Origin of the sequence: Saccharothrix carnea (assembly GCF_003014735.1) — a bacterium.
Classification (GTDB): Bacteria; Actinomycetota; Actinomycetes; order Mycobacteriales; family Pseudonocardiaceae; genus Actinosynnema; species Actinosynnema carneum.
The window spans coordinates 574,784-632,454 of the sequence record NZ_PYAX01000004.1; the positions used below are offsets into that span (position 1 = coordinate 574,784).

The window sequence follows — 57,671 nt, forward strand, 5'->3', positions numbered from 1 at the left end:
CGGCGTGCCGCGGACGCCGATCGGGGTGAGCGCCCGGTCGAGGCCGTCGCGCACGAGTCGGTCCAGGCCCGGCGCCAGCAGGTCGGACTGGTCCGGCAGGACGCAGAAGTTCAGCTCCAGGTCGACCCGCGCGCCGCCCGGTTCGGGCAGCTCGGGCCCGGTCCGCGCGGCCCGGACGAACGTGCCGCGACCGACTTCCCCCACCGCGAGGCCGCGCCGGATCAGCTCGCCGTAGACGCGGGCGGCCGTGGAGCCGGCGATGCCGTGCCGGCGGGCGAACGCGCGTTGCGGCGGGAGGCGGTCGCCGGGCTTGAGCCGTCGTGCCGCGATGTCGGCGGCGATCCGGTCCGCGATCAGGCGGTAGTCCACGCGTGCACCTCATATTGCACCGAGAGCATTGTTTTCATTGCACCGAGGATGGTGGCGTTCCTAGGCTGCTGCCGTCAACGGACCGAGGGGGACGGCATGCGCGTGAACGGCATCGACATCGCTTACGACGACCAGGGGGACGGCCTTGCGGTGCTGTTCGTGCACGGCCACCCGTTCGACCGCTCGCTGTGGCGGCCTCAGGCCGAACACCTCCGTGCGCGTTACCGGGTCATCGTCCCTGACCTGCGTGGATACGGTGAGACGACGGTGGTTCCCGGCACGACGCCGTTGGGCGTGTTCGCGGACGACCTGGTCGGGCTGCTCGACGGGCTCGGGCTCGACCGGGTGGTGCTGTGCGGGCTGTCGCTGGGCGGCCAGATCGTGATGGAATTGCACCGCGCGCACCCGTCACGGGTCCGTGCACTGGTCCTGGCGGACACCTTCCCCGAGGGGGAGACGCCGGAGGGCCGCGAGATGCGGTACGGGATGGCCGAGCGCCTGGTGCGGGAGGGCATGGGCCCCTACGCCGACGAGGTGCTGGACAAGATGATCTCGCCGCGCAACGTCGTCGCGTTGCCGGACGTGGCCGACCACGTGCTGCGGATGATGCGCGGCACGTCGCCGGAGGGTGCCGCGGCGGCGTTGCGCGGGCGGGCGGAACGGCCCGACTACGTGGACTCCCTGGCCCGCACCACCGTGCCCGCGCTGGTGGTCGTCGGTGAGGAGGACGAGTACACGCCGGTGGCGGTGGCCGAGAAGATGCACTCGATCATCCCCGGCTCGACGCTCGCGGTGATCCCCGGCGCGGGGCACCTGCCCAACCTCGAACGGCCCGAGGAGTTCAACGACGCGCTTGAGCGGTTCCTCGCGACGGTGTGACCGGCGTGCGGACCCCGCACAGGAGCCGGTCGCGGGGCAGGGCGGTCGGGGCGGGGCGGAGGCGGTCGGCGACCTGGGCCGCGGTGGGGCGTCGGCGGGCGGACAGGGACGTCATCAGGGTCAGCAGGCGGGCCAGGCCGGCGGGCAGGTCCCGCGGGATCTCGGGCGGGCGGTGCAGGCGGGCGATGGCGGCGTCCACCCGGTTGCCCTGGTACTCGCGGTAGCCGGTGAGGCACTCCAGCAGGACCAGGCCGAGCGCGTAGACGTCCGCGGGCGGGCCGACGTCCTCGCCGCGCACCTGCTCCGGTGCCAGGTAGGCGGCGGTGCCGACGACCTCGTTGGTGTTGGTGAGCCGGGTCGAGCCGAGCGAGCGGGCCAGGCCGAAGTCGGCCAGGTAGGCGGTGTCGGAGTCGTCGAGCAGGACGTTGGACGGCTTCAGGTCCCGGTGCACGATCGCCTGGTCGTGCACGTGGGCGAGGGTGTCGGCGACCTGGTGGCCGAGCGCGCGGACCTGCGCGGGCGTCAACGTGCCGTCGACCAGGCGGTCACGCAGCGTCGTGCCTTCGACCAACTGCATGACCACGAACGACACCTCACCGCACGTGCCGACGTCGTAGACGGACAGCAGCCCGGGGTGCGACAACCCGGCCAACGTCCGCACCTCGTTGTCGAACCGGCGCTCGTCCACCTCCCCGCCGCGGAACACCTTGACCGCGACGAACCGCCGGAGCAGCACGTCCCACCCCCGGTGCACCTCCGCCGCACCGCCCGCGCCGAGCTTGCCCGTCAACTGGTAGCGACCGGCGAGAACGCGCTGCTCGGTGGCCAACGACATGGCCCCACCCTTCGGGTCGCCTATCCAGACGCCTCCGAATTCCCGGACCACGACCTCGCCAAACGCCGAGCCGGCTCCCGTCGGAACACCGGTGGCGGACCGGACGCCCGGCAGACCGGCGGCGCAGCGGACGTGTGGCGGAGCGGCGGGTCAGTGGCCGAGTTGGGCGCAGCGGTCGGTGCCCGGGCAGTTGCGGATCAGCTGGACCTCCGGCAGCTGGGTGATCGTGGCCGGAGGGCTGGTGGCGTGGCCCGGCCAGCGGATGGAGATGGCCATGGACGAGGCGTTGTTCGCGTACGACTTCTCGAGCAGGGAACGGTCGCCGTTGACGATGTTCACCACGTCGTACACGCCGGACGGCACCTTGCTGATGTCGAGCCACTGGAAGTCGACGGTGAACGGGTAGTCGTCGCCGTACCCGGCCGAGATGCCCTGCACCACGCTCAACGCCTCCGGCTCGTGGTGGCCGCACCGGTTCTTCCGCAGGAACGCCGACAGCCGACCCTGCGGGCTGCCGGCGTCGGCCGGGCGGCTCGCCACGTCGTCGGGCGTCACGTAGCGGTCGCCCAGGCAGAAGCCGTTCTTCCGGTCGGCCACCACCGTGTCACCCGAAGGTGTGCGGAGTTGGAAGTGCTCGAAGCCCAGCAGGTGCCAGTGCTCGTGGGTAACCGCCGGCTCGTAGTACAGGGTCGCCGGGACGGGCCGCTGCGACTGCTCGTACGACATCGGGATCGAATCGTCCACAGCGGATTGGAACGCCTGCCGCGCGGACATCCGCGGCTGCCCGGTGTGGCCGCGGCTGCCGTGGATCAGCAGCGGGCCGTCGCCGATGTTGTCCGCCGAGGTGGTGAACCTCAGCCGGACCGCCCCGATCGAGCCCTTCCGCACGCACTCGCCGTTCGGCGCGGCCGGGTCGGCGACCGGGCACACGTCCCAGTCCACGCACCGCGACAGGTCGCCGGAGTAACCGCCCGAGCACCCCACCGGCGCCTGCCGGAGGTCGGGCAGCAGCACCGACCCCGTGGCCCGGGCGGGCAGCGGACCCAGCGCGACCGCCACGAGCACCGCCGTGGCGAACAGGACCACGTGTCTTCGCACCACCGGAACCGTCCAATCCAGAATGATCCACTCACCAATCTACTGAGCCACCCCGGCAACCCGACCCCGAGCACCGCCAAGTTCACTCGATCGACTGAGCCACAAGGGAAATCCCCCGCCGGGACTCTAACCTTCACCGCGATCGCGCCCCGGGCGCGCGTCGTCCGCGACTGGAGGTGGGTCCGATAGACCAGGGAGTTCCCGGCACCGTCACGATGGTGTGCGGCACCAGGCCCGAGCTGATCAAGCTCGCCCCGCTGATCCGCGTGCTGGGTGCCGACGCCACCGTCGTCTACACCGGACAGCACTACGACACCGCGATGTACCACCGGATCCGTCAGGACATCGGCCGACCGGGGCGGTTCCACGAGCTGGCCGTGGGCGGTGGCAGGCGCGGCGGTCAGCTCGGCGCGGCCATCGCGGCGGTGGACGAGGTGCTGGCGCAGCACCCGACGAACGCGGTCATCGTGCAGGGCGACACCACGTCCGCGCTCGCGGGCGCGTTGGCCGCCAACGCCAACGACGTGCCGCTGGTGCACGTCGAAGCGGGCCTGCGCAGCTTCGACCGGGCGATGCCCGAGGAGCACAACCGGGTGGCCATCGACCACCTCGCCGACCTGTGCTGCGCGCCGACACCGCTCAACCGCACCAACCTGCTGGCCGAGGGCGTGCCCGACGAGCGCATCGCGATCACCGGCAACACCGTGGTGGAGGCCCTCGTCACGGCGCTGCCCGGGCGGGACGAGGAAGCCGTCGTGCTGGCCGCGCACGAGCTCCGGCGCGACGGCTACGTGCTGGCCACCGTCCACCGCCCCGAGAACGTGGACGACCCGGTCAACCTGGAGACGATCCTGCGCGAGCTGAACCGCCTGCCGCTGCCCGTGGTGCTGCCCCTGCACCCGCGCACGGCCAAGCGGGTCGAGGCGTTCGGCCTGACCACCCTGCTGCGCCGGCTGAAGGTCGTGGAACCGCAGGCGTACCCGGCGTTCCTGGCGCTGGCCCGGTGCGCCGCCGTGGTCGTGTCGGACTCCGGTGGCATCCAGGAGGAGGTCAGCGTCCTGAAGCGGCCGGTGGTCGTGGTGCGCCGCAGCACCGAACGCCCCGAGATCGAGGGCACGTTCGGCACGCTCGTGCCGCCGGGTCCGCGGCTGTGCGCGGAAGTGCTGCGGTGGCTGGACGACGTGCCGGGCCACCGGGAACGCCTGGAGCACATCCCCTCGCCGTACGGCACCGGCTCGCCGTCGGCCCGGATCGCCGCCGCGCTCGGGCAGCTGGTCCGCGGCGAGCCGGGGTACGCCCGGCAGCTCAGCCCGGAACGGGTTGTGGTGCCCCCGCCAGCGTCGCGACGACCCGCCGCGCGAGTCCCACACTCGAATTCCAGCTCGTGACGTCCGGGTAGACGTGCGCGGTGGTCGCCAGCAGCAGCGGTGTGCCGGCGACCACCACGGGCGGGCGGCGCGCGAGGTACCCGAGCGGGTACACCGGTTCCACGAACGGCGCCTTGAACACCCGCACGTCCTCAACGTCGTCGCGGCGCAACGAGGGGTGCAGGTCCAGCAGCTGCGAGGTCCACCGCGCCGCGACGGCGGCCTCGTCCTCCCGGAACAGCGCGGACTCCCGGTCGGTGTACCGCATCGCGTAGACGAGGTGCCGCCCGTCGTACGGCTCGACCCCGGCCAGCGGCGTCATCTGGATCAGCCCGTCGAACTCCGTGCCCGACCGCACGACCGGCGTCCAGTAGTGCCCCGACAACGGCCGGCGCAGGAAGAACAGCGCGTTCACCACGCCCTGGTACGGCAGCCGCACCTCGGGCAGCCGCGCGGCCAGGTCGTCGTCGGCGAGCTGCCGCAGCAACGGCAGCGGCAGCGTCGACACCACCCGGTCCGCCGTCACGGCCTCGTCGCCGTCCAGGGCGATCCGCACCCGGCCGTCGACCACGCCGAGCCGCCGCACCGGCGCGTCCAGCCGCACCACCCCGCCACCGGCCTCGATGGACGCCCTCAGCGCGTCGATCACGGCCCGGTAGCCGCCGTCCGGATACCCGCGCACCGACACGGCGCCCTCGCGGCCCAGGCGCTGCCACAGGTACAGCGCGGGCACGTCGCCGAACCGCGCGCCGAACTTCGCCCCGAACAGCGGGGCGAGCAGCAGTTCCCACACCCGGTCGCCGTACAGGCCGCGCAGCCAGTCCTCGGTGCGCGTGCCGTCGAGGTCCTTCCCGCGCCCCAACCGCCGCAGCAGCACCGAGACCGCGCCGAACCTCAGCCGGTCGAGAACACCCAACGGGGTGAACTTGAGCAGGTCCAGCGCCGTGTTGAACGGGAACGCGCGGCCGTCCACGACCATGCCCATCCGGGTGGGCCGCCACGCGATCGAGTCGCGCAGGCCGAGTTCGCCGAGCAGGTCGAGCAGGTGGTCGTCGGTCGGCATCACGCAGTGGTAGAAGCGCTCCACCCACCGGTCGCGCCAGGCGAAGAACGTGCCCAGCCCGCCGAGCTGGTCGCTGCCCTCCAGCAGCGTCACCCGGGTGCCCGCCCGCACCAGCCGGTGCGCGGTGGCCAGGCCGCAGATCCCGCCGCCGACGACCACCACGTGCCCGTGGTCGGTGCCCATCACAGCGCCCGGTACGGCGCGGGCGAGAGCCGGTCGCGGACCAGCAGCTTCACGTACTGCCAGACGGTGCGGGCGATCCGGATCTTGCTCGGGCCGCGCTTGCGGTCGTAGCGCAGCGCCAGCGGCACCTCGGTGACCACCGGACGGCAGTGCCGCAGCTTGAGCAGCAGCTCGACCATGCACGCGAACCCGCGTTCCTCGATCAGCCGCTCGCCCCAGTGCCGCTCGGCGCGGACCAGCAGGCTGACCCGGTAGGCGCGGAAGCCGCTGGTGAAGTCGCGCACGCCCTCGACCCGCAGCACGCGGCGGAACAGCGCGGCGGCGCCCCGGGACAGCAGCCGGCGCAGCACGGGCGCGGTCGCGTCGTCGCCACCGTCGACGAACCGGGAGCAGATCACCACGTCCGCGCCCGCCTCGATCTCCCGCTCCAGCCGCTCGATCAGCGCGGGGTCGTGGGTGTCGTCGGCGTCCATCACGATGACGACGTCCTCCTGGTCGGCCTTGGCCAGCACGGCGCGCAGTCCTGATTGGACGGCCTGGCCGAGGCCGAGGTTGACCGGGTGGCTGACCAGCCGCACGTCGAGGCCGGGCCAGCCCTCGGCGACGACGTCGGCGGTGCCGTCCGACGAGCCGTCGTCGACGACCCAGGCGGTGAGCTTGCCGGTGCGCGCGACTTCGGCGAGCCGGGTGAGCAGCGGCGGCAGCGAGGCCGCCTCGTTGTAGGCGGGCAGCACGACGTGGGCACGGGCTTGGGTGCGCGCGCCGCCGGAGAGGGCCGGTCCGCCCTGTTCCGACGTGGTGCGCACGTCGCCTTCATCGACGCTCAATGGGCCCCATTTCACTGGATGGCGGATGACGGTCCAGAATTATTCGCCTCTGGACCGCGACGGGATTCGACCACCCCGGTGCTATCTCGTCGCACGTCAGGATGAATTATCGGAGGACAGGGACCACGGGGCTACCAGAAAGGGGCAGAGTGATCACCGAAAGAGTGAATTAGCGCCGATGAATCACGCTTGATGCACACCGAGTGAGCAGAGCTTCCCGTTCGGATGGTCTCGAACGGGTGACCAAAATAATCGGGTTCATGGTGGGAAGGACGTCGTCCGGATGTGGTGTGGCGTGGACGGGACGCGCTCGGTCCCTGGCAGGGGTGGTCCGAGGTGAACGGGGTCGGCTCGGCGACCACCCCGACCCTGGTGTCGCGGTGGCGGCACCCGAGGCCGCGCGAGGCGTCGGGGTCGGACCTGCTGCGGCGGGTGAACGCGGTGGCGGTGCTGCTGGTCGCGGTGGACGTGACGGCGGTGGCCGCGGTGGCGGTCCGGTACTCGCCGGGCGTGCGCTGGACCGCTGTGGTCGCGGCGGCGCTGCTGGGCGTGCGGGCCGCGTGCCGGCTGTACCGGCGGCGGCTGTGGCTGTCCTGGTTCCACGACCTGCCGCGCTCGGCGGCGGCGACGGCGGTGGCGTTCGCCCTGGTCACGCTGGCGGGGATGGTCGGCGGCGCACCACCGGAGACGGCCTTCGCCACCCAGTGGGCGGTGCTGGCGTTCGCCGCGCTGAGCGAACCGGCCCGGCTGTTCGTGTTCGCCTTCGGCCGCTGGTGCCGGCGGAGGTTCCACCGGTGCGACCGCACGATCGTGGTCGGCGCCGGGAAGGTCGGCGTCGACCTGGTCGGCGCGATGCTGGCGCACCCGGAGTTCGGCCTGCGCCCGGTCGGGTTCGTCGACCCGGAGCCCGCGCTGGACCGCGCCACCCTGCCGGTCGAGCTCATGGACGAGGACCTCGCCGGGGCCATCACCCGGCTGGGGGTCGGCACGGTCGTGCTGGCGTTCTCCCACGCCCGCGAGTCGTCGGTGGTCGACTCGGCGATCACCGCGCACCGGCTCGGCTGCACCACCCTGGTCGTGCCGCGGATGTTCGAGCTGTACCAGGACGGCCCGGACATCGAACGGCTGCGCAGCTACCCGCTGATGCGGCTGGGCACCGCGCCGACCAGCAGGCCGAGCTGGTGGGTCAAGCGCGGCATGGACGTGCTGCTGGCCGCCGTGGCGCTGGTCGTGTTCGCGCCGGTGATCGCGCTGTGCGCGCTGGCGGTGCTGCTGGAGAGCGGTCGGCCGGTGATCTTCCGGCAGGTGCGGGTCGGGATGGACGATCAGCCGTTCGTGCTCTACAAGCTGCGCAGCGTGAGAATGAACGGTGAAGACGATTCCCAAGTCACCTGGTCGGTGGTCGGGGATCACCGGGTCGGGCCAGTCGGCCGATTCCTGCGCAGGACTTCATTGGACGAACTGCCGCAGTTGTGGAACATCATCCGGGGCGACATGTCCATCGTCGGCCCGCGCCCGGAACGGCCCGGTTTCGTTCGCGAGTTCTCGGCCATCCACGAGCTATACTGGGCCCGCCACCGCGTTCCGACGGGGCTGACCGGCCTCGCGCAAGTGCACGGCCTGCGGGGCGACACCTCGATTGTCGACCGGTCCCGATACGACAACTACTACATAGCCAACTGGTCGTTGTGGCTGGACGTGAAAATCCTGTTGCAGACGGTGGGTGAACTGTTGTGCCGAAGGAACCGCTGAACCGACGTCGGTCCCGCCGCCTGCTCGGCCTGCTGTGCGCCGCCGCGCTCCTGGCGCCGAGCGCGGCGTGCACGGCGGGTGCCGCGGCCGGCAGACCGGTACCGCCGGTCGCCCCGCTCGGCCCGCTGCCCAAGCCGCTCGCGCCGTGCGGCTGGTGGTACGGCATCGGCGAGCCGCCCACGAACCGGGAGATCTCGTTCGCCGCCCAGCACTACAGCCTGGTGGTGCTCAACGCGACCGAGACGCACGCGCTGCGCAAGCTCAAGCAGCTCAACCCCAAGATCAAGGTGCTGGTCTACAAGGACTTCTCCAGCGCGCGCAACTACCCCGGCGCGGTCGAGGGCGACGCGGACGCGCCGCTGCTGCCCACCGGCATCGGCTACTTCAGGGCGCACCGCGAGCACCCGCACTGGTTCGCGGTGGACACCCAGGACCACCGGATCGAGTGGAACTCCTACCCGAAGCACTGGCAGATGACCGTGTGGGACCCGGTGTACCAGAAGGCGTGGAGCGACGCGGTGACCGCCGAGGTCGTGCGCGAGGGCTGGGACGGCGTGCTGGCCGACAACGACTTCAGCTCCCTGAAGTACTACTCGTCGGCCGTGCTCAAGGGCACGGAGAACGCGGCCGAGTCCGACCGGCTGATCCGCGACGGCATGGACACCTTCCTCACCACGGCCGGTGACGCCCTGCACAAGGTGGGGAAGATGCTGATCCCGAACGTGTCCGAATCCCACCTGACCGCGGGTCGGTGGTCGGCGCACTCGCGGTACGACGGCGCGATGGAGGAGAACTTCGGGCTGCGCGACACCGGAACGGGTGAACTGCTGACGTTCAAGGGCAACGAGTGGAAGGAGCTGCGGTCGCAGGCCGCGCTCGGCGAGACCTGGCTCCTGCTGATCACCCACACCAAGGGCGCGCGGGAGGAACGCGTCGGCTACGCCACGGCCGCGTTGCTGGCCAGCCCGCACACGTGCTGGTCCGGTGCGACCACCAGGGACTACCGCAACCCGGACTGGTCGCGGTACCAGAACGCAAAGCTGGGCGAGGCCACGGAGACGGCCAACCGGCTGCCGTCCGGCGCGTGGGACCGGCGGTTCACCGGCGGGTACGTGGCGGTGAACCCGACCGGCAAGCCCGCGCGGGTCACCCCGCCGCCCGGGTTGGTCAACATCGACGGCGGCGGCGCCGTACCGGCCACGATCGAGGTGGCCGCCGGTGACGCCGTGATCCTGGTCAACCCCCACGGCTTGCCCACCGCGCCGACCACCGCCACCGAATCGACGACCACCACGGGCCCGACGACCACACCCACCACCACCGAGCCCACCACCGAGCCCACCACCGAGCCCACGACAACGACGACGGCCGAGCCGACCACCACGACCACGACCACGACCACGACCGAGTCGACGACGACGACCACCGAGCCGCCGACCACCACCGAGCCCACGACCCCCGCGCCGTAACCGACACCCGGCCGGCGATTCCGGTCGTGGCCTAGGTCGGCGTCGGGGTCCAGCCCAGGAGTTCGCGGTAGAGGGTGAGGTGGCGGCGGGCGCACACGTTTGGCGCGAACCGCTCCCGTGCCCGTTCCGCCAGCGACAGCCCGATCCTGGCCGGGTCGGGTTCGGCGAACAGCCCGCGCAGCCGGGCGGCGAGCTGGTCGACGTCACCCGGCGCGGCCAGCGCGCCGCCCGCACCCGTGCCACCCCAGCCCGCGTCACCGAGCATGTCGGCCACCCCGCCGGTGTCCGTCGCGACCACGGGCTTGCCCGCCGCCATCGCCTCGGCCACCACCAGCGGCTGCTGTTCCATCGTGGACGGCAGCACGAGGGCGTCGTGGTGCCGCAACAGGTCCGGCACGTCGGCCCGGAAACCCAGGAACGCGACCCGCCCGCCCAGCGCCCGCGCCAACGCCTCGGCCCTCACCCGCTCCGGCCCGTCACCCACCACGGTCAACGTGGCGTCCGCGGGCATCACGCCCGGCAGCGCCAACGCCGCCAGCAACGTCGCCAACCCCTTGCGCTCCACCAGCAACCCGACGAACACCAGCCGCCGCACCGGCCCGGTCGGCGGCTGCACGTGCACCGGTTCCACGCAGTTGTCGATGTGCGCCAACCGGCCCGCGGGCACCTTCAGCCGCGACGCCAGGAACCGGCCCATCGCCTGCGCGGGCACCACCGTGCGGTGCACGGTCCGCGCCACCACGGCGTCCGCCGCCAGCACGGTCCGCGTGTAGGGCGACGGCGCCGCCGCCCGCGGCACGCCCCGGAACCAGTCCTCCCGCACGTCGTCCGGCACCCCGTGGTAGGTCTGGACCACCTTGTGCCGCCACCGCAACCCGGCGCTGACCAGCCCGGCCCGCCGGTCCTGCGCGTGCACCACGTCCGGCCGCCACGCCCGCACCGCCGCCCGCGCCCGCCGCCCGGCCCGCACGTCGGCCTTGTCGCCCACCTCCACCTGCTCGTGGTGCCCGGCCAACGCCTCCGCGCCCCGCCGCGGCACCGGCCCGAACACCCGCACGTCCGCCTCGCCGGACGCGATCAGCGCCCGCGCCAGCCGCACCGTGACGTCCACCGGTCCCCCGCTGTCCTGGGTCAGCACGTACGCGACCCGAGGCCGCCGGTTCACCGGGCACCGACCAGGAGCTTGTCGATGAGGGTGGCGACCTGGTCGGCCACCTGCCGCCGGTCGAACAGCAGCTCGACCCGCCGCCGGCCGTGCGCGCCCTCCAGGTCGGCCGCGGACGGGTCGGCGAGCCGCACCGCGACCGCCTCGGCCAGCCCCGCGACGTCACCGGCGGGCAGCACCGCCCCCGCCTCGCCGACGCTCTGCCGCACGCCGCTGACGTCGAACGCCACCACGGACCGCCCGCACGCCATCGCCTCCAACGGCACCAGCGCCATCCCCTCCTCCCGGGACGGCAGCACGACCACGTCCGCGGCGGCGTAGAAGTCGGCGACCGAGTCGTCGTGCCCCCACCAGCGCACCGACTCGTCGTCGCAGGACGCCCGCCACCGCTCGGCCATCGGGCCGTCACCGACGATCACCAGCCGCGCGTCGGGCACCTGCGCCCGCACCGCGGGCCACGCCGCGAGCAGCTGGTCCTGCCCCTTGTACGGCACCAGCCGGCCGACGCACACCGCCGTGGGCACGTCCGGCAGCCCGAGCCGCCACCGCGCGGCGACCCGGTCGTCGGGCCGGAACCGCTCGACGTCCACGCCGTTGCACACGACCTCCGCCGGACCGCCCACCCCGGCGGCACGCCCGGCGGCCAGCTCGTCGTCGCTCACGCACACGAGCTGGTGCGTCCACCGCGCCGCCAACCGCTCCCAAGCCTTGGCGGCACGTCCCACCGGCCCGGTGGCGCTCTGGAACGACCACATGTGCGGTTGGAACAGCGTGGGCCGCCGTCCGCGCACCACCAGCCGCCCGACCAGCCCGGCCTTGGAGCTGTGCAGGTGCACGATGTCCGGCGCGAGCCCGCGCAGCACGCGCCGCAGCCGCACCACTTCGGCCACCGTCCCCGGCCCGGGGTGCCGGCGAGCGTGCCAGGTGCGCACCTCGACGCCGAGCTCACCCGCCCGGTCGGCGAGCGGCCCCGGCGGGCACACCACGGTCACCGACCACCCGAGGTCCCGTTGCGCACGGGCCAGGTCCACCACCACCGCCGCCACGCCCGCCGTCACGGGCTGGCTCACGTGCACCACCCTCACCGGCGCACCACCTCCCGGTTCGCCGCCAGCACGACCACGCCGCACACCACCGCCACCACGACCCCTTCACCGAGCGCGGCCACCACCGAACCGGGCGGCCCGAACACGTCACCGACTCCGAACGCCACCGCCGCGCCGCACCCCGCCGCCGCGACCACGCCCACGGCACCGCGGGCGAGCGCGGCCAACGGCGGCCCTATCCCCCGGCGCGCCAACGCCCACCAGGTGCACGGCACCACCAGCCACGCCGCCGTGAGCTGGACCAGCGCGACCGCCACCACGCCGTGCCGGGTGAACAGCAGCAGCCCGCCGACCAGCAGCACCAGGTGGGTGACCTCCAGCGCGAGGTAGCGGCGGGCGTGCCCGGCGGCCTTGAGGACCTGGTACCAGACGTGCAGCAGGCTGATCCCCAGGCCGTACAGGCACAGCAGGGCCAGCGGCACGGCCGCCTCCGCCCACCGCGCGCCGAACACCACGACCCGGTCGGCCAGTACCGCCGTCACCGCGTACAGGGCGCCGGTCACCGCCAGCACCGCCGAGGTGAACCGCCCGACCACTTCGGACAGTCCCTCACCGGCCCGGACCAGCTTGGCGCACAAGGGCAGCACCACCCCGCCGAGCACCACCGCGACCAGGATGTACGGCACCCACGCGATCCGGTACGCCAGCGAGTACACGCCGACCGCCTCCGGGCCGTGCACCCGGGCGATCGCCAGGTAGTCCACGTTGATCAGCAGCACGGCCACCAGCGCGCCCGGTCCGACCACCGCGATCCACCGCGACGCCTCGGCCGCCGCCTCCGCGTCCCACACCGGCCGCACCCGCACGCCGACCACCACGCCGAGCACCGGTTGCGCGACCGCCGTGCACAGCAGGCCGATCACCAGCGAGTACGGTCCGGCGCCGGTCACCGCGAGCGCGATCGTCACCGCCGCGCCGAGCAGCGCGCCACCGGCGTCGGGCAGCATCCGCCGGCGGAAGTCCAGTTCGCGGTGCAGCAACCCCATCTGCACGCCGGCGACCGCCGAGAACGGCAGGCTCACCGCCGCCAGCCGCACCAGCGGCGCGGCCGAGGGCGCGTCCAACGCGTGCGCGATGCCGTCCGCCGCGAGCACCAGCACCGACGCCAGCACCACCCCGGCGCCCGCGCTGAGCACGAGCAGCGTGCCCGCCATCCGGCGCGGGTCGCGGTCGGTCCGGCTGACCACGTCGTACACGCCCATCGACTGGACGACCTGGCCGATGTTCACCAGCGCCACGGCCAGCGCGACCAGCCCCAGCCCCTCCTCGGTGAGGAAGGCGGCCAGCACCAGCGTGACGGCCATCTGGCTGCCCTTGCTGACCAGGTTGACCCCGAACAACCACAGCGAGCCCCGCACGGCCCGCTGCCCGATCGGTGTCACGTCCGGACCGTGCCGACTGCCGAGCAGCGGCGGGTGGCCGCGAACACGGCCGCCAGCACCCACGCCACCACGACGGCGACGCCGTCGACGGTCACGTCGACCCGCGCGCCCGACACCGCCCGGACGGCCTGGCTGATGAAGTGCAGGTGCGCGAAGGGGATCAGGAGCAGCAGCGCGGCCAACCCCAGCCGCCAGTCCCGTTCGCATCGGCGTTGCCACCACACGACACCGACCGCGACGAGCGACGGCACGGCGATCAGCACGTCACCCGGCTGGTGGACCATCGCGGCCACCACCGCCAGGCACGTCAGCAGGTCCGCCGCGGCGGGCTGGCCCATCCGGTCCAGCCGGCGCACCAGCACCGCGCTCGCCACCAGCACACCGACCAGCGCCAGCGGTTCCGCGCCGCCCGGCAGCCAGCCCGTGACGCGGTAGAGCACGGCCGCGAGGTCGACTCGCTGCGCCGTCATCGAGTCCACCGCGCCGTACGCCGTCTCACCGGCGTGCGCCAGGTTCGCCGCGATCACGTCCAGGAACGGACGCACACCGCCGCCGCGCAGCACCAGCGGCACCACCACGACCAGGCTGGCCGCCGCCGCGATCGCCGTGCCGGTCAACGCCACGCGCTGCGACCCGCGCACGAACAGCAGCACCGCGAGCGGCAGGCCGAACTGCGGCTTGAGCCACGCCAGCGCCAACGCGACCGCCGCCCACTTCGGCGCGTCCCGCCTGGCCAGCAACGCGCCCGCGGCGCCGACCGCGATCAGCGGGTTCACCTGGCCGACGTACAGCTGCGCCTTGCCCACCTGGCTGAGCACCAGCAGGGTCGCGATCACCGCCGTGCCCAGCGCCAACGGCACGTGCGGGCGCAGCCGTCCGGCCGCGAGCAGTGCCAGGGTGATCAGCAGCACCAGGGACGCCAAGGTGAACGCCACCGCGCCGACCCGGTACTCCGGCAGCGCGAACGGCGCGTGCAGCAGCAGGTGGTAGGGCTGGTAGAGGTTGAACGCCTGCCGCACCGGCCAGTGCTCGAACATGGCCGCCGGGTGGTACGGGTTGCCGCCCGCCAGGAACTCGCGGACCGGGAAGTACAGCGCGTCCCGGAAGTCCTGCAGGCGTTCCTCGGGCAGGGTGGCCCACGTCGGCAGCGGCACCTGCCACGACGGCCGCAGCGCGCGCCACGCCGCCACGGCGCCGACCACCGCCACCAGCGCGGTCAGCAGCCGCACCTTGTCCTTCACCGCGACGGTCTTCAGCACGTCACCACCGCCACCAGGGTCGACGCGGACGGCAGCGCGCCGACGACGGTCGCCAGCTCGTCCTGCGGCCCGCCGCCCGCGACGACGGCGATCACCGCGTCGCCATCGGCGGGTTCACCGGTCTTGTCCGGCAGTTCGGCGGCCAGGTCCTCGGCGCGGTCGGCCAGCCCCGGCACGACGGCCACCACGCGCGCGGGCCGTGCCGACGCCTCGCACAGCAGCGCCAACCGCTGCGCCAGGTCGGGTTCGTCGTCCGGCAGCACGGCCACCGGGTGCCGGACGCCGCCGGCGATGAGCGCGGCGCGCACCCGGTCACGGGGCCGGGTCCGGCGCAGGTGGCCGACCGCGTGCGCGGCCAGGCCCGCCAGCACCCCGGCGATCAGCGCCAGCCCGTACGCCAGCGGCCGGTCCGGCGCGACCTGCGTGGTCTCGGGCCGGTCGAGCAGCCGCAGCCGGGCGACGGGCGCGAGCAGGTCGGCCTCCACCACGGTCTGCGCGATCCGCGTCGCGGCCTGCGCGGCCCGGTCCGCGGTCTCGGCGCGCACCGACAGCCTGGCCAGGCCGGAGGCGGGCACCAGTTCCACGGACACGCGGCCGGCCAGGTCGTCGGTCGTGGTGCCCAGCTCGTCGGCCGTCGCGCGCAGCACGGTCGGGGTCCGGGCGACCTCGACCAGCGCGGGCAGCGACAAGGCGACGACCTCGCCGAAGCTCGCCTCGGGCGGCTGGTCGGGCTCGCCCGCTGTAGGCACCGCGAGCACGCCGACGCGGCTCTCGTACTCCTTGCCCGCCACCTCGACGGCGACCACCACGGCGGTCCCGACGAGCAGCGCGATCCCGAGGCTGAGCGCCAAAGGTCGCTTCAGGACGGTTGGGACGCGCAGGTCCCGCAACACGCTCAGGTCCATCATGACGCTCCGATCGCGGTGCGCAGCAGTTCGTCGTAGGACCGCATCAGCAGACGCGGGTCGTGCTCGCGCCGCACGGACGCGAGGCCCTCCTCGGCCAGGTCGGCGCGTGCCCGCGGGTCGAACAGCAGCGACCGCAACGCCTCGGCCGTCGCGCCCGGGTCGCGGCGCGGCACCACCACGCCGCCACCACCGGCCAGCGCCTGCCGCACACCGTCCACGTCGGTCGCCACCACGGGACGCCCGGCGGCCAGCGACTCCAGCACCGCGATCGGCATGCCCTCCCAGTCGCTGGTGAGCACGGTGACGTCGGCGGCGGCCAGCAGGTCGGGCACGTCGCAGCGGTTGCCCAGGAACCGGACCCGGTCGGCGATGCCCAGTTCGGCGGCACGCAGCCGCAGCGCGTCGCGGAGGCTGCCGTCGCCGGCCAGCCACAGCACCGCGTCGCCGTCGAGCTTCGCCCACGCCTCCAGCAGCACGTCGTGCCGCTTCTGCGGTTCCAGCCGGGCCGGGCACAACGCCACCGGCACGTCCCGGGCGACGCCGTGCACCGCGCGCACCGCGGCCCGGTCCACCCGTTCGGGTTGCGGGAACACCGCGTTCGGGATCACCACCGGGTCGGGCACGCCGGCGGCCCGCAGCCGGTCGGCCGTGGCGTCGGCGACCGCGACGACCGTGCGCGAGGTGCGTTTGAGGATGCGGGCCGCGTCGGTGTAGTCGGTTTCCGCGACGCCGTGGAACACGGTCAGCAGCGGCAGCCGGCGCGGCAGCACGGCCAGCCGCGCGACCAGGCTGGCCGACACGTTGTGCGCCAGCACGACCTGCGGCCGGAAGCTGCGGATCGCGGCCTTGGTGGCGGTGGTCGCGCGCAGCACGCCGGTCGCCTTGCGCCGGGCGACCGGCACGGTGAACGTCGGCACGCCGCACGCGCGCAACGCCTCGGCCCGGTGCCCGCCGCCGCTGGCCACCGCGGACTGCCAGCCGAACTGCGAGCCCGACCTGGCCATCCCGGCGACGAGCGCTTCGGCGCCACCGGTTCCCATCTCACTGATCACGTGGAGCACACGCAACGTCGCTCGCTCTCCTCAGACGCAGGTCGGCCGCGGCCACGACCGCGACCAGCGACCACAACGGCAGGTAGTACTGCTGGGACAGGAAGGTGGAGGCGACCACGACCGCGATCAGGGACGCCTGCACGGCGAGGATCGGCACCGGGTCGGGAGTCGTTCGGCGCACGCGTTCGCTGACGACCGCGGTGAGCGCGAGCAGCGCGGCGAACAGCGCGAAGCCGGGCACGCCGAGTTCGGCGGCGACCTCCAGGTACATGTTGTGCGCCACCGGGGTCTGCTCGTCGATCTCGGCGTTGTTCGAGGCGGCGGGGTAGCCCGCGCGGAACCCGCCGGGCCCGACGCCGAGGGCGGGGTGGTCGGCGACCATGCGCGCGGCGGCCTGCCAGCGCAGCTCGCGGGTGTCCACGTTGGTCCCGGCGACGTGGGACTTCTCCCGCAGCGCCCGGTCGAGTTCCGGTCCGGCGAGCAGGACGGCGGCCACGCCGAGCACGGCCAGCGCCGCCACCCCGCCCGCCAACGCCTTGAGCGGCAGCGCGCGGCGGGCCAGCAGCCAGGCGACGGCGGCGGTGAGGGCGAGCGCGCCGCCCCGGGAGAACGTCGCCGCCGCGCCCGCGACGAGGACCACGGCCGCCGCGGCGGGCAGCACGCGGCGCCGGGTCGCGAGCAGCAGCGGCAGTGCGGCGACCAGGAAGTAGGCCAGGTCGTTCGGGTCCTCCAGCGGCCCGGCGGCCCGCGTCTGCCCTTCGGTGACCATGCCGTGCAGCGCGCCTACGGCGGCCAGCACGGCTCCGGCCACGGTCGCGGCGAGCACGGCGCGGATCGGCACCTCCCGCGAGACGACGTCGATCAGCACGACCGTGACCAGCAGGAACGGCAGCCAGCGCAGGGCGTAGGCCGCCGTGTACGCGCCGCCCGCGTGCGACGCCCAGGACGCCAGCAGCACGACGGCGAGCGCGGCGAGGACCAGGTGCGCGGGGTGCGGCTCGGGTGCCCGGCGGTGCCGCGCCCGCAGCACGGCCCAGGTGAGGACCAGCAGCGCGGGCGGCACCTTGGCCAGGTGGCCGTGGACCTGCAGGAGGTAGCCCTCCAGTGGCGCGACGAACACCGTCGCGCACGTCAGGCCACGCACCAGCGAGGTCATCCGCCGCACCGCGCCAGCAGGCCCGTGTCGTGCTCGCGCAGGCCCGCGTCGAGCCGGTCGACGTGCGCGCCGGTGCCGATCACGTCGAAGTGGTGGTCGCGCAGCGCGCCGAGCACCCAGCCCAGGAACTCGACCTTCCGCGCGCCGGGCACCGCCATGCCGGGGAAGAACTCCAGGCCGGGCGCCTCGGCCGCGCCGAGCACGTCGGTGGGGTGCAGCAGCAGCGACGGCTGCACGCACCGCGCCCGGCACAAGCGCAACGCCGCGCTGAAGTACGCACGGGCCAGCCGCGGTGAGAGCTGGTGCAGTTGGAGCAGGTAGGAGCCGTGGATCGGGACGCGCAGCAGCGGCATGGTGGTGACCGGCAGCTCGACCAGGCCCGTGCCGACCCGCCAGCGGTAGGCGGCGTTCGGCGCGCGGACGCGGGCGAAGCCGCCGAACAGGTCGCGTTCGCCGCCGCTGGGCGCGGTGCGGTTGTGGTAGGCGCGGGCGAGGGGTCCGATCCAGGTGGGCAGGGTGCTGGCGTCGTAGCGGTAGCCGCGTTCGGCGAGCAGTTCCAGCAGGTCTTGGGTGACGCTGTAGCCGGGGCCGCGGAAACCGGTCGGCCGGGGCGCGCCCGCCGCGACGAGGGCGTCCTCGGTGCGGGCGAGCTCGGCTTCGAGCCGGTCGCGGGTGTAGCGGTGCAGCCAGGGTTCGTGGTGGTAGGAGTGGTTGCCGACCTCGTGCCCGGCGGCGGTGATGTCGGCGACGGCCTGTGCGCCGTCGTCGCGTTCGGCGTCCGCGCCGACGACGAACACGGTGGTGGTGAGGCCGTGCGTGCCGAAGACCTCCAGCAGGCGCGGCACGGCGGTGCGCAGGTAGCTGGGCCGGCGTTCCCACTCGGGGTCGCCGTGGGTCTTGAGGTAGGCCCAGAGGTTGTCGAGGTCGAGGGAGACGCTGGCGGTGCTCACCGGGCCACCTCCGCCGGCGCCTTGGTGAAGCGGTCGGCGTAGCCGAGCAGGAGCACGCCGGACACGACGAGCGCGACGCCGAGCGCCACCCACCACTCGCGGCCGGGGCTGATCCGGTCGCCGAGGGCGGCGATGCCGACGATCGAGGTGAGCACGACGGTGGTGGCGTCCATGGTGGCCACGGTCGAGGTGGCCGAGCCGCGGCGCAGGGCCAGCGCGAGGTAGGACTGGCCGACCAGCGCGGCGACGATCATCAGCCACGCCAGCGGGTACAGCGGGAGGGTGGGCAGCGGTTCGTCGGCGAGGGTGCGGCTGGTCATGGCGACCACGGCGAACGCCAGCCCCGCGGCCGCGGCCAGCGGCACGACGCCGCCGACCCGGCGCTGGACCAGCACGAGCGCGACGACCGGGAGTCCGAACAGGACGATCCCGAGCCCTTGGGGCACGTCGTGCGCGGCGGACGGGGTGGCCGCCGCGACGAGCAGCACCAGCCCGGCCGCCATCACCACGAGCACCACGACCTCGATCGCGCGGACGCGCCAGCCGAGCACGGCGATGCCGAACAGGGTGGCCAGCCCGACCGCGCACGACGACCCGGCCTGCACGAGGTAGAGCGGCAGTTCGGCGCGGGCCAGGAACGCCAGCGCGAACCCGCCCACCTGGCCCGCGAAGCCGAGCAGGTAGAGCCGGTCGCGGGCGAGCCGGGCGAGCAGCCCGAGCCCGCCGACACCTCCCTCGGCGCGCCGGGAGGCGATCGACTGGGCGACGATGCCCAGCGCGTACAGCACCGCGGACGCGGCGAGTTCGAGGTAACCAGTCACGCGACCCTTCCCAGGGAGACAACAACCCGTGGAGACAGCCGGCGCGCGAATGCGGTCGGTGTGATCCGGATATCGGAACGGCAGCGTAGAACCCGAAAAACCTCGACTCGTTCGAGCGATAGGCGATTACCCGATCGAGGGAACCCGTCGACTACGGAACGATTTTTCGCGGTGTCGCGGGCACTCTCCGTCTCTCCGCCCATTTACGGTCAGGGCGTCGGGCTGTCGTGGGAGCCTCGGGTGACCGCCACGATCATGGCGGTGCTCCGCGCCCGTGCCGCGTCCCGTGACCTGACGGAGGACCCGTGGCTGAACCGGACACCCGGGAATTCGCCCTGCCCACCGGGGAGGCTCGCCGATCGAGGTGGGGCCGGGCGGTGTCGTGGCCGTTCGCGACGAAGAGACGCCGGTGGGTCGTGGTGGCGGTCGCGGGGTGCCTGGCGCTGGTGGTCGGCGGTGTCCTCGTGTGGCCCGACGCGGCACGGCTGGTTCCCGGCACGCTGCAGGCCGGTGTGCTCCCGGCGGACGAGGTGAGCGCGATCGTGGGCACCGCGCTGCGGTCGGAGGAGGGCGTGAGCGAACCGCCGCCCGCGTTGAGGGCCGAGCCGGCGGAGTGCGCGGCGGTGGTCGGTCCGATGACGCGGTCGGTGTACGGCGACGGGTGGACCGCGTTCTGGGCGGTGGCGCACCAGGAGTCCGAGGCCGTCGCCGACCACGTGGTGACCCAGGTGGTGGCCCGGTACCCCGATCGGGGACGGGCCGAGGCAGTGTTCCGGACGCTCGGCACCGGCGTCACCGAGTGCCGGTCCGCCGTGCGGGTCGGGAGTGACGAGCACACCTCGCCGAAGTGGTTCTACGCGGTGGACGCGCGGACCTCCGACGCCGTGGCGTGGACGGCGGTGCAGCAGACCGGTGACGCGTGGGCGTGCCACCGCCGGGTGCGGGTGGTGGACGACGTGGTCGTCCAGGTCGCGGTGTGCCAGGCCGGTGACGGGAAGCGGGCGGCGACCGAGATCGCCGACCGGGTCGTGGCCCGGGTGGGGTCGTGATCGGGCGCGGGGTGGCGCGGCGGGCCGTGTGCCTGGCCGTGGTCGCGGTCCTGGCGTTTCCCGGCGTGTCGCTCGCCGATACCGTCGCGCCCGGTCCGCTCAGCCCCGGCAGCGACTACTCCTCGTCGTTGAACGCCCGGATCACCGAGCTGGGCGCGCGGATCGAGTCGTGGCCGAAGCGGGAGGCCGAGCTCGCCGACCGGCGGGCCGCACTGGACGGGCGGGTCAGCTCCTACAACGAGCGGTCGCGCGGTGTGCTGTCCCGGCTGGACGAGAACTCACGCCAGATCGCCTCGCACAACGCCACCGTCGCCGGGTACCCCAACGGAGCGCCGCCACCGGTCGCCGACGCGCTGAACGCCCAGGCCACCGCGCTGAACTCGACCAAGCAGCAGCTGCTGGCCGAGGTGCAGGCGATCGCGAGCGAGGGCGACGCGATCAAGGACCAGCAGCGGCGCCTGGACGAGCAGAAGCGCGGCCTCGACCGGGAACGGGCCGAGCTGGTCGCGGAGCGGCAGCGGTTGCTGAGCCAAATGGCATCCGTGCTCCAGTCCCTGCTCGGGCAGCTCGCCACTCCGCCCACGGTGTCGGGAGGCGACGCGGTCCGGCCACCGCGCGTCGTGGACCGCGCGCCGGGCTTGGACGGTGGCGACCCGGTGGCCGGCGGGACGCGTGCCGACGCGTTGGACGCCTACGCGCGCGACAACGGCGTGACGGTGGACAAGCGGCCGTTCACCGCGGTGCTCACGCCGGACGCGGTGGACGGGCTCACCCCGGACCAGGCGGCGGGGTTGGAGCTGCTCGGCGCGTTCGCCGGGTCCGTCGCCAAGCCCGATGGCAACCGCACGGCGCTCTACCCGGTGACGGCGGCGCCCACACCGGCCCAGACCGCGTTCCGCGAGGCGGTCGAACGCGGCGGCCGGGCGACCGCCGTCGTCGGCGGCACGAAGATCACCGTGGACGAGGTCGAGCCGGTCGCCGTCCCCGCGCCGCCCGACCGGTGCCCCGCCCGCAACAGCTTCGCGCCCGGCACGCCCGTCCTGCTCGGCGACGGCACCACCCGTCCCATCGAGCACGTCCGGCCCGGCGACCACGTCCGCGCGACCGACACCGCCACCGGCCGCACCGCGGTGAAACCCGTGCTGGCGCACATCACCGGCACGGGCTGGGAGCACCTGACCCGGGTCGACGTCACCGACGGGTCGCGCACCGGGACGCTCACCACCACCCCGGGTCACCCGTTCTGGGACCCCGACCGGCGGTCCTGGTTCCCCGCCGCCGCCCTGCGCCCGGGTCAGGGCCTGGCCGCGCCGCCCGGTGCCGAGGCGGGCGTTTCGGTCGCCCGCAACGAAACCCGGCCCGCGGCGCCGACCGTGCACAACCTCGCGGTCGCCGACTTCCACACCTACTACGTCCTCGCCGGGCCGATCGCCGTCCTGGTGCACAACCTCGACTGCGCGCAGGTCGACGTCGCGAGCGACGAGCTGAGCACGATCGCGTTCGAGAAGCGGCTCGCGTCCGGGCTGTGGGACGCCCGACGCAACGTCGCGGTCGCCGAGGTCAGGTCGCCGGACGGCAGCACGCGGATCGAGACCGAGGTCAGTTCCGGGCTGGCCGGGGAGCGGCACGCGGAGGCCAGGATCGTGTGGAAGCTGCGGCCCGACGACGTGGTGCTGCGCCTGTACAGCGAACGGGCGCCGTGCCCGGACTTCTGCCGGTTCCTGCTGGAGGAGGACGACCGGGTCAACGGCGCGGTGATCACCTACACGATCCCTTACCTGTCGCCGCACACGGTGAAGGGGCGCGCGTTCAACAACAGCTGGACGGTGATCCTCGCCGACCAGATCGCGCGGGAGAAGGCGCGGCGGGGCTTGCGGTAGCCGGCTTGGCAGACTGTCGGCCTGTGGAGAGGCGGGAGATGTCCCTCGAGCGAGTGGAGGCGGAGCGGGAGGCCGGGTTCGCGCGCGTCGCCGCCGCGGTCGAGGCCGACCTGCGGTTCGTCGGCCTGCCGGTGTTCGCGGGTGGTGACGTCACGCGCGGGGTGCCGTCGCCGGCGGCTCACGTGGTCGTGTTCTACGACCCGCTGGTCGACGGCGCGCCCGGTGTGTTCGTCACGTGGAACCCGGGACGTGAGGCGCTGCAGGCGTCGTTGATGCTGCCCGGCACGCCGGACCGCGCGGTCGACCTCGCCGCCGCGGCCCTGGAGTCGATGCTGGGTGCGCTGGCGGACGTGCTCGCCGCCGCCGGGTGGCGCGTGGACCGCGAGGACGTCGGCGTGCACGAGACGGCGGTGAAGGTGGGCGAAGCCTGACCTGCGTGTTGCCGGATCGGCAACTTTCTTTGCTGATCCGCCGGGGTAGTCCGCAGGATCGGTGGCATGAACGCAACCGAGGAGTACTGGGAGACCTTCTACCGCGACCGGGACCAGGTGTGGACCGGCAAGGCCAACGAGCTGCTGGTGCGCGAGGTCGCCCACCTGGCGCCGGGCACCGCGCTGGACCTGGGCTGCGGCGAGGGCGGTGACGCGTTGTGGCTGGCCGAGCAGGGCTGGCAGGTGACCGCGGTCGACGTGTCCACGGTCGCCCTGGCCAGGGGCGCGGCCCGGGCCACCGAACTGGGCGTGGCCGCGCGCATCGACTGGCAGCGCCACGACTTGGCGCGCTCGTTCCCGACCGGCGTGTTCGACCTGGTCTCGGCCCAGTTCCTGCACTCGTCGGTGGCCGCGGACGGTGAGCGGGAGGGCATCCTGGCGCGGGCTGCGGAAGCGGTCGCACCGGGCGGCGTGCTGCTGGTCGTGGGGCACGCGGGCTGGCCGACGTGGCTGCGCGACAACCCTCCGGTGGACTACGTGTTCCCGACCAACGCCGACGTGCTGGCGTCGCTGGACCTGGGCAAGGGGTGGGTCGTGGAGGTGGACGAGTCGGTCGAGCGGGAGATCACCGGCCGAGAGGGCGAGCACGGCACGCGGGTCGACATCGTGCTGCGGCTCCGGCGGGGTTAGCCGCGGTCGGCGCCGGGGCAGAGGCGGCGTCGCGCAGAACCGCCTACCGGCGCCGACATCGGGGAGCCCGCCGATCGCCGTGACCGGACCGGCGCAAGCCTGTCCGGATGGGCTGTGGGGTGACCGGCGGAACGCGTCGGCTCCCGGATCAGAAGTTGTAGCCGACCGCCACCCTGGAGCCGCCGATGTAGGTGCGAGTGCTGTTGCCCGGGTAGAACCACAGGACACCCGTCGAGTCGAGGCGGGCGACGATGTCTTGGTGGCCGTCGTGGTCCCAGTCCGCCACGTCGACGAAGGTGAACCCGTGCCACCAGGCGCCGATCCTGACCCGGGACGCGACGGGTGGTGGTCGGTACTGGTCGTAGCCCGGGTACAGCCACAGGTCGCCGTTCGTGTCGTCCCGGACGATGAAGTCGTGGTACCCGTCGTGGTCCCAGTCCGCGACACCGGCGAACGTCGAGTCCCAGAATTCGGTGCCGAGCCAGAACTCGTCGTGCAGGTTGAGGACGCCGCCGTTTCCCCGGTACGCCATCAGGGCGCGGTTGCGCAGGTTCACACGGATGAGGTCGTCCACGTGGTCGTGGTTCCAATCCGCCACGTCGACGTACTCGGAATCGAGCGTCTCCGGCGTCGGGCGGTGCAGCTGCGTGTACGGCCACGGCGGGTACCCACCTTTGCCCGTCCCCCGGTACAGCGTCACTTCCCCGGTGGTGTCGTTGCGGCCGACGATGTCCTCGTAAACGTCGCCGTTCCAGTCGCCGATGCCCGCGATCGTGCAGCAACCCCAGCCGTTGCCGATCCTGACCGCTTGGCCGACGAGTCCCCTGCCATTCCCTGGGAACATCCAGACGTCCCCGGTCGCGACCTCCTCGGCGATGATGTCGGGGTTCCCGTCGGCGTCCCAATAGCCGATGCCGCCGAACGTGAACCTGCCGGCCGTCTGCGCCCCGGCCGGGCCGGGCGACGCCATGGCGGCCACCGGAGCCGGCGAGATGGCCGCCGGTACCGCGGCGACGAGCATCGCGACGAGCAACAAGCCGGGTCCGCGCGTTCTCGCCATGGCACCCTCCAGAGGGTCTAGCGGCGACGAAGACCTACACCACTTCGGTGACGTCCCCGCAATCGAGCCTAGGAAAGGTCGTGGGCGGTCGGTACCGCCGTGGATCGCAGTCGCACCGTGGCGGTCGCATCAACCCCGGTTCAGCCGGCAGCCACGTCCGCACCCCTGCCCGGGCGCAGGGCACCAGGACGGGCGTTCACGGCAGAAGTCCCGGATCTCCCCTTCCGTGCGCCGCGTGAGGTCAGAGCCGGTCGAGCAGGGAGGTCAGGGCCTGGCCCAGGGGCAGGTCGACGCGCACGGTGGCGTGGATGTCGCCCCTGGTCTCGCCCTGGTTGACGATCAGGACCGGTTTGCCGGCGGTGGCGGCGTGGCGGACGAACCGCAGGCCCGACATGACGGTCAGCGAGGAGCCGAGGACGAGCAGGGCGTCGGCGGAGTCCACCAGCCGGTAGCACCGCTGCACGCGGGGCCGGGGGACGTTCTCGCCGAAGAACACCACGTCCGGCTTGAGCACGCCGGTGCCGCAGGCGGCGCAGCCGACCAGCCGGAACGACCGCACCGCGTGCTCGGGCAGGTCCACGTCGCCATCGGGGTTGATCCGGGTGGCGGTGGCCTCGAACCCCGGGTTGGCGGCGCGGAACCGGCGGTCGAGGTCCTCGCGGGCGCTCACCGCGCCGCAGTCCAGGCAGGTCACCCGGTCCAGGCCGCCGTGCAGCTCGACCACGTCGGGCGTGCCGGCGGCCTGGTGCAGGCCGTCGACGTTCTGCGTGATGACGCCGGACAGGTGGCCGCGGGCGTGCAGCTCGGCCACGGCGTGGTGCCCGGTGTTGGGCGCGGCGCGGGCGATGGTCCGCCAGCCGAGGTGGCTGCGCGCCCAGTACCGGCGCCTGCCCTCGGCGCTGCCGACGAACTCGTCGTAGGTCATCGGGGTGTGCTTGCGCAGGCTGCCCGACGCGCCCCGGTAGTCCGGGATGCCGGACTCGGTGGACAGCCCGGCGCCGCTGAGCACCAGCACCCGGCCCTCGGCGACCACCCGCACGACCTCGTCCAGGCTGGTGGTGCGCGGCAACGGCGCACCGGTCGGCGTCCAGCTCAGCGTCGGCCGTGTGCGCATGCCGTCCACTTTACGTGCGGCCGGGCGCCGGACCCGTGGACTCGCGGACCACCATCTCGGGCGGGCGGACGTCGACCGCAGCGCCCTCGACCTCGCCCAGGGACGCCAGCAGCACCCGGGCCGCCGCGCGTCCGAGCCCGACCAGGTCCTGGCGCACGGTGGTGAGCTGCGGGTAGACGAGTTCGCCGAGCGGCAGGTCGTCGTGGCCGATCACGGACAGCTCGCCGGGCACGTCCACGCCGAGCCGGCGGGCCGCGCTCATCCCGGCCACGGCCATGGAGTCGTTGGCGAACAGCACGGCGGTGGGGCGGCGGCGGTCCGCCAGCAGCCCGCCGATCGCCTCGACCGCGCCGGCGGCGGTGAAGTCGGACACGACCGAGTGGCTCGGGGCGAGGTCGTGCGCGGCCAACGCGTCCTCGAACACCCGCCGCCGGTAGACGGTGTGGACGCGGTCCTCGGGGCCGGACACGTAGGCGACGCGCCGGTGGCCGTGGTCGACGAGGTGGTCGACGGCGGCGCGGATGCCGTGGTCGAGGCAGGTGGCCTGCACCGAGGGCACCGGGTCTGCGCGCCACGGCGTGCCGATCAGCACGGCGTTCACGCCCAAGGTCCGCAGCAGCTCGAACCGGGTGTCGCCGATCCGGCTCTCGGTGAGCACGACGCCGTCGACCCGGCGTTCGTCGGCGAGCCTGCGGTAGGCGGCCTCCTCGGCGCTGGGCTCCTCGCCGACGATGTGCAGCAGCAGGCCGTAGCCGAGGGGGGACAGCTCGCTCTCCAGGCCGGAGATCAGCAGGGTGAAGTGCGGGTCGGCGCTGAGCAGGTCCGGCGACCGCTTGGCGACCATGCCGATGGCGCGGGTCTTCGCCGAGCGCAGGGCGACGGCGGCGGCGGACGGGGTCCACCGGAGCTTGCTCGCGGCGGTGAGGACGCGTTCGCGGGTGGGCGCGGAGATGCCGCCCTTGCCGTTGACGACCTTCGACACGGCCGCCACCGACACACCCGCGAGGGCGGCGACGTCGGCGATCGTCGGCTTGCGGCTCACCACTCGGTAAACGTTACACCGTCCGTCCCCGGTGCCTCGACAGACCGATGGTTAAACGATATACCTGTGCCATGCAGCGCAACTCCGCCAAGCTCACCGGCCCCGACATCTGGGTGGGGGTCAACTTCTGGTCGCGGACCGGCGGCCCGCTGATGTGGCGCCACTACGACCCGTCCGTGGTGGACGAGGAACTGCGGGTGATGCGCGAGCACGGGATCGGCCTGACCCGCAGCTTCTTCTTCTGGCCGGACTTCATGCCGACCGAGGACTCCCTGGACCCGGTGCTGCTGGCCCGGTACGACGACTTCCTCGACCGGCACCTCGCCTTGGGGATGCGGACGATCCCCACGTTCGTGGTCGGGCACATGTCCGGCCAGAACTGGGACCCCGCCTGGCGCGACGGCCGGGACATCTTCACCGACGAGTCGTTCCTGGACCGGCAGCGCTGGTACGTGCGCGAGCTGACCGGCCGGTGGAAGGACCACCCGGCCGTGGCGGGGTGGCTGCTGAGCAACGAGATCCCGATCTACGCCGACTGGCGGTCGCGCGGCATCGGCACGCTGGACGCGGACGCGGTGACGGCGTGGGCGGCGGCGTTGATCGGCGAGGTCCGCGCGGCGGGCGCGACCCAGCCGGTGTCGGTGGGCGACGGCGCGTGGGGCGTGGAGATCACCGGCCTGGACAACGGTTTCCGGGTCCGCGACCTGACACCGCTGATCGACTTCCACGGGCCGCACGTGTACCGGATGGAGGACGACCAGCTGCGGCTGCACCTCGGCGCGGCGTTCGTCTGCGAGCTGCTCGACCTCGGCGGCAAGCCGGTGGTCCTGGAGGAGTTCGGCGTGACGTCGGACTACGTGTCGGAGGAGAACGCCGCGCACTACTACCGGCAGGTGCTGCACACGACGTTGCTGGCCGGCGCGACCGGCTGGATACCGTGGAACAACACCGACTACGACGACCTGGCCGACCAGGAGCCGTACCGGCACCACCCGTTCGAGATGCACTTCGGGCTGACGGACTCGGCGGGACGGCCGAAGGCGCAGCTGCGGGAGGTGCGCGCGTTCACGGAAGTGTTGCGGCGCACGGACTTCGCGCGGTTGCGGCGGCCGGACACGCGGATCGCGCTGCTGGTGTCGTCGTTCCTGGAGGCGCGGTACCCGTTCACGCAGCCCGAGGACGCGACGAGCGTGGCGGACCACGCGCGGCAGGCCTACATCGCGGCACGGGAGGCGGACCTGCCGGTGGGGGTGGCGCGCGAGCTGGACGGCGTGCCGGACGACTGCGCGCTGTACCTGGTGCCTTCGGTGAAGCAGCTCACCGCGCCGACGTGGCGGGCGCTGGTGGAGCGTGCCGCGGCGGGTGCGGTGGTGTACGCGTCGTACTTCGTCGGGGAGCACCGGACGCAGCGCGGACCGTGGTGGCCGAAGCTGGACGAGACGTTCGGCGTGGTGAAGCAGCTGCGGTACGGGTTGGTCGACCCGATCGAGGACGACCTGGTGCGGATGGTGTTCGTGCGGGACTTCGGTGGCATCGCGGCCGGGGAGGAACTGGAGTTCCGGGTCGGCGGGACGGCCGAGTCGCGGGCGTTCCTGCCGGTGGTGCCCGATGGCGCGGAGGTGCTGGCGGTGGACGGGCACGGGCGGCCCGCGTTGCTGCGCCACCGGGTGGGTGACGGGTGGGTGGTGCTGTGCACGTACCCGGTGGAGCACATGGCCGCGCGGACGCCCCGGGTGAACCCGGAACCGACGTGGCGGCTGTACGCGGCGCTGGCTCTCGAGGCCGGCGTGCCGCCTCGGGTGCGGGTGGACGACCCGTTGGTGATGACGGGATTGATGGAGCACACCGTCGACGGGCGGGTGTTCGCGTGGTTCGTCAGCCAGCACGCGTCACCTGTCGTGGTGACGCCGCTGGTGGCCGGTGGATCGTTGGTGGGGTTGGACGGCTCGCCGCTGGACGCGGTGGAGCTGGGTGCGTTCGGCGTGCTGGTCGGGGAGGTCGTGGCGTGAGGATCGCGGCGGTGGAGGTCGTGGTGACGTGCCCGGGGCGGAACTTCGTCACGCTGCGGATCACCACGGAGGACGGGATCACCGGTCTGGGTGACGCGACGCTCAACGGACGTGAGCTGGCGGTGGAGGCGTACCTGCGCGAGCACGTCGTGCCGCTGCTGGTGGGGCGGGACGCGTCGGCGATCGAGGACACCTGGCAGTACCTGTACCGGGGCGCGTACTGGCGGCGCGGCCCGGTGACGATGGCCGCGATCGCCGCCGTCGACACGGCTCTGTGGGACATCAAGGCGCGGGCGGCGGGGATGCCGCTGTACCAGTTGCTCGGCGGGGCGTGCCGGGTCGGCGCGTTGGCGTACGGGCACGCGTCCGGGCGTGACCTGCCGGAGCTGTTCGACTCGATCCGGGCGCACCTGGAGCGCGGGTTCCGGGCGATCCGGGTGCAGACCGGGATTCCGGGACTGGACACGGTGTACGGGGTGGCGGCGTCGGCGGCCGGCGGCGGTGACCGGTACGACTACGAGCCGGCGCGGCCCACGGCGTTGCCGGTGGAGGAGAGCTGGGACACGCGGGCCTACCTGCGGCACGTGCCCTCGGTGTTCGAGGCGGTGCGGTCGGAGTTCGGGCCGGCGTTGCCACTGCTGCACGACGGCCACCACCGGATGACCCCGATCGAGGCGGCGCGATTGGGGAAGGCGCTGGAGCCGTACGACCTGTTCTGGTTGGAGGACGCCACGCCCGGCGAGGACCAGGCGGCGTTGCGGCTGATCAGGCAGCACACCACCACGCCGTTGGCGATCGGCGAGGTGTTCAACTCCATTCACGACTACACGACGTTGCTGAGCGAGCGGTTGATCGACTACGTGCGTTCGGCGGTCACCCACACGGGCGGGGTGACGGCGTTGAAGAAGGTGCTGGACTTCGCCGCGGTGTACGGGGTCAAGTCGGGGATGCACGGGCCGACCGACATCTCGCCGGTCGGCATGGCCGCCGCGCTGCACCTCGACCTGGCCGTGCACAACTTCGGCATCCAGGAGTACATGCCGCACACCGCGGAGACGCTGGAGGTGTTCCGGACGTCTTACACGTTCGTGGACGGTCTGCTGCACCCGTCCGACTCGCCGGGGCTGGGGGTGGAGCTGGACGTGGACGCGGCGGGCCGATTCCCCTACCGTGCCGCGTACCTGCCGGTGAACCGGCTGGCGGACGGCACACTCCACGACTGGTGAGGCGGGCGCGGTGCGGAGGATCGTGTTGTGGCTCTCGGTGTCGTTGGACGGCTTCTTCGAGGGCGTGGACGGGTCGATCGACTGGCACTTGGTGGACGACGAGCTGCACTCGCACATGAACGCGAAGCTGGCGGTGATGGGCGCGTTCCTGGAGGGGCGGCGCACGTACGAGTTGATGGAGGAGTACTGGCCGACTGCCGACCAGGACCCCGCCGCGTCCGGGCCCACGGTGGAGTTCGCGCGGATCTGGCGGGGGATGCCGAAGGTCGTGTACTCGCGGACGTCGAAGTCGGTGGGGCCGAACGCGACGCTCGTGCGGTCGGTGGTGCGGGAGGAGGTGCTGGCGCTGAAGGCGTCGGCGCGCGGTGACCTCGTCGTCGGCGGCCCCGACCTGGCCACCACCTTCCGCCGCCTGGGCCTGATCGACGAGTACCGCCTCTACGTCCACCCGGTCCTGCTCGGCCAGGGTCGGCCGTGGCTCACCCCGGAGGAGGCGAAGACCGACTTGGACCTGGTCGAGACGAGGACCTTCGGCAACGGCGTCGTCCTCCTCCGCCACCAGGTCCGCACCCCCACTACTCACACCATCGGGTGAACATCGCCCAACAATGTACGGAAACACCGTTACCCCACCTCGGTTGAAAACCAGCGGAAGCCCGACCACCCCCGACCGCCCACACACCGCACCGCCCACCCACACCGCCCACCCTCGCCTCCGACCCCGCACCGCACCGCACCGCCCACACTCGCCCACCGCTCGCCACACGCGCGCCCTTCACCCACCGCACCCACGCCCCGCACCCTCCGCCCGCCCGACACCAGGCCGCGAGACCGCCCCACGCAGCCGCACCCTCCGCCCGCCACACGACACCGCCCCACCACGCACCCCCGCGCCCAGCACGCACCGCCGCACCCCTGCGCCACCGCGCCCCAGCACGCACTCCCGCGCCGCCGCATTCCAGCAGGCACCCCCGTACCTCCGCGCCCCAGCACGCACCCGCCGCGCCGCCGCGCCCAGCACGCACCCGCCGCGCCGCCGCGCCCAACCCCCGCCCCAGCACGCACTCCCCGCCGCCGCACCCCCTGCACGCTGGCCCGCGCGCCGCCGCACCCCTGCACGCTGGCCCGCGCGCCGCCGCAGCGCCACAACGACGGCACGCACGCACCGCACCGCCGCGCCTGGCACACAGCCCGGCCCCATCCGGACTCCGGCACACGCCTGCCGTTCCACGACGACCCGCTGGAGGTCACGTTGGCCATCACCACTCCGGTCGTGGGGCTGGTCCAGGTCTACCCGGGCGGCCGGACGACCGTGTCCGAGAACGACTTCCGGGCGCTGTGCAAGCGCACCACGGGAAGGGTCCTCAATGGACTCGTCACGTAACCGCACCCTGCTGGCCCTGGCGGCGTTGTGCTCGACCGCCCTCTTCCAGCTCGGCACGGGTCTGTCGCCGGTCGCCGCGATGACCTGGCTCGCGCCGCTCCCCCTCCTCCTCACCGCCCCACGCACGTCCGGCCGCGCCGCCGCCTGCCTCGCGTTCGGCTCGTGCCTGCTGGGCCTGACCAACAGCCGGCCGTTCCTCGCCCACTCCCACGACCTGCCGCTGTGGCCGTGGGGTGTCGCCGTCACGGTCGGTCTGGCGGCGACCTTCGCCCTCGCGGTCACGCTGTTCCGGGCGCTGCTCGTCAACGGCCGCACGCTCCTCGCCGTGACGACCGCACCGGCCGCCTGGGTCGCGGTCCTGTTCGGCGTGGCCTCGGTCAACCCCACGGGCATCATGGGCACCTTGGCGACCACGCAGGCCGACGTGCCGCTGATCGTGCAGACCGCCGCGATCACGGGCGCCTGGGGCGTCGAGTACCTGGTCCTCTTCCTGCCGGTCGCGGTCGCCGCGGCACTGATCAAGCGTGACGCGCGGATCGCCGCAGTCGCCGCGACAGTGCTCGCGGTGGTGCTGATCAACGGCGGCGTGCGGCTGGCCCTGGACGACGGACCGACGCGGCGCGTCGCACTGGTGGCGAGCAACCACCACGGCTGGGTCACCGACCTGGGCACACCGGCCGGAACCGAGCTCGTGGCCGCATACGCGCGCGAGGTCGAGGCACTGCCGGACGGCGTCGCGGTCGCGGTGCTGCCGGAAGCCGCGTTCGGCGCGCACGAGGCCCGGCCCGCGCTACTGGTCGACACGATGACCGCGCTCGCCCGCGCGCGGGGCATCGACATCGTGGTCGGCTTCGCGCAGTGGACGGACGGCGAGAAGTACAACTACGCCTTGACGTTCCCGGCTTCCGGCGCCGAGCCCGTGCGCTACCTCGAGCACCACGACAGGGTCAGCCCTCCGGGGCACGACCTCACGCTCCTCGGCACGACCGGTGTCGTGGTGTGCGGGGACGTCGACCACCGCGACCCCACCGCGGACTACGCGATGGCGGGCGCACGACTGCTGGCCGTCCCGGCGTCCGACGAGCAGGACAACGGCCGGCAGCGCAGCCGCACCGCGTTGCTGCGCGGTGTCGAGCACGGGGTGGCGGTGGCGTGGAGCGGTCGGTCCACGCGGCTGATGGCGGCCGACGCCCGCGGTCGGGTGGTGGCCGAGGCGAGCACCGGCGGCCCGGCGCCCTTCACCACGGTGGTCGCCGACGTGCCGACCGGTGACGGGCCCACCCCGTACGCGCGACTGGGGGACTGGTTCGCGTGGCTGTGCGTGGGCTTCGTCGTGACGGTCCTGGTCCGCTACCGGGTCGTCACCCGCCCGGGCCGACCTCAGAACCGGAACGCGGCACGCACCACGGCGGCGTCGTAGGGGCGGTTGCCGGATTGGACCGGCATCGTGTCGGGTGGGCGCGGCCCGACCAGGGACGCCGCTTCGGTGGGCAGGCCGGGCCAGTGGTCGGTCACGGCCAGTTCCAGCGGCGTGCCGGGGGCCAGGTCGCACGTGATCTCGCGGCTCGACGACCCGTACAGCTCGAAGGTCGAGCCGGGGAGGTCCGTCGCGCCGAGGCGGCAGCCCCGCAGGCCCTGGTCGGACAGCGTCACGTGCGTCCGCCACGCCCGCGCGGTCGGCGTGACGCGGAACGTCACGGTCCGCACGGCAGCGTCCGCGGAGCCGACCAGGGTTGCCGTGGGCGCGGGGAGGTTCAGGGCGGGTGCGGCGGCGCGCATCAGCGGGCCGTTCGGCATCGGGTACGGCAACGTCACCCGTTCCGGGTTACCGCCCAGCACGCGGGACGTCCACTCGTCGGGTTCGGGGTCGGCGGAGAGCCAGCTCGCACCGCCCGCGTCCTGCAGGTAGATCAGCGAATCGGGACGCGGCTCGTCCGGCGCGAAGCCGAACCGCACGGTCCCCGCGGCGATCAGGGCCACCGCTACCGCCATCACGGCCAGGGTCGGCGTCCACGAGCGGAACGCCGTGAGCAGCGGCAGCAGCAAGATGCCCGCCAGCACCGCGAACACCACGGCCACCGCACTCAACGGCATGCCCAGCGCCACCGTCATCGTGCCGACCAACGGCGGGAAGATCGCCGCCGCCACCAGCGCCGGGAGGAACGCCGCCCGGGTCGTCCACAACGCGGGCAGGCCGAACAGCAGCGTCCACTGGAACAGGAACCCGGCGCCCGGCACGGCCACCGTCGCGGCCACCAGCAGCACGGCCGTCACGACCAGCACCCCGGCGACCACGTCCGACGACGACCACCGGCGCACGACCCGGGCCGCGGCGAGCAGCACCGCCAACCCCAGCACGCAGAACCCGGCGACGAACCAGCCCCGCTCGTGCGGCTCGGACAGCGCCAGGAACCCCAGCCCCGGCCGCACCGCCGCCACCAGCGTCCACACCCCGAACGACAACGCGCCCGCCACGACCACCGCGCCGACCGCCACCCCGGCCACCGCGAGCACGCCCCGCCACCGCGAACGTCCACTCCGGACACCCAGGACCAGCAGCGACACCAACGCCGCCACCGTCACCGCGGCCAGCACCACCGCGAGCCACGTCGGGTAGTGCACCAGCAGCCGGGAGAACAGGTCGAAGTACACGGCGTCACCGCCACCGGCACGCAGGTCGCGGTCGCCCAACGCCCGCACCAGCCCGACCATCGTCTCGCCGTGGTGCTGCAGGCTGCCCCGGTCCAACCGCTCCAGGTCGTCGTAAGGCGAGTGGTAGTCGTGCACGTGCTCGATGAACGCGCTGTTCAACCCCCGTGCGCCCGCCTCCTGGAACACGGTGAAGTCGCTGTAGTTCGGCATCCGCCGGTAGACCTCGTAGGCGAACGAGTTCGCGATCGGCCTGCTGCTCGCCGCACCGAACGCCGACACGAACGGCGCGTTGTCGGCACCGGTCTGGAACATCCACACCGGTCCGCCGCTCCCCCGCGCCTCCCAGTTCAGCACCGCGCCGACGCCGTCCACCCCGTTGCGCCGCACGTACGCTTCGGCGCCGAGCGTCCCGGCCTCCTCGCCGTCGGTGAACAGGAACACCACGTCGTTGCCCACCGCACCGGTCGTGACCGCGCGCAACGTCTCCAGCATCGCCGCGACCGCCGCGCCGTCGTCGGCCGCACCGGGGCCGGTGGGCACCGAGTCGTAGTGCGCGACCAGCAGCAACGCCTTGCCGCCGCTCAGCGCCGGATCCGTGCCGCGCACGCGTGCCACGACGTTGTGCGGGGTGGCCACCCGGGCCACGCCCCGCCACGGCACGACGACGTCGTCGGACTCCACCGCCACCTCGGCGCCGAGGGCTCGAGCGGTGGCGACGAGGTAGTCGCGGACGCGTTCGCTGTCCGCCGAGCCGATCGGGTGGGGTCGTTGGGCGATGGCCGTCAGGTGCTGTTCGGCACGTCCGGCGGCGAACTCCCCCGGCGGCGCGTCGACCACCGGCGCGGGCGGCCGGAACGCCAGCACGGCCAGCGCACCCACCCCTGCGATCACCGTGAGCAGGGCCGACACCCGACGGATCATCCGCAGACCCTAACCCGGCGGAAACCCGATCGACACCGCCTCGGGGCCCGGCGCACCATGTGCGCCATGGACGCCCTTCCCGCCGGTCACACCGTCCGGCCGCCCCGCCCCGAGGACGCCGAGCTGATCCTCGGCCTCGTGCACGCCTACACCACGGCGGTCATCGGGTTCGCCGACTACACGCTCGAGGACATGTGCGACGAGCTGCGGCGGCCCGGCTTCGACCTGGAGCGCGACGCGTGGCTGGTGTTGGGCCCGGCGGGCGAGCCGGTCGGGTACGCGACGGCGAACGGCAAGAGCGGCAGCGACGAGGTCGACGTGGACGTGGTCTCGGCGGACCCGGCGATCGCCGACTGGCTGTTCACCAGGGTGCTGGACCGGGCGCGGGAGATCGGGCGCGCGGGCGGGCACGACGGGGTGACCGTCGACCAGGGCGTCTACCGCGACGACACGGCGTTGCGGACGCGGGTGGCGGCGCTGGGGTTCGAGGCCGGCACCACGTTCCACCGGATGCGGATCGACCACGTCGGTGACGTGCCGCCGCCCGCGCCGGTGCCGGGGCTGGTGCTGCGGCAGGGCGTGGACCCCGCCGTGCGGCGGACCGCGCACGAGGTGTGGAACGCGTCGTTCGCCGGCCAGTTCGGGTTCGTGCCGAAGAGCTACGACGCGTGGCACGCGGACCTGGACAGCAAGTCGATCTTCGACTGGTCGGGGCTGTGGCTGGCCGAGCTGGACGGGCGTCCGGCCGGGTTCGCGACGTGCACCGACCAGTTCGCCGACGAGGACTGCGGGTACGTCGGCCACCTGGGCGTGCTGGCGGAGGCGCGGGGTCGCGGGGTGGCGAAGCACCTGTTGGGGCACGCGTTCCACCTGGACGCGTCCGCCGGGCGGGTGGGCACGATCCTGCACGTCGACTCGAACAACCCCACGCCCGCGCTGGGGCTGTACGAGTCGGTCGGCATGCGGCCGGTGCTGGTGATCGACGTCTGGCGCGGCCGGCTGGCGTGACCGGGGCGCTCGTCGTGGGCTAGGCGTTCTGCTGGCTGTCGATCGCCCACTGCCCGTTGACCTTGACCAGCGTGTAGAGGTGCTCCTCCGACTGCGTTCCGCCGGACTTGAACGTGTACGACACGGTCGCCGCCACCTGCTCCGGGCCGACCGCGCGCACGTTGCTGACGGTCACCGCGCTCATTTGCCCCCACCAGGCCTGGTAGTCGGCGAAGGTCTGCGCCCGCGCGGCCTTGAACCCGTCGGTGAGGCGGCCGTAGGCGGTTTCCAGGTTGTTCGGCAGCAGGCCGTAGTAGTCGCTCAACGCCTGGTCGGGGCCCACTTCGGCAGGTGGTTGGGGTGCGTCGGTCGTGGTCGTCGTCGTGGTGGCGGCGGTCGTGGTCGGCTCGGGCTCCTCGGTGGTCTGGGTCGGGGCGTCGGTCGTCGTCGGGTCGGCGGCGGCAGCGGTGGTGGTGGTCTCGCCGGTGGTGGTCGACCCGGCCGAAGGTGAGCCGGCGTTGTCGCCCCGGGTGAGCAGGTACGCCACGGCGGCGATGGCGATCAGGGCCACTGCGGCGAGCGCGATGAGCGCCTTGCGGTCGCCCCGCTTCTCCTCGCCCCGCGCGGCCGGGGTCACCACGTGGGTCGGCGTGGGTGGGGCGGGAGCCGGGTCGACCGGCGCGGGTTCGGCGGTCGTCGGCTTGGCCGGTTCGGGTGCGGGCTCGGGTTCGGGCTCGGGCTCCGGGTCCGGCACGGGGTCGAGGGGCGCGGCCAGGATCGCGGTCGGCGCGGGGGCCGGCGGCGGAGGCAGAGGCGGTGACGTGCCGTCGAACCGCACGTCGCGCAGCATCCGCTCCGCATCGGCCATGGTCGGCCGGGTCTCCGGGTTCGGGTCGAGCAGGCGCATCAGCACCGGCGTCAACGGCCCGGCGTTGCGCGGTGGCGGGAACCGGCCGTCCGCGACCCGGTGCAGCAGGGCGATGGTGTTGCCGTCCACGCCGAACGGCGGCGTGCCCTCCAGTGCCGCGTAGAGCGTCGCGCCGAGCGCGAACACGTCCGCCGGGAACTCGCCCTTGCCGCCGCGCGCCACCTCCGGGGCCAGGTAGGCGGGGGTGCCGACGAGCATCCCGGACGCGGTGACGGTGGCCTCGTCGGCCGCGCGGGAGGTGCCGAAGTCGGTGACCTTGACCGTGCCGAACTCGGTGACCAGCACGTTGCCCGGCTTCACGTCCCGGTGCATGACGCCGGCCGTGTGCGCGGCGGCCAGCCCGGACGCCAGCTGCACGCCCAGCCGGGCCACCTCCTCGGGCGGGAGGGTGCCGCGTTCGGTCATCACCGTGGCCAGGCTGCGCGACGGCAGGTACTCCATGATCAGCCACGGGTGGCCGTCCTGCTCGACCACGTCGTACAGCGCGATCACGTTGGGGTGCGACAGGCGGGCCGCGATGCGCCCCTCCCGGATCGCGCGGTCGATCGACTCCTGGTCGAACCCGGTGCGGGACAGCAGTTCCTTGACCGCGACGACGCGGCGCAGCCGCTGGTCCTCGGCGCGCCACACCACCCCCATCCCACCCGTGCCGACCCGCTCGGTCAGCCGGTACCGGCCTGCGATTGTGCGGTCCTCCACCCGTGCTCCCAACGTCGCGCGCACGTCCGGCGCCGGGGGTACCCGATCGGGTTACCCCTCGAACGTGCGTTTCAGTCGTAACACTTCCAGTGGTCGTTTGTCCCTTCACCACGCGGGTCGGCCGGTGAGTTGCGCACCACCCCGCTTCGGCACCGGCACGGGGAAGTCCTATGTGGACGTGCGCTGATCGCTTCACCGCCGCTGGATCCGACCACCCGGGCGGTCGACCAGGCCGTTGGGCGGTGTACTCCGATCGGCCCAAGCGCTGGTAGGTGAGCGGTCGGGCCGGGGTTGGTCTGGGGGTTGGTCCGGGGGTTCGGCCGGGGAGCCGGAGCGGTTGAGCGGCGTCCGGTGCGGGTGGTGGCGCCGGCTAGGCTGGTCCGGCCGGAGACGACACCGTCCGTGGAGGAGATCACCGTGGCCGTTCCCGACTGGGTGCCCGCGGGCATCGACATCGAACGGCCGTCCGCCGCTCGGGTCTACGACTACCTCCTCGGCGGCGGCCACAACTTCGCCGGTGACCGGGCGGTCGGTGACCTCATCACGACCCGATTACCGCACGCCCGTGACATCGCCCGGTCCAACCGGGCGTTCCTGCGGCGCGCGGTGGGCTTCATGGTCGACCGCGGCGTCACCCGCTTCCTCGACCTGGGTTCCGGCATCCCGACCGTGGGCAACGTCCACGAGATCGCCCAGCGCGCCGAGCCCGCCAGCCGCGTCGTCTACGTCGACTACGAGGACGTCGCCGTGGCGCACAGCCGGCTGCTGCTCCGGACGGACGAGCAGACCGAGATCGTGCAGGCCGACCTGACCGACCCCGACAGCGTCCTCGCCGCGCCCGAGGTAGAGGGCCTGCTGGACACCGACGAGCCGGTCGGGCTGCTGATGGTCGCCGTGCACCACTTCGTGCCCGACCTCAAGGACCCGGCGGGACTCGTCGCCCGGTACCGGGCCGCGTTGCCGCGGGGCAGCTACGTGGCCATCTCGCACCTGACCGCCGACCACGACCCGGAGGGGATGGCCGAGGTGACGGCGGCGATGGCCACCAGCCCGGACCCGATGTTCTTCCGGCCGTACGAGCGGGTCTTGGCGCTGTTCGAGGGGCTGGACCTCGTGGAACCCGGTGTTGTCGACGCGCCGCTGTGGCGGCCCGAACCCGGTGTGCCCGCGGGACTCACGCGGGGCGTGTACGCCGGTGTGGGGCGGGTCGTCTAGGTGGACTACCCGATCGCGCGACGTCCCGGGTTCGACCCTCCGGCGGAGTTCGCTTCGCTGCGGGAGGAGGCGCCGGTGTGCCCGGTGTCGTTGCGGCACGGCCAGCAGGCGCACCTGGTGACGCGGTACGACGACGTGCGGGCGGTGCTGCGGGATCACGGCCGGTTCTCGTCCGATCCCAGCCGGCCGGGTTTTCCGCAGTTGCGGCCGGTGGTGGACCGCAAGGCGGCGCCCGGGAGCTTCCTGGTCACCGATCCGCCTTCGCACACCCGGTACCGGCGGATGCTGACCGGTGAGTTCACCGTGCGGCGGATGGCCGCGTTGCGGCCCGAGGTGGAGCGGATCACGCGGGAACGGTTGGGGACACTGCGTTCCGGGCCGCGGCCGGCGGACCTGGTGACGGCGTTCGCGCTGCCCGTGCCGTCCGACGTGATCTGCCTGTTCCTCGGCGTGCCGGTGGCGGACCAGGACTTCTTCTCCAGCCGCAGCCGTGCCCACCTGGACCGGTCGTTGTCGGCGGAGCAGGTGCGGGCGGCGCTGGAGGAGCTGCACGGGTACCTGGCCGACCTGATCCGCACCCGCCGGCGGGAGCCGCGGGACGATTTGATCAGCCGTTTGGTGCGGGAGCCGGGGTTGACCGACGAGGAGGCCGTCGGGATGTCCGTGCTGCTGCTCGTGGGCGGGCACGAGACGACGGCGAACTCGATCGCGCTGTCCGTGCTGGCGTTGCAGCGTGATCGGGCGCGGTGGGAGGCGCTGGTCGCGGAGCCTTCGCTGGTGGACAACGCGGTGGAGGAGCTGCTGCGCTACCTCAGCCCCGTGCACCACGGGGTGGTGCGGGCGGTGACGGGTTCGGCGGCCGTGGGCGGGACGGCGCTCGGGCCGGGCGACGGCGTGATCGCGTCCCTGTTCGCCGCGAACCGCGACCCGGCCGCGTTCCCCGACCCGGACCGCCTCGACCTGCGGCGGGACGCGCGGACACACCTCGCGTTCGGCAGCGGGGTGCACCAGTGCATCGGCCACCTGTTGGCACGCCTGGAGATGCGCGTCGCACTCCGAGCCCTGGTGACGGAACTCCCAACCCTGCACCTCGCCGTGCCGTTCGAGGACGTCGAGTTCAAGTTCGACGCCCCGATCTACGGCCTCCGCTCACTGCCGATCACCTGGTAGCCCGCGCCGGCTTCAGTGCGGTCGCGGACAGGGCAGCAGCCGCAACCCCACCCGAATTCCACTGCCGGGCCGGACCCGGGGGCAGGCTGGGTGGCGGGGCGGGGAACTCCGGACTGCGGCACGGGCTCGGGTCCACCGAGGACACCGGACCGCTCTGGGCCGGCGCGGCAGGCGAGGTGGCGGCAGGCCGGGTGTGGGCTGCCGCCACGGGCGCGGCGGCGGCAGCCGCGGTGCTGTCGGCGGGCCGGGTGCGGGATGCGGCCACAGGCGCGGCGGTCGACACGGCGGGACCAATGGCGGCAGGCGCGGCGGCGGGCGCGGCGGCGGGCGCGGCGGCGGGCGACACGGCGGGTGTGGTGGTGGTGGGCCGGGTGTGGGCTGCGGCGCGGGGCATCGCGGCCGGGCCAGTGGCGGCAGGCGCGGTCGGGGCGGTGGGCCGGGTGTCGGCTACGGCCAGGACAGCGGCGGGAGCGATGGCGGTGGGGCCAGGCGTGGTGGGGGCCTGGGTCGCGGCCGGCAGCGGGGTGGAGGTCGGCTGGGTGCGAGGCGGCTGGGCGGCGGGCCGAGCGGGAGTCGGCTGAGTGGCGGCGGGCCGGCCGGGAGGCAGTTGGGCGGCGGCGGGCTGTGCGGCGGGATGGGCGGCGGTGGGATGGGTGTGGGGCGTGGTCGGAGGTTGGGTGGCTGGCGAGGGTGCGGTGGCTCGCGGGGGTGGGGTGGCGGGGGTTGGGGGTGCGGGGTGGTCGCGGTTCCTCATGTTGCAACCGAGGGACGGTAACGGTGTTTCCGTACATTTTCGGGTGATGATCACCCGATCGTGTTTACCGGTGGGGCTTGGTGGGGGTTGTCAGTATGGAGGTCGGGTGGTGCCGGCGCCCGCTGGTGGAGTGGGCGCCGGCGGGTTTCACTCGCCCGTGCTGAAAGCAGCGTCGAAGGAGGCGGTCGGTGGGTCGAACAGGTGGCGGCGGATGAAGCCGACTGCCTCCTCCGCCCCCCGCAGCCGGTCCATTCCGGCGTCCTCCCACTCCACCGAGATCGGGCCGCGGTAGCCGATGGCGTTCAGCGCGCGGAACGATTCCTCCCACGGGACGTCGCCGTGGCCGGTCGAGACGAAGTCCCAGCCGCGGCGCGGGTCGGCCCAGGCCAGGTGGGAGCCCATGCGCCCGTTGCGGCCGTCGAAGCGCTTCTTGGTGTCCTTGCAGTCGACGTGGTAGATCCGGTCGGCGAAGTCGAGGATGAAGCCGACCGGGTCGAGGTCCTGCCAGACGAAGTGCGACGGGTCCCAGTTCAACCCGAACGCGGGACGGTTGCCGACCGCGTCCAGCGCCTTGCGGGTCGTCCAGTAGTCGTACGCGATCTCGGACGGGTGCACCTCGTGCGCGAACCGCACCCCCACCTCGTCGAACACGTCCAGGATCGGGTTCCACCGCCGCGCGAAGTCGGCGTACCCCTCGTCGATCACCGCCTGCGACACCGGCGGGAACATCGCCACGTACTTCCAGATCGACGACCCGGTGAACCCGACCACCGTGTCCACGCCCAACCGCGCCGCCGCCCGCGCCGTGTCCGCCATCTCCGCCGCGGCACGCTGCCGCACACCCTCCGGCGAGCCGTCGCCCCAGATCCGCGCGGGCAGGATCGCCTGGTGCCGGAAGTCGATCGGGTCGTCGCACACCGCCTGCCCGACCAGGTGGTTGGAGATCGCGAACACCTCCAACCCGTACTGCTTGAGCATGGCGCGCTTCGCGGGCACGTAGTCGTCGTCCGCCAACGCCTTGTCGACCTCGAAGTGGTCACCGGAGCAGGCGATCTCCAACCCGTCGTAACCCCACCCGGACGCGAGCCGGCACACCTCCTCGAACGGCAGGTCGGCCCACTGGCCGGTGAACAACGTGACCGGTCGGCTCATCGGGATTCTCCAATCGTCGTCCAGATCGACTGCTGTCCGGCACTCTCCTCCACCGCCGCCAGCACGCGCTGCACCCGCAGCCCATCGGCGAAGCTCGGCGCCGGTTCGACACCGCCGCCGATGGCCGTCAGGAAGTCCGCCACCTCGTGCGTGAACGTGTGCTCGTAGCCGAGCAGGTGCCCCGGCGGCCACCACGCGCCCACGTACGGGTGATCGGCCTCGGTCACCAGGATCCGCCGGAACCCGGCCGCCGAGCCGTCGTCGGCCGAGAACACCGACAGCTCGTTCATCGACTCGAAGTCGAACGCCAGGCTGCCGCGCGTGCCGTTGACCTCCAGCCGCATCGCGTTCTTGCGCCCCAACGCGTACCGGGTCGCCTCGAACGTGCCCAGCGCGCCGGACGAGAAGCGGGCCAGGAACACGGCGGCATCGTCCACGGTGACGTCGGAGAAGCCGTCACCGTCCGGGCGCGAGCGGACGAACGTCTCGGTGGTGGCGCTGACGCCGGTGATCAGGTCGCCGGTGACGAACTGCGCGGCGTCCACGATGTGCGCGCCGAGGTCGCCCAGCGCGCCGGAACCGGCCTTCTCCTTGCGCATCCGCCACGTCATCGGCGACGCCGGGTCGGACAGCCAGTCCTGCAGGTACACCGCGCGGACGTGCCGGACCTCGCCGATCCGGCCTTCCTCGACCAGCCTGCGGGCCAACGCGATCGCGGGCACGCGCCGGTAGTTGAACGCGACCATCGACCGGACGCCGCGTGCGGCGGCCTCGTCCGCCGCGGCGGCCATCGCCTCGGCCTCGGCGACCGTGTTGGCCAGCGGCTTCTCGCACAGCACGTGCTTGCCGGCGGCGAGCGCGGCGAGCGCGATCTCGGCGTGCGTGTCGCCGGGGGTGCAGATGTCGACGAGGTGGACGTCGTCCCGGGCGACGAGCGCGCGCCAGTCGGTCTCCACGGCCGCCCAGCCGTACTTGGTCGCGGCTTCCTTGGTGCGCACCGCGTCACGGCCGCCGAGCGCGGCCAGCCGGGGCGTCAGGGGCACGTCGAAGAACCGGTGGACGCTGCGCCAGGCGTGCGAGTGCACCGCGCCCATGAACGCGTGGCCGACCATGCCCACGCCGATCTCTTCCGTCATCAGCAGCCTTTCACAGCAGTGTCGAACCAGGTCAGGAGTCGAAGCCGACGTCGAGGTACTGGTCGACGTTCTCCTTGGTCACCACGGCGGAGTAGGTGGTGATGGACGCGGGGATGTCGTGCTCGGCCATGTCGCCGATGCCCTTGGCCTGGCCGAGCAGGCGGGCCAGGGCGATCGCCGAGGACGCCATCGACGGGCTGTAGAGGACGGTGGCCTTGACCACGCCGCTGTCGGCCTTGATCAGGTCCATCATGTTGCGCGAGCCAGCGCCGCCGACCATGACGAACTCCTTGCGGCCGGCGCTGTCGATGGCCGCCATCACGCCGATGCCCTGGTCGTCGTCGTGGTTCCACAGGGCGTCCAGCTTGGGCGCGGACTGGAGCAGGTTGGCCGTCTGCTGCTCGCCGGACTCGGAGGTGAACTGCGCCGAGACGCGCGGGCCCACGGAGAAGCCCGCCTTGCCGAGGGCGTCCTTGAAGCCCTGGCTGCGTTCCTGGGTCAGCGGCAGCGAGTCGATGCCCGCGACCTCGCCGATGATCGGGTTGCTGACGTTCTTGGCCTTCAGCTGCGCGGCGATGTACTCGCCCGCGTTGACGCCCATGCGGTAGTTGTCGCCGCCGATCCACAGCCGGTAGGCGAGCGGGGTGTCGAAGACGCGGTCGAGGTTGATGACCGGGATGCCGGCGTCCATGGCCTGGCGGCCGACCTCGGTGAGCGCCTTGCCGTCGAACGGCAGCACCACCAGCACGTCGACCTTGTCGTTGATCAGCGTCTCGACCTGGGCGATCTGCTGGTTGACGTCGTTGGTGCCCTCGGTGGCCTTGAACGTGACGTCGGAGAACTCGTCGGCCTGCGCCTTGGCGTTCTTGGTCATCGCGGCCATCCAGCCGTGGTCGGCGGCGGGCGCGGAGAAGCCGATGGTGACCTGCTTGCCGGGCTGGCTGTTCTGGCCCGAGCCGCCCGCGACGGCGTTGGGCGCGGAGTTGGCGGACTCGTTGGACGTGCAGCCGGCCAGCAGGGCTGCGGTGCCGACGGCGGTGGTGCCCCAAAGGAAGCGGCGGCGGTCGAGTGAGGGCATGGCTGACTCCCGGGTGGTGTGTCGGGGTGGTGGAGGCGTCGGGTCGGCGTGTCAGGTCGCGTGCGCGCCGCGGCGGCGGGCGGTGGTGCGCTGGAGGAGCACCGCGGCGACGATGATCACGCCCTTGGCGATGTTCTGGATGTCGGTGTCGAGGTTGTTCTGGGTGAAGATGTTGCCCACCACGGTGAAGATGAGGACGCCGATGAGCGTGCCGATCAGCGAGCCCCGGCCGCCGCTGAGCAGCGTGCCGCCGATGACGACCGCGGCGATCGCGTCCAGCTCGTAGAACATGCCGTTGGTGGACGCGCCGGAGGTGGTGCGGGCGACGACCATGAGCGCGGCGATGCCGCAGCACAGGCCGGCGAGGCCGTAGACGAGCGCGGTGTGCTTGCGGACGTCGATGCCTGCCAGGCGGGCGGCTTCGGCGTTGCCGCCGACCGCGAACGTGCGGCGGCCGAACGTGGTGCGGTTGAGCAGCACCCAGCCGACCGCGAACACCGCGGCCAGCGTCCAGATCAGCACCGGGATGCCGAGGATGTCACCGCGGAAGAACGTGGTGAACCCGGTTTCGGTGACGACCTGGGTGCGGCGGCCGGAGAGCCGTTCGGCCAGGCCCTTCGCCGACGCGTACATGGCGAGGGTGGCGATGAACGGCACGATCTTGCCGTAGGAGATGAGCAGCCCGTTGACCAGTCCGCAGCCGAGGCCGACCAGCAACGCGCACAGCACCATGACCACCGGCCCGTAGGACTGGGTGGCCACGGTCGTCATCCACACGCCCGCCAGCGCCACGATCGACCCCACGGACAGGTCGATGCCGCCGCTGATGATCACGAACGTCATGCCGACGCTCACCACGCCGATCGCCGCGGCCAGCCGCAGCATGGTGGAGATGTTGGCTTCGGTGAGGAAGCTGTCCGGTCGGGTGGCGTAGCCGACGATGCACAGCACCACCAGCACGCCGAGCAGCCCGGTCAGCCTCAGGTCGAGGTTGCGCCGCTGCTTGCGCGGCTCCCCCGGTGCGGCGGTCTCGGGGTCGACGACCCTCGTCTCGGTCACGACGCCTCCTCTTCGGTGACGGCGCTGCCCGCCATCACCATGTCCAACACGGCGGATTCGGTGAGCTCGTCGGCCCGCCGGTCCGCGATCACCTCGCCGTCGCGCAGCACCAGCACGCGGTCGGCGAGGCCGAGCACCTCGGCGACCTCGCTGGACACCAGCACGACCGCGACGCCGGCCGCGGCCAGCTCGTGGATCACCCGGTACAGCTCGGCGCGGGCGCCGACGTCCACGCCGCGCGTCGGCTCGTCCAGGAGCAGCACCTTGCAGCCCCGGACCAGCCAGCGCGCCACGACGGCCTTCTGCTGGTTGCCGCCGGAGAACTCGGCGACGAGCCGGCGCGGGTCGGCGGGCCGCAGGTCGAGCCGTTCGAGGGTGGCCTTGGAGTCCTTCAGCTCGCGGGCGCGGTCCAGGAAGCCGACGCGGCTGTAGGCGGGGAGGCTGGACAGCGTCACGTTGTGCGCGACCGGCAGGTCCAGCAGCAGGCCCTGTGCCTTGCGCTCCTCCGGTGCCAGCCCGATGCCCGCTTTGACGGCGGCGACGACGCTGCCCGGCCGGACGGGCTTGCCGTCCACCGCGATGTGCCCGGCGTCGGGTTTGCGGGCGCCGAACACGGTCTCCAGGATCTCGCTGCGGCCCGCGCCGACCAGGCCCGCGATGCCCAGGATTTCCCCCGCGTGCACGTGGAAGCCGACGTCGTGGAACTCGCCTCTGCGGGTCAGCCCGGTGACCGTCAGGACTTCCCGCGACGTGTCCAGAGTGGACGTTTCGCGGTGTGGGAAGACCGTCTCCACCTTGCGGCCGGACATCAGGTCGACCAGGTCGGCGGTCGGGGTGTCGGCCGGGAGGTTCGCGGCGACCGTGCGGCCGTCCTTGAGCACGGTGACGCGGCTGCCGATGCGGCGGATCTCTTCGAGGCGGTGGGAGATGTAGAGGACGGCGACACCGTCCCTGGTGAGCTCGCCGACGATGCGGAACAGGTTGTCGACCTCGTCGGCGGCCAGGGCGGCGGTCGGCTCGTCCATCACGATGAGCCGGGCGTCGTGCGCCAGGGCGCGGGCCATCGACACCAGCTGCTGACCGGCGGCGGACAACCGGCCCACCTCGCGGTCGGGGCTGATCTCTGGGTGGCCCAGGCGTGCCATCAACGTCCTGGTGAGGTCGCGGGCCGCGCGGCGGCGGGTGAAGCCGAACCGGGTCGGCTCGTGGCCCAGGAACACGTTCTCCGCCACCGAGACGTCCGGCACCAGGTCCAGTTCCTGGTACATGGTGGCGATGCCCAGCCGCAACGCGGCCACCGGCGACGGCAGCGCGGTCCGCTCACCACGCCACGCGATCTCGCCCTCGTCGGGCTGGTGCGCGCCGGCGAGCACCTTGATCAGGGTGGACTTGCCCGCGCCGTTCTGGCCGAGCAGGCAGTGCACCTCGCCCTCGGCGACCTCCAGGTCCACCTGGTCCAACGCGCGCACGCCCGGGAACGTCTTGCCGATGCCGGTCATCCGGAGCAGGGTCATGCCGAGGCCCCTTCGTGTGAACCGCCCGCCTTGGGCGCTTTGACGGGCACGACGGTCGGGTCGTCGAGCACCCGGCGCAGCGCGGCCAGCGCCGCACCCCTGCCACCGGCGGCGAACCCGAGCGTGGACGCGCTGACCAGCGTCCGCCCGTGCCGTTGCGGCGCGACCAGCCAGTCCTGCAGGGCGGCGAAGTAGCCGCCGAGCACGATCTTGCGCGGGTTGAGCAGGGTCGCCAGGATGGAGAGGCCGGAGGCCAGGGCGGCGGCCGTGCGGTGCAGCGCGTCGAGGGTGCGGGCGTCACCGCGTTCGGCGCGGGTCCGCAGGATCGTCATGCGTTCACCGGGCGCCAGTTCCGGGTTGTGCACCTGGTCGTGGCGCGGTGCGCAGGCGTGCAGGAACGCGTCCAGCCCCACCTGCGTCTCCCAGCACCCGCGCCGACCGCAGGCGCAGGACGTGCTGCCGAGCGGGTCGAGCACCATGTGGCCCACTTCGCCCGCCCGGTTGTCCGCACCGCGCACCAGCGCGCCGTTGGCGATCACGCCCGCCGCGACGCCGTGGTCGCCGGTCAGGTAGACGAGGTCGTCGACGGGGTCGCTGTCGTGCTCGGCGCGGACGGCGAGGTTGGCCTCGTTGTCGAGGTCGACTCGGCCGATGGGCAGGCCGGTCCGCGCCGCCAACCCGTCCACCACGGCCACGTCACGCCAGCGCAGCCGGTCGGCGGTGGCGGTGCCGGTCGCGCGGTCGGCCCGGCCGGGGATCGCCACCGTGACACCGGCCCAGTCGGCCTTCGGCACGTCTTCGAGGGCACGGCGGGTCAGGTCGGCGAGCCGGTCCAGGGCGTGCTCGGGCGCGCTGGTGTCGCAGCTGGTCTGGCGGCGCAGGTGCACTTCGCCGGTCAGGTCGGTGACCGTGGCGCCGAGGTGGCCGGGGTGCACGTCCAACCCGATGCCGCAGACCGCGCCGGGACGCAACTGGACCAGTTGCCCGGGCCTGCCCTGGGTCGTCGTGGTGCCCGCGCGTTCGGTCAGGCCACGTCGTTCGAGGTCTGCCAGGAGCGGGGCGACAGTGGCTTTCGACAGACCGGAGCCGGTGGCCAGTTGGGCACGCGACAACGGGCCGCGGGCGCGGAGCGTGCGCAGGAGGAGGGCGAGGTTGGCCTCGCGCCTGCCTTCGGTCTGCGCCTGCATCGGTGCTCCGACTTCGTCGAGGGAGTCGATCGAACGAGGTGGTTCAGCTCACGTTCGGGGGTGAGTTGCGGCCGATCCTGACAGTCAGCCGCACGACCTGACAAGAACTTGCGCCGACTTTTGTCAGTTCGTTGCAAAAGTCCGCTCCGTTTCGACGGAAGCTCGCCATTGCTTCTGCAAATCACCACCGCCACCGCACCCACGACGGGACCCGAACGTAGAACTCAGGTGTGCTGAACGTTGGACTCACGCGCCCTGAGCGTTGGACTCACGCGTTCTGAACGTAGGACACGCGGGACCTGAGGGTTCGACACGCGGAGGGGCGGGAGCACGACGGGGCCGGAGGGTGACCGCGGAGGCCCGATTTGACATGGGTTCGGGTGCTTTGGCCTGCCTGGAGTGCCCGTAAGGGCCCCGTGTCAAATCGAGCCGGAAGAAACCACAGACACCCAGCCGGCCCGACAACCACCGGCCGGCGTCAGCCCGCCGGGGAGAACGCGCGGTCGGTCGCCGACCAGGCCGCGCCCGTCACGCCCGCCAGCTCACCCAACTCCGACAACACGATCGGCAGGTTGCCCGTCGCCAACGGCAGCGAGCGCCGGTAGACCGCACTGCGCACCTCGGCCAGCAGCGAGTGCCCCAACCGCGACACCCCACCGCCGATGACCACCATCCCCGGGTTGAGGAAGCTGACCAGCGACGCGACCACGTGCCCCAGCCGCCTGCCGCCCTCCCGCACCAGGTTCGCCGCCGCGAAGTCGCCCGCCGCGGCGGCGGTGCCGACGTCCTCGGCGGTCAGCACACCCTTGTCGTGCAACGCGGTGGCCAGTGCGACGGACCGGCCGCTGCGCGCCAACGTCGTGGCGTCACGGGCCAGCGCCGAACCACCGAAGTACGCCTCCAGGCAACCGACCTCGCCGCACGCGCACGCCGGGCCGAAGTCGTCCAGCCTGATGTGCCCGATGTCGCCGGCGGTGCCCGCCACACCTCGGTAGACCTTGCCACCGAGCACGATCCCGCAGCCGATGCCGGTGCCGACCTTGACGAAGATCAGGTCCTCCAGCGACCGGGCGACCCCCGCGTGCCGCTCGCCCAACGCCATCGCGTTCACGTCGTTGTCCACCGTCACCGGGCAGCCCCACCGCCCCGCCAGCTCGTCGCGCACGGGGTAGCGGTCCCAGCCGGGCATGATCGGCGGCGCGACCGGCATTCCGTCGCGGAAGCTCACCGGACCCGGCAGGCCGATGCCCGCGCCGATCAACCGGCCCGACGCCTTGGCGTAGACGACGTCGGCCAGTTCGGCGACCCGGCTCAGCACCTGCGCCGGCCCGCTGCGGACGTCGCAGTCCTCGCTGCGGCTCTCCAGCACCTCGCACCGGCCATCGGTGACGGCGACCGTCACCGAGGTCGCGCCCACGTCCACGCCGAGCACGCGCAGGTCGTCGGCCAGGTGGACGAGCGTCGACCGCCGGCCGCCCCGGCTGGCCGCCGGTCCACCGACCTGCACCAGACCGACGTCCACCAGCCTGGCCAGCTCGGCGGTCAGCTTGGCCCGCGGCAGCTCCAGCCGCTCCCCCAGCGCGACCCGGGACATCGCGCCCTCGTCGCGGAGCAGGCCGAGCAGCTCCGACTGCCTGCCGGAAACCACCCGCGGCTGCTGGCCGCTGCCCGTCGCACTGCTCATGGCACCAATTTACGGCCAGCGATCCTCCGGGCGCGCAGCACAGCGCGCTCGCACCTCCGACGAACCGGCCCGGTCCCGGTCACCGGGAATTCACGAGCGCGGCCCGCGGGCCGGGTGGTTGCATCCGGGCATGCCGATCGACCACCACCTGCTCGCCCTGTTCACGTTGACCACCATCATCGCGATGATCACCCCCGGACCCGACATGCTGTTCGTCCTCGGCTGCGGTATGCGCGGCGGACCGCGGGCCGGGCTGCTGGCCACCGCCGGAGTGGCGACGAGCGAGGCCGTCCACGTCATCGTCGCGGCGGCGGGCCTGGCCGCGTTGTTCGCCGCGGTGCCGGTGGCGTTCACGGTCGTCCGCACGATCGGCGCGGCCTACCTGGTCTACCTGGGCGTGCAGGCCATCCGCCACCGCGGGCGCACCGTGGTCGGCGAGGCGGTGACCGGCGGCATGTCCGGCCGCCGCGCCTTCCTCACCGGGATGGCGACCAACCTGCTCAACCCGAAGATGGTCACCTTCACGATCGCGTTCCTGCCGCAGTTCATCAACCCGGACCTCGGCCGGGTGTGGCTCCAGTTCGTCATCCTCGGCGCGATCCTGATCGTGCTGGAGTTCGTGGTGGACGGCGCGGTCGGCGTGCTGGCCGGCCGGATCGGCGGCTGGTTGCGCCACCGGCACGCCGCCCGCCGCCGGATCGACGTCGCCACCGGCGGCGTGTTCATCGGGCTCGGCGTCCGACTGGCCGTGGAGCGCTGATCGCGGCGCCGTCGACCGGCGTACGACCGTTCGCGATCGGCTCGCGCACGGCCGCCTCGGCTCACCACCGTGGCGCAAACGGCGCACGCCCGACGACACCGGAACGCGGTCGGTGCCGGGTGGCCCCGACCTGGCGCACGTCGCGCCCTGTCCTGCCTCGCGCCGGCCGCCGCACGATCGGCTGATCGCGGCGCGCGCCACCGGTCCGTCCACTGTGGACGATCCGGTGGCCCTGCCCGCGGTCGCGCCGAGAAGGTCCGCCGATCCCGGTAAACTGCGGCTCCACCGAGCCAGGGGGTAGTGCCGTTGCGGTTCGAGGTCCTGGGGCCGCTGCGCGTGACGCGTGACGGCGAACCGGTCGCGGTGGGCGGGCCGAAGCAGCAGCGGCTGCTGGCGGTGCTCCTGCTGCGCCACAACCAGGTCCTGACCGCTGACTGGCTGGTCGACGCCCTGTGGGACGGCCGACCGCCCGCCAGCGCCGACGTCACCCTCCGCACGTACGTGGCCGGGCTGCGGCGCGCCCTGGAGCCGGACCGGCGGGCGCGGTCGTCCGGCGAACTGCTGCGCAACCACCCCGGCGGCTACCGGTTGCGCGTGCCGCCGGAGGCGATCGACTTCGTCCGGTTCACCGATCTCGTGCGGCGGGCCGCCGCGACCGGCGACCCGGCGACCGCCGAACGCCTCTACACCGACGCGCTGGCCCTGTGGCGCGGCGACCTGGTCGACGTGGTCGCCGTCCGGCCCGACGTGGCACGGCTGGTCGAGGCGAGGCTCGCGGCGGAGGAAGGGCGGTTCGCCGCCGCCGTCGCGACCGGCCGGGACGTGGTGCCGGAGCTGCGCCGGTTCGTGACCGCCCACCCCGGCCGCGAGCACGCCCGCGCGCAGCTCATGCTGGCCCTCTACCGGACCGGGCGGCAGGCCGACGCGCTCGCCGCCTACACCGAGGGCCGTCGCGTGCTCGCCGACGAGTACGGCGTCGAACCCGGCGCGGAGCTGCGCGACCTGCACCGCCGGATCCTCGACCACGACGTGCCGGCACCCGCGGCTCCCGGCCACGGGCTCGTCGGGCGGCCTGGTGAGCTGTCCGAACTCCACGACCTGCTCACCACCGCTCTCCGGACCGGACGGGTGGCGGCCATCGTCGGCGAGGCGGGCATCGGCAAGACCAGCCTGGCCCGCGCCGTGGACGGCCGCGCGACGGCCGCGGGCGTCCCGGTCGTCTGGGGCCGCTGCCCCGACCTCGGTCAGGCGCCGCCGTTCTGGCTGTGGACGCAGGTGGTGCGCGCCCTGGTTGCGCTGCCGCAGGCCGGTGACGCCGCCCGCACGCCCGCGCTGGCCGGGTTCGCCGACGGGCCGCCGGCCGAGTCCGGGGTCGACCGGGCGGCCCGCTTCCGCACCTACCAGGCCGTCGCGGACCTCGTGCGCGCCGTCGCCGCACCGGCCGGGCTGGTCGTCGTGCTGGACGACCTGCACGCCGCGGACCTGGACTCGTTGCTACTGCTGCGCTACCTCGCTTCCACCGTCCACACCGGACGGACGCTGGTCCTGCTCACGCTCCGCCCCTACGAGCACGACGCCGACCTGGTCGCCACGCTCGCCGACCTCGCCCGCGCGCCCGGGTTCCGGCAGCTGCGCCCCGCCGGTCTGGACGCGGACGCCGTCGCCGAGCTGGTGCGCGGTCGGACCGGGACCGAACCGGCACCGCACCTGGTGACGGGGCTGGTCGAGCGCACCGGCGGCAACCCGTTCTTCATCACCGAGCTGCTCGCCTCACCCGACCCGGCCGGGGGCGAGCCGCCGCCGAGCGTGCGCGACACCGTCCGGGTGCGGCTGAACGCGCTCGACGGCACCACCCGCGACTGCCTGGACCTGCTCTGCGTCGCCGGGCGCGACCTGGACCTCCGGGTGCTCGCGCAGGCGTCCGGCGCGGCCGTCGCGGACCTGCTCGCGCACCCGCACGCCGCACACCTGGTGGTCGGCGCCGGTCCCGGCGTGGTCCGGTTCCGGCACCCGCTGCTCGCCCAGGCGGCCTACGCCGACCTGGCCCCGCCGCGACGCGCCGCGCTGCACGCCCGACTGGCCGACGCCGGCGCCGACGTGCTCACCCCGGCGGAGCTGGCCCACCACTACGGGCAGGCGGTGGGCCTCGGCCACGGCGACGACCACCTGCGGTGGACGTTGCGCGCCGCGGAGGACGCCACCCGCCGGCTGGCGTACGAGGACGCGTTGGCCCACCTCGACCGCGCCGCCGCGCTGTTGGCCGGGCACCCGGCACGCGAACTGGACGTGCACCTGCGCCGCACCGCGCTGCTCCAGATCACCGTGGGCATCGGCAGCGACGCCGTCGACCGGGCCGCCGCGCGGGCCAGGGCGCTGCTCCCCCACGTGGACACCGACCCGCGGCCCGCGCTCTGGACGCTCGGCGAGCTGGCCTGCAACCGGGCGGAGTTCGCCATCGCCGCCGACCTGGCCCGGCAGCTGACGGCCGGCGAGGGCCTGATCCCCGCCGCCGGCCACTACCTGCTCGGCGTGGTCGGCTACTTCACCGGCCGCCTCGCCGCCGCCGACGCCGACCTGAGCACGGCCGTCGCCCGGTTGCGCGACGTCGACCCGCGGCAGCTCGTCGGCCAGGCGGGCCGCACGCCCACCCTCTCCCCGTACGACTTCCGCGCGCTGGTGCGGTCCCTGCGCGGTGACGGCGCGGCGGCCCGCGCGGACCTCGCCGCCGCCCTCGACCTCGCCGAACGGGCCGACGACCCGTACGGCCGGGCCAACGCCGCGCTGTTCACCGCGTGGCTGGCGCTGCAGGAGCACGACGTCGAGCTGGGGCGTGCCGCGGCCCGGCGCTGCCGGGAGACCGGCGAGCGGCAGGGCATGCGGCACTTCGTGACGACCGGTGACTTCGTGGCCGAGTGGGCGGCCGTGCGCGGTGGCGACGCGGGGAGGCTGGCGGCGATGCGCGCCGCGGGTGACGCGATCTACCGGCTCGGGCTGCGGTCGACCCGCACGATCACCACCGCCGCGATGGCCGACGCCTACCTGGTCGCCGGACGGCACGCCGAGGCGGAACGGCTGGCCGACGAGGGCTTGGCGCTGGCCGAGGCCGGCGGTGAACGGGTGCTCGCGGCCGAGCTGCACCGGGTCCGCGGCACGGCCCGGGGTGACGCGGCCGAACTCGCCGCAGCCGCCGAACTGGCCACCGCACAGGGCGCCCACCTGCTGTCGGCCCGCGCGGCAGCCGGTGCGGGAGCCGGTGTGGAGATGGACCTCCACACGGATTCCACAGCCGACCGCTGACATGGGCGCATGGAGTTCGACGTCGTAGTTGTCGGTTGCGGCCCGGTCGGCGCGGTGACCGCGAACCTGCTCGGCCTGCACGGTGTCCGCACGCTGGTCGTGGAACGGTCCACCGGTCCGCACGGGCAGCCGCGGGCGTTCTCGTGCGACGACGAGGCGCTGCGGATCTACCAGCAGGCCGGTCTCGCGGTGGCCCGTGACCTGCACCGGCCCTCGACCGCCGAGTACGTGGACGCGAAAGGCAAGCCGTTCGCCACGATCGCGCTGGACGAAGTCGACTTCGGGCTCGGCGCGGGCCCGCTGCACTTCTTCGACCAGCCGCGGTTGGAGGCGGTGCTGCGGGCGGGCCTGGACCGGTTCCCGCACGTGGTGCTGCGGACCGGCGTCGAACTGGTCGAACTGGGTGACGACGTGGTGGTGCGCGACCTCAGGACAGGTGCGACGGAGGCTGTGCGCGCCCGTTACGTGCTGGGGTGCGACGGCGCGCGCAGCACGACGCGGGCGGCGGCCGGGATCGGGCTGTCCGGATCGTCCTACGCCGAGCCGTGGCTGGCCGTGTCCGGCACGCTGGAGCCCGCGGCGGTCCGGGTGCCGACCACGCGGTTCGTGTGCGACTGGCGTCGTCCGGCGTTCGTGTCACCCGGTGCGTTCGACGGCTACCGGCTGGAGTTCATGCTCCGGCCGGGCGAGACGGCCGAGGAGATGACCAGGCCGGACACCATCGCGCGGCTCGTCTCGCCGTACGTCGACCCGGCGCGGTTCACCGTGACGCGGGCGACCGTCTACACCTTCCACCACCTGGTCGCGTCGCGGTGGCGGTCCGGGCGGGTGTTCCTGCTCGGTGACGCGGCGCACCAGATGCCGCCGTTCCTGGGCCAGGGACTGTGCAGCGGGTTGCGTGACGCGGCGAACCTGACTTGGAAGCTGGGTCTCGTGCTGGGCGGCCGGGCCGACGAGGCGCTGCTGGACAGCTACGAGACCGAACGCCGCCCGCACGTCGAGGAGATGGCGCGGACCAGCGTGCGGCTCGGCCGGGTGTTCCTGGTGCGCGACCGGTTCGCCGCGGCCGTGCGGGACGCCGTGCTGCGCGCCGCGCAGACCGTCCCGCGGGTGCGGCGCTTCGTGCGGCACTTCGAGTTCAAGCCGCTGCCCGCCCTGCGCCGGGGCGTGCTGGCGGGCGGGAGGCGGCGCGGCGCGGTCGGCACGATGTTCCCGCAGCCCAGGGTGGGCGTGCCGGGTTCGGCGACGCCCCGGCCGCTGGACTCGGTGCTGGGCGTGGAGTTCACCGTGATCGGGCCGGGGGTGGACCGGGCGACCGCGACGGCCTGGCAGGGACCGCCCGCCCGGTTCGTGCGGGTGCTGCGGACCGCGGACGACGACAACACCGAGGTGACGTCCGTGGTCGACGTGGACGGCACGTTGACGGCCTGGTTCGCCCGGCACGGCACGGACGTGGCGGTGCTGCGGCCGGACCGGTTCGTCTACTCGCTGCGGCCGGTGGTCGAGCCGGGTGACGGGCTGCGCGCACCGGTCGGTCACGATCCCGGCGTGCCCGGTCAGTAGATCCGCGTCGACGTGTAGATCAAGGTGAAGCCGGTGTCGACCAGGGCGCCGGCCGGGTCGAAGCAGGCGATCCACACCGAGGCGTCGTTCGCGCGGCTGTAGTCGTTGAGCAGCATCACGCTGCAGTGGTTGCCGTGACCGGCGGCGGTGACGTGCGCGGTGCTGCGGATGTAGCCGTTGGTGAGGTGGACCCGGTACTTGCCGGTGGACAGCTGCTCCAGCGTCATCGGGGCGTTGCCCGACGCCCACCGCGTGGTGGTCACCGGGGCGCCCGTCGTCGGCGAGTCCTCCGCCACGAGGTAGGCGCCGACCGGTTTGCGCGGGTCGTCCAGCAGGTTGTGGCGCACCGTGAACGCGGCGGTGAACGCGGTGTCCGCCGGCGAGCCGCCCGGTGCCGTGCACGCGAAGTCGGCGAGCTGCCCGCGCCTGCCGACGACGGCGCAGTGGCGCGGCACCGGCCCGACCGCCGTCACCTCGACCACGCCGCCGGCCGACCCCGGGAAGTCCGCGGTGTAGCGGCCGACGCCTGTCCTGGTGACCACGCCCGCGTTCGCGCCGTGCCGCCAGTCGGGGGTGAAGGTGGCCGCGGTGGGCTGGTCGTCGTGCACGAAACCACGCGCACCGGAGGCGGACCCGGCCACGTACCGCAGGAAGAACGGCACGTCGTCCGGGTTGCCCGCCCGGTCGAAGCACAGCACGTCGACCACCTCGTCGGCACCGTCCTGGAACCAGGTCGACGGCTGGCAGGACACGCCGGGCCGGTAGCCGACGCCGTCGTACCAGGCGGCGTAGTCGAAGGTGGTCACCTTCACGCTGCCGCCTGGTGCGCCGACGCCCGGCAGCCGGACGCGCTGCCTGCCGACGCCGATGTGCGTGGCGGTCGGGTAGCCGATGGCCGGGTTGGTCATCTCCCACGGGCCGTAGGTCCAGTTCGCCTCGTCGTTGTTCGGCACGGTCGGCCCGGACAGCGCGCGGGTCGTGCCGATCGGGGTCTCCACGTACTGGACGCGAACGTGGCCCCACGTGGCGGCGGGCACCGGGGGGTCGGGCGAAATCGTGGTGGTCGGTGGTGTGCCCGTGCGGTCGGTGTCCGTCGTGCCCGGTTGCCGCCTCTCCCCCGGCACGTCACGCGGCGTGGTGCCGTTGGTCGGGGCGGGCGGGCCGGTGAGCGCCGGCCCGTCCGGCGCGGTGGTGGTCGTCGGGTCCGGCACGGTGCCGGCCGCACCCGGCGGCTGTCCCGTCACGGAGGTGGTCGGCGGCACGGCGGTGGCCTCCTCGCGGCTGCCGGACGCCGACATGGTGGTCAGCACGAGCCCCGCCACCGCCGCCAGTGACACGACCCCGCGCACGACGCCCGGGTTCTCCTGCACCAACCGTCCCACCGGCGTGCTCGTCAGCGCGGTGGCGCACGCGTCGCGCACGGCCTTCGCCGAGGCCGCCGCGGTGCCACCCAGTTCGGCGACCCGCGCCAAGATAGCGTCCACAGTGGACAGTGGCTGCCGCGCGGACAGGTGCCGGACCTCGGCGTCCAGCTCGCGCAGCCGGACCGCGAGCCGCTCGTCCCCGTCGTCACCGGCCAGCCCGACCGCGCCCGCCAGCACCTCGGCGGCCTGCCGGGTGTTGCCGTCGTTGAGCCGGCACACGGCCAGCGCGTAGCGGAAGGACAGCTCGTCGCGCACGGACCCGGCGCCGATCGCGGCGCGCAGCCCGAGCCCCAGCACGATCGCCAACGCGCCCCAGTGCCGTGACCACACCAGCCCCGCGGACGCCGCACGGGCCAGCGCCAACGCGGTCTCGGGCAGCTCCGCGGCCAACGTCCGCTTCAGCGCCCGCTCCACGACGTCGAGCTCGTCGGCGATGGCGTCGGGTTCCGCCACCGACACCCACTCCGTGACGCGGTCCACCAGCGACGGCAGGTCGTCGTCCGCGAACGGCGGCGCGAACCCGGCGACCACGTCACCGACGCGGAAGCGGTCGCCTTCCCGGTGCGCCAAGCGCTTGCGGGCCAGCTTGTCCGCGCCGTGCTCCTCGGGCACGCCGCAGACGGCGGACAGCAGCTCCGCTCCCCACCACACGTCGCCCAACGCGACCAGCGGGCGCAACGCCTCGCGGGCCCGTCCGGTGAGCGAGTCGAGCACGATCGGGACGACCTGCGCGAGCGCCTCGGCACCGGGCAGCCCCTCGGGGACGACACCCAGGCCACGGGCCGAGTCACGCAGCACCGCGCGTTCCAGGACGTCCAAGGGGTTGCCGTCGCACGCGTCCCAGTCGCTCTCGACCGCCGCGACGTCCGGCTCACCGACCTCGTCGCGCACCATGGCGAGCGTGTCGGCCAACGGCAACCCGCCCAACACCCGCTGCCTGCCCACCACCCACAGGTCGTCGCGCC

Annotated in this window: 46 protein-coding genes (2 of these 46 running past the window's edge); 19 read left to right on the forward strand and 27 right to left on the reverse strand. The window is 73.4% G+C overall.

Features of this window, described 5'->3' with window-relative positions; all coding sequences use genetic code 11:
- Positions 1-369, reverse strand: partial view of an aminotransferase-like domain-containing protein gene (locus tag B0I31_RS14200; RefSeq protein WP_106615811.1) — the beginning only. The gene continues 936 nt to the left of window position 1, outside the view; only the first 369 of its 1,305 coding nucleotides appear in the window; the start codon lies at positions 367-369; the stop codon falls past the left edge of the window.
- Between the two features lie 96 nt (positions 370-465).
- Here B0I31_RS14200 and B0I31_RS14205 point away from each other — a divergent pair, with 96 nt between their 5' ends.
- A complete protein-coding gene (locus B0I31_RS14205; protein ID WP_106615812.1) occupies positions 466-1,248 on the forward strand; it encodes an alpha/beta fold hydrolase in 783 nt (260 codons plus the stop codon).
- On the opposite strand, the gene B0I31_RS14210 is transcribed toward B0I31_RS14205, so the two are convergent.
- Positions 1,211-2,083, reverse strand: a complete 873-nt coding sequence (locus B0I31_RS14210; RefSeq protein ID WP_106615813.1) for a serine/threonine-protein kinase — start codon at positions 2,081-2,083, stop codon at positions 1,211-1,213. The two genes, B0I31_RS14205 and B0I31_RS14210, sit on opposite strands and share 38 nt — an antisense overlap.
- A gap of 150 nt (positions 2,084-2,233) precedes the next feature.
- Positions 2,234-3,181 carry a lysyl oxidase family protein gene (locus tag B0I31_RS14215; RefSeq protein WP_106615959.1) on the reverse strand — a complete coding sequence of 316 codons (948 nt, stop codon included), beginning with the start codon at positions 3,179-3,181 and terminating at the stop codon, positions 2,234-2,236.
- Between the two features lie 215 nt (positions 3,182-3,396).
- Here B0I31_RS14215 and wecB point away from each other — a divergent pair, with 215 nt between their 5' ends.
- The gene (gene wecB, locus B0I31_RS14220) at positions 3,397-4,569 is read left to right on the forward strand and encodes a non-hydrolyzing UDP-N-acetylglucosamine 2-epimerase (RefSeq protein WP_106615814.1); all 1,173 of its coding nucleotides are present in this window, start codon (positions 3,397-3,399) and stop codon (positions 4,567-4,569) included.
- On the opposite strand, the gene B0I31_RS14225 is transcribed toward wecB, so the two are convergent.
- Positions 4,487-5,794, reverse strand: coding sequence for an FAD-dependent oxidoreductase (locus B0I31_RS14225; RefSeq protein WP_106615815.1), 1,308 nt, complete (start codon positions 5,792-5,794; stop codon positions 4,487-4,489). The two genes, wecB and B0I31_RS14225, sit on opposite strands and share 83 nt — an antisense overlap.
- Positions 5,794-6,600, reverse strand: coding sequence for a glycosyltransferase (locus B0I31_RS14230; RefSeq protein WP_245949885.1), 807 nt, complete (start codon positions 6,598-6,600; stop codon positions 5,794-5,796). The genes B0I31_RS14225 and B0I31_RS14230 overlap by 1 nt, the downstream gene beginning before the upstream one ends.
- A gap of 357 nt (positions 6,601-6,957) precedes the next feature.
- Between B0I31_RS14230 and B0I31_RS14235 the strand changes: the two genes are divergently transcribed.
- Both B0I31_RS14235 and B0I31_RS14240 read left to right on the forward strand, forming a co-directional pair.
- Complete coding sequence (locus B0I31_RS14235; RefSeq protein ID WP_106615960.1) at positions 6,958-8,373, forward strand: sugar transferase; 1,416 nt, start codon at positions 6,958-6,960, stop codon at positions 8,371-8,373.
- Positions 8,355-9,842 (forward strand): putative glycoside hydrolase family 15 protein, encoded by a 1,488-nt coding sequence (locus B0I31_RS14240; protein WP_245949887.1) that lies wholly within the window; start codon positions 8,355-8,357, stop codon positions 9,840-9,842. Before B0I31_RS14235 ends, B0I31_RS14240 begins: the two co-directional genes overlap by 19 nt.
- A gap of 31 nt (positions 9,843-9,873) precedes the next feature.
- Here the strand turns inward: B0I31_RS14240 and B0I31_RS14245 are convergent, their stop codons facing one another.
- The 9 genes from B0I31_RS14245 to B0I31_RS14285 are packed head-to-tail and all read right to left on the reverse strand — an operon-like array spanning position 9,874 to position 19,641.
- Complete coding sequence (locus B0I31_RS14245) at positions 9,874-11,007, reverse strand: glycosyltransferase family 4 protein (RefSeq protein ID WP_106615817.1); 1,134 nt, start codon at positions 11,005-11,007, stop codon at positions 9,874-9,876.
- Entirely contained in the window at positions 11,004-12,077 is a 1,074-nt protein-coding gene (locus tag B0I31_RS14250; protein ID WP_245949889.1) for a glycosyltransferase, read from the reverse strand. The genes B0I31_RS14245 and B0I31_RS14250 overlap by 4 nt, the downstream gene beginning before the upstream one ends.
- Before the next feature lie 11 nt (positions 12,078-12,088).
- Positions 12,089-13,495, reverse strand: a complete 1,407-nt coding sequence (locus tag B0I31_RS14255; protein ID WP_245949890.1) for an oligosaccharide flippase family protein — start codon at positions 13,493-13,495, stop codon at positions 12,089-12,091.
- Positions 13,492-14,754, reverse strand: a complete 1,263-nt coding sequence (locus B0I31_RS14260) for a glycosyltransferase 87 family protein (RefSeq protein ID WP_245949892.1) — start codon at positions 14,752-14,754, stop codon at positions 13,492-13,494. The genes B0I31_RS14255 and B0I31_RS14260 overlap by 4 nt, the downstream gene beginning before the upstream one ends.
- Entirely contained in the window at positions 14,748-15,659 is a 912-nt protein-coding gene (locus tag B0I31_RS14265) for a YveK family protein (protein ID WP_146173844.1), read from the reverse strand. The genes B0I31_RS14260 and B0I31_RS14265 overlap by 7 nt, the downstream gene beginning before the upstream one ends.
- Positions 15,659-16,702 carry a glycosyltransferase gene (locus B0I31_RS14270; protein WP_106615965.1) on the reverse strand — a complete coding sequence of 348 codons (1,044 nt, stop codon included), beginning with the start codon at positions 16,700-16,702 and terminating at the stop codon, positions 15,659-15,661. The genes B0I31_RS14265 and B0I31_RS14270 overlap by 1 nt, the downstream gene beginning before the upstream one ends.
- Position 16,703: 1 nt before the next feature.
- On the reverse strand, positions 16,704-17,870 hold the full coding sequence (locus B0I31_RS14275; protein ID WP_106615966.1) for an O-antigen ligase family protein: 1,167 nt from the start codon (positions 17,868-17,870) through the stop codon (positions 16,704-16,706).
- A complete protein-coding gene (locus B0I31_RS14280; protein WP_106615819.1) occupies positions 17,867-18,820 on the reverse strand; it encodes a polysaccharide deacetylase family protein in 954 nt (317 codons plus the stop codon). The genes B0I31_RS14275 and B0I31_RS14280 overlap by 4 nt, the downstream gene beginning before the upstream one ends.
- The gene (locus B0I31_RS14285; protein ID WP_106615820.1) at positions 18,817-19,641 is read right to left on the reverse strand and encodes a hypothetical protein; all 825 of its coding nucleotides are present in this window, start codon (positions 19,639-19,641) and stop codon (positions 18,817-18,819) included. Before B0I31_RS14285 ends, B0I31_RS14280 begins: the two co-directional genes overlap by 4 nt.
- 305 nt (positions 19,642-19,946) lie before the next feature.
- On the opposite strand from B0I31_RS14285, the gene B0I31_RS14290 reads away from it, so the two are divergent.
- The 4 genes from B0I31_RS14290 to B0I31_RS14305 all read left to right on the forward strand — a co-directional run bounded on the left by B0I31_RS14290 (position 19,947) and on the right by B0I31_RS14305 (position 23,691).
- Positions 19,947-20,690, forward strand: coding sequence for a sensor domain-containing protein (locus B0I31_RS14290; RefSeq protein WP_106615821.1), 744 nt, complete (start codon positions 19,947-19,949; stop codon positions 20,688-20,690).
- A complete protein-coding gene (locus B0I31_RS14295; protein ID WP_106615822.1) occupies positions 20,687-22,570 on the forward strand; it encodes a polymorphic toxin-type HINT domain-containing protein in 1,884 nt (627 codons plus the stop codon). The genes B0I31_RS14290 and B0I31_RS14295 overlap by 4 nt, the downstream gene beginning before the upstream one ends.
- Before the next feature lie 38 nt (positions 22,571-22,608).
- On the forward strand, positions 22,609-23,001 hold the full coding sequence (locus B0I31_RS14300) for a hypothetical protein (RefSeq protein WP_146173845.1): 393 nt from the start codon (positions 22,609-22,611) through the stop codon (positions 22,999-23,001).
- A 66-nt stretch (positions 23,002-23,067) separates the two neighbouring features.
- Entirely contained in the window at positions 23,068-23,691 is a 624-nt protein-coding gene (locus B0I31_RS14305; protein ID WP_106615824.1) for an SAM-dependent methyltransferase, read from the forward strand.
- 148 nt (positions 23,692-23,839) lie between these two features.
- Here the strand turns inward: B0I31_RS14305 and B0I31_RS14310 are convergent, their stop codons facing one another.
- The 3 genes from B0I31_RS14310 to B0I31_RS14320 form a co-directional block, all read right to left on the reverse strand.
- The gene (locus B0I31_RS14310) at positions 23,840-24,751 is read right to left on the reverse strand and encodes an FG-GAP repeat domain-containing protein (RefSeq protein ID WP_106615825.1); all 912 of its coding nucleotides are present in this window, start codon (positions 24,749-24,751) and stop codon (positions 23,840-23,842) included.
- Positions 24,752-24,992: 241 nt separating this feature from the next.
- Positions 24,993-25,865, reverse strand: a complete 873-nt coding sequence (locus B0I31_RS14315; protein ID WP_106615967.1) for an NAD-dependent protein deacetylase — start codon at positions 25,863-25,865, stop codon at positions 24,993-24,995.
- A 10-nt stretch (positions 25,866-25,875) separates the two neighbouring features.
- A complete protein-coding gene (locus B0I31_RS14320; protein ID WP_106615826.1) occupies positions 25,876-26,910 on the reverse strand; it encodes a LacI family DNA-binding transcriptional regulator in 1,035 nt (344 codons plus the stop codon).
- A 68-nt stretch (positions 26,911-26,978) separates the two neighbouring features.
- Here B0I31_RS14320 and B0I31_RS14325 point away from each other — a divergent pair, with 68 nt between their 5' ends.
- The 4 genes from B0I31_RS14325 to B0I31_RS14345 all read left to right on the forward strand — a co-directional run bounded on the left by B0I31_RS14325 (position 26,979) and on the right by B0I31_RS14345 (position 32,946).
- Positions 26,979-28,916 (forward strand): cellulase family glycosylhydrolase, encoded by a 1,938-nt coding sequence (locus B0I31_RS14325; RefSeq protein ID WP_106615827.1) that lies wholly within the window; start codon positions 26,979-26,981, stop codon positions 28,914-28,916.
- Positions 28,913-30,142: a D-mannonate dehydratase ManD gene (manD, locus tag B0I31_RS14330; protein ID WP_106615828.1), complete on the forward strand. Its 1,230-nt coding sequence runs from the start codon at positions 28,913-28,915 to the stop codon at positions 30,140-30,142. The genes B0I31_RS14325 and manD overlap by 4 nt, the downstream gene beginning before the upstream one ends.
- A gap of 10 nt (positions 30,143-30,152) precedes the next feature.
- Complete coding sequence (locus B0I31_RS14335) at positions 30,153-30,737, forward strand: dihydrofolate reductase family protein (protein ID WP_106615829.1); 585 nt, start codon at positions 30,153-30,155, stop codon at positions 30,735-30,737.
- A gap of 772 nt (positions 30,738-31,509) precedes the next feature.
- Positions 31,510-32,946 (forward strand): nitrilase-related carbon-nitrogen hydrolase, encoded by a 1,437-nt coding sequence (locus tag B0I31_RS14345; RefSeq protein ID WP_106615830.1) that lies wholly within the window; start codon positions 31,510-31,512, stop codon positions 32,944-32,946.
- On the opposite strand, the gene B0I31_RS14350 is transcribed toward B0I31_RS14345, so the two are convergent.
- Positions 32,907-35,099 (reverse strand): M20/M25/M40 family metallo-hydrolase, encoded by a 2,193-nt coding sequence (locus B0I31_RS14350; protein WP_106615831.1) that lies wholly within the window; start codon positions 35,097-35,099, stop codon positions 32,907-32,909. The genes B0I31_RS14345 and B0I31_RS14350 overlap by 40 nt on opposite strands.
- A 66-nt stretch (positions 35,100-35,165) precedes the next feature.
- On the opposite strand from B0I31_RS14350, the gene B0I31_RS14355 reads away from it, so the two are divergent.
- Positions 35,166-36,107, forward strand: a complete 942-nt coding sequence (locus B0I31_RS14355) for a GNAT family N-acetyltransferase (protein WP_106615832.1) — start codon at positions 35,166-35,168, stop codon at positions 36,105-36,107.
- Between the two features lie 19 nt (positions 36,108-36,126).
- On the opposite strand, the gene B0I31_RS41745 is transcribed toward B0I31_RS14355, so the two are convergent.
- On the reverse strand, positions 36,127-37,713 hold the full coding sequence (locus B0I31_RS41745; protein ID WP_245949894.1) for a serine/threonine-protein kinase: 1,587 nt from the start codon (positions 37,711-37,713) through the stop codon (positions 36,127-36,129).
- 417 nt (positions 37,714-38,130) lie between these two features.
- Here B0I31_RS41745 and B0I31_RS14375 point away from each other — a divergent pair, with 417 nt between their 5' ends.
- The 3 genes from B0I31_RS14375 to B0I31_RS14385 all read left to right on the forward strand — a co-directional run bounded on the left by B0I31_RS14375 (position 38,131) and on the right by B0I31_RS14385 (position 40,679).
- The gene (locus B0I31_RS14375) at positions 38,131-38,928 is read left to right on the forward strand and encodes an SAM-dependent methyltransferase (RefSeq protein ID WP_106615968.1); all 798 of its coding nucleotides are present in this window, start codon (positions 38,131-38,133) and stop codon (positions 38,926-38,928) included.
- Positions 38,929-40,098 carry a cytochrome P450 gene (locus B0I31_RS14380; RefSeq protein WP_106615833.1) on the forward strand — a complete coding sequence of 390 codons (1,170 nt, stop codon included), beginning with the start codon at positions 38,929-38,931 and terminating at the stop codon, positions 40,096-40,098.
- A gap of 191 nt (positions 40,099-40,289) precedes the next feature.
- Positions 40,290-40,679 (forward strand): hypothetical protein, encoded by a 390-nt coding sequence (locus B0I31_RS14385; RefSeq protein WP_106615834.1) that lies wholly within the window; start codon positions 40,290-40,292, stop codon positions 40,677-40,679.
- Between the two features lie 320 nt (positions 40,680-40,999).
- Here the strand turns inward: B0I31_RS14385 and B0I31_RS14390 are convergent, their stop codons facing one another.
- The 7 genes from B0I31_RS14390 to B0I31_RS14420 all read right to left on the reverse strand — a co-directional run bounded on the left by B0I31_RS14390 (position 41,000) and on the right by B0I31_RS14420 (position 49,662).
- Positions 41,000-42,004 (reverse strand): sugar phosphate isomerase/epimerase family protein, encoded by a 1,005-nt coding sequence (locus tag B0I31_RS14390; protein WP_106615835.1) that lies wholly within the window; start codon positions 42,002-42,004, stop codon positions 41,000-41,002.
- Complete coding sequence (locus B0I31_RS14395) at positions 42,001-43,140, reverse strand: Gfo/Idh/MocA family protein (RefSeq protein ID WP_106615836.1); 1,140 nt, start codon at positions 43,138-43,140, stop codon at positions 42,001-42,003. The genes B0I31_RS14390 and B0I31_RS14395 overlap by 4 nt, the downstream gene beginning before the upstream one ends.
- Positions 43,141-43,171: 31 nt before the next feature.
- On the reverse strand, positions 43,172-44,218 hold the full coding sequence (locus tag B0I31_RS14400; protein WP_106615837.1) for a substrate-binding domain-containing protein: 1,047 nt from the start codon (positions 44,216-44,218) through the stop codon (positions 43,172-43,174).
- A gap of 51 nt (positions 44,219-44,269) precedes the next feature.
- Entirely contained in the window at positions 44,270-45,277 is a 1,008-nt protein-coding gene (locus B0I31_RS14405) for an ABC transporter permease (protein ID WP_106615838.1), read from the reverse strand.
- The gene (locus tag B0I31_RS14410; RefSeq protein WP_106615839.1) at positions 45,274-46,791 is read right to left on the reverse strand and encodes a sugar ABC transporter ATP-binding protein; all 1,518 of its coding nucleotides are present in this window, start codon (positions 46,789-46,791) and stop codon (positions 45,274-45,276) included. Before B0I31_RS14410 ends, B0I31_RS14405 begins: the two co-directional genes overlap by 4 nt.
- A complete protein-coding gene (locus tag B0I31_RS14415) occupies positions 46,788-48,008 on the reverse strand; it encodes an ROK family protein (RefSeq protein WP_342751483.1) in 1,221 nt (406 codons plus the stop codon). Before B0I31_RS14415 ends, B0I31_RS14410 begins: the two co-directional genes overlap by 4 nt.
- Positions 48,009-48,456: 448 nt before the next feature.
- A complete protein-coding gene (locus tag B0I31_RS14420; RefSeq protein ID WP_106615841.1) occupies positions 48,457-49,662 on the reverse strand; it encodes an ROK family transcriptional regulator in 1,206 nt (401 codons plus the stop codon).
- Between the two features lie 130 nt (positions 49,663-49,792).
- Here B0I31_RS14420 and B0I31_RS14425 point away from each other — a divergent pair, with 130 nt between their 5' ends.
- The 3 genes from B0I31_RS14425 to B0I31_RS14435 all read left to right on the forward strand — a co-directional run bounded on the left by B0I31_RS14425 (position 49,793) and on the right by B0I31_RS14435 (position 55,282).
- Positions 49,793-50,422 (forward strand): LysE family translocator, encoded by a 630-nt coding sequence (locus tag B0I31_RS14425; RefSeq protein ID WP_106615842.1) that lies wholly within the window; start codon positions 49,793-49,795, stop codon positions 50,420-50,422.
- Positions 50,423-50,728: 306 nt separating this feature from the next.
- Positions 50,729-53,719 carry an ATP-binding protein gene (locus tag B0I31_RS14430; protein ID WP_106615969.1) on the forward strand — a complete coding sequence of 997 codons (2,991 nt, stop codon included), beginning with the start codon at positions 50,729-50,731 and terminating at the stop codon, positions 53,717-53,719.
- Positions 53,720-53,728: 9 nt separating this feature from the next.
- A complete protein-coding gene (locus B0I31_RS14435; protein ID WP_106615843.1) occupies positions 53,729-55,282 on the forward strand; it encodes a bifunctional 3-(3-hydroxy-phenyl)propionate/3-hydroxycinnamic acid hydroxylase in 1,554 nt (517 codons plus the stop codon).
- Here B0I31_RS14435 and B0I31_RS14440 read toward each other — a convergent pair.
- Positions 55,276-57,671, reverse strand: partial view of a hypothetical protein gene (locus B0I31_RS14440; RefSeq protein WP_106615844.1) — the 3' portion only. Its footprint extends 592 nt past the window's final position; only the last 2,396 of its 2,988 coding nucleotides appear in the window; its start codon lies beyond the right edge, outside the window; the stop codon is at positions 55,276-55,278. The two genes, B0I31_RS14435 and B0I31_RS14440, sit on opposite strands and share 7 nt — an antisense overlap.

Excerpts from the sequence above, each read along its gene's own strand:
- B0I31_RS14205 (WP_106615812.1), top strand. The coding sequence starts at position 466 with ATGCGCGTGAACGGCATCGACATCGCTTACGACGACCAGGGGGACGGC.
- B0I31_RS14210 (WP_106615813.1), bottom strand. The coding sequence starts at position 2,083 with ATGTCGTTGGCCACCGAGCAGCGCGTTCTCGCCGGTCGCTACCAGTTG.
- wecB (WP_106615814.1), top strand. The coding sequence starts at position 3,397 with ATGGTGTGCGGCACCAGGCCCGAGCTGATCAAGCTCGCCCCGCTGATC.
- B0I31_RS14225 (WP_106615815.1), bottom strand. The coding sequence starts at position 5,794 with ATGGGCACCGACCACGGGCACGTGGTGGTCGTCGGCGGCGGGATCTGC.
- B0I31_RS14265 (WP_146173844.1), bottom strand. The coding sequence starts at position 15,659 with ATGGACCTGAGCGTGTTGCGGGACCTGCGCGTCCCAACCGTCCTGAAG.
- B0I31_RS14270 (WP_106615965.1), bottom strand. The coding sequence starts at position 16,702 with ATGGGAACCGGTGGCGCCGAAGCGCTCGTCGCCGGGATGGCCAGGTCG.
- B0I31_RS14275 (WP_106615966.1), bottom strand. The coding sequence starts at position 17,870 with ATGACCTCGCTGGTGCGTGGCCTGACGTGCGCGACGGTGTTCGTCGCG.
- B0I31_RS14300 (WP_146173845.1), top strand. The coding sequence starts at position 22,609 with ATGTCCCTCGAGCGAGTGGAGGCGGAGCGGGAGGCCGGGTTCGCGCGC.
- B0I31_RS14305 (WP_106615824.1), top strand. The coding sequence starts at position 23,068 with ATGAACGCAACCGAGGAGTACTGGGAGACCTTCTACCGCGACCGGGAC.
- B0I31_RS14310 (WP_106615825.1), bottom strand. The coding sequence starts at position 24,751 with ATGGCGAGAACGCGCGGACCCGGCTTGTTGCTCGTCGCGATGCTCGTC.
- B0I31_RS14315 (WP_106615967.1), bottom strand. The coding sequence starts at position 25,865 with ATGCGCACACGGCCGACGCTGAGCTGGACGCCGACCGGTGCGCCGTTG.
- B0I31_RS14325 (WP_106615827.1), top strand. The coding sequence starts at position 26,979 with ATGCAGCGCAACTCCGCCAAGCTCACCGGCCCCGACATCTGGGTGGGG.
- B0I31_RS14345 (WP_106615830.1), top strand. The coding sequence starts at position 31,510 with ATGGACTCGTCACGTAACCGCACCCTGCTGGCCCTGGCGGCGTTGTGC.
- B0I31_RS14350 (WP_106615831.1), bottom strand. The coding sequence starts at position 35,099 with ATGATCCGTCGGGTGTCGGCCCTGCTCACGGTGATCGCAGGGGTGGGT.
- B0I31_RS14355 (WP_106615832.1), top strand. The coding sequence starts at position 35,166 with ATGGACGCCCTTCCCGCCGGTCACACCGTCCGGCCGCCCCGCCCCGAG.
- B0I31_RS14390 (WP_106615835.1), bottom strand. The coding sequence starts at position 42,004 with ATGAGCCGACCGGTCACGTTGTTCACCGGCCAGTGGGCCGACCTGCCG.
- B0I31_RS14395 (WP_106615836.1), bottom strand. The coding sequence starts at position 43,140 with ATGACGGAAGAGATCGGCGTGGGCATGGTCGGCCACGCGTTCATGGGC.
- B0I31_RS14400 (WP_106615837.1), bottom strand. The coding sequence starts at position 44,218 with ATGCCCTCACTCGACCGCCGCCGCTTCCTTTGGGGCACCACCGCCGTC.
- B0I31_RS14410 (WP_106615839.1), bottom strand. The coding sequence starts at position 46,791 with ATGACCCTGCTCCGGATGACCGGCATCGGCAAGACGTTCCCGGGCGTG.
- B0I31_RS14420 (WP_106615841.1), bottom strand. The coding sequence starts at position 49,662 with ATGAGCAGTGCGACGGGCAGCGGCCAGCAGCCGCGGGTGGTTTCCGGC.
- B0I31_RS14425 (WP_106615842.1), top strand. The coding sequence starts at position 49,793 with ATGCCGATCGACCACCACCTGCTCGCCCTGTTCACGTTGACCACCATC.
- B0I31_RS14435 (WP_106615843.1), top strand. The coding sequence starts at position 53,729 with ATGGAGTTCGACGTCGTAGTTGTCGGTTGCGGCCCGGTCGGCGCGGTG.